Source organism: Gordonia sp. KTR9 (assembly GCF_000143885.2).
Lineage (GTDB): Bacteria > Actinomycetota > Actinomycetes > Mycobacteriales > Mycobacteriaceae > Gordonia.
This window is the reverse complement of record NC_018581.1, coordinates 5,047,428-5,103,706: the sequence shown is the minus strand read 5'-3', so window position 1 is coordinate 5,103,706 and position 56,279 is coordinate 5,047,428. Positions and strand designations below refer to the sequence as shown.

Below are 56,279 nucleotides of genomic sequence, written 5' to 3'. Positions count from 1 at the left end.
ACCGTGCTCGTTGAACGAGACCACCGAGACGCCGCTCCGGCCGACGATGAGTTTGCTGATCGAAGCGTTGACCATGGTGCGGGCCATCGCGGGCCAGGTGTCGTCTGGGATGCCCCACAACTGGGCGATCCACTGGGTGATGGTGCCGGCCGAGGAGACCACGAGCACCGTCTGACCCGAGCCGGCGAGTTCGGTGGCACGGGCGGCCGCGTCGGAGACGCGTGCCTTGAACTGGGGGTAGCTCTCGGCCGGGCCGCCGTCGAGGCCGGGGGCCGCGTCATGCTCGCCGGCCGCGATCCAGGCCGCGAGTCCCTTGTCGAGTTGTTCCTGATAGCTGCGGCCGTCGCGGTACATCTCCGGCGTGGCCTCGCCGACGAGCGCGGGCAGCGAGTACTCGTTCCAGCCCGGGTCGACGTGGGGGCGGGGCCGGTCGGTGGCGAACGCTCCGAGCACTCCGTCCAGCGTCTGCTGCTGACGGGGCAGGTCGCCACTGGCTGCGGCGGTGAAGGTGTCGATCTGCCCGGCGAGGAAGCCGCCGGACAGAGCGGCCTGTGTCGCCCCGGCGGTGGTGAGACCGCCGGGCCCGTTGCTCAGGTCATCAGTGGCGTCGGCGATGCCGTAGGCCAATGCGTTCGCCTGACCATGACGAACCAGATAGATCACACCCATGCCTGCACCCTATGTCGGCTTCGATGAGTTCGGGGCGCCGGGCCGGTCAGTACCACTGACCCCCGACATGTCTGGAGTGCGCCCGTGACGCCGATGCTGTTCGTCAACCTGCCCGTTGTGGACGTCGCGCGGTCGCGTCGGTTCTTCGGCACGCTCGGGTTCCGTTTCGATGAGATCTTCTGCGACGCCGGCAGTGCCTGCATGATGATCAACGACTCCGCGATGGTCGTGCTCATGCAGCACCGACGATTCGCGGGCTACGCGGCCGGAACGGTCGCCGATCCGTCGCGCGGTCGCGAATCATTGCTCGCGATCTCCGCGAACAGCCGCGCACACGCGGACCGACTCGCCGACGCCGCGCTCGGGTGCGGCGGCAGTGAACTCCGCGCGGCGGAGGATCTGGGATTCATGTACTGCCGCAGCTTCTGCGACCCGGATGGTCATGCCTGGGAGATCGTCTGGATGGACCCGTCGCAGATCCCCCAGACCCCCGACGACTGACCGCGGGACCGGAGAGGAGCGGGGGATCAGTGCCAGGGACTCGCCGCGGAGCGCGCCGGCGCGTCGTACGGGGTCGCCGGAAGCCCGAAGCGTGCGAACTCCGCCTCCAGGTCGTCGCTGAAGAAGGCGACGACATGGCTGACCTTCCCGGCCGTTGCGTCGATCTCGAGCACCTGTAGCTGGAACGGTCGGTGGACACCGTCGGGTTCGCGCATGTACAGCCCGTATGCAGGCTGTCCGTTTGCGGTGGTGGGCAGCATGATCTGATCGCCCGGCTTCTCGGCCGGGCAATTGTGGCGGATGAGGGTTCCGATGTTCTCGGCGCCCTGGTACCAACCGGTGAACGGCGGCATCTCCCAGATGGCTTTGTCGGTGAACAACTCGACCATGGCGTCGACGTCGTAGCGTTCGAAGGCCGACACGTAGCGGGCCAGCAGCTCACGTTTCGCGTTGTCGTCGAGCGTCGTCGCGGCTGCCTCGCCGACCGAGTCCTGTTGCGGCCGAGCGGTCTTGACCTGCTCGCGGGCCCGCTGCAGAAGACTGTTCACGGTGGCGGTGGTGACGCCGATGGTGTCGGCGACCTCGGCGGCGCGCCACTGCAGCACGTCGCGCAGGATGAGGACCGCGCGCTGCCTCTCGGGCAGATGCTGCAGAGCGGCGATGAACGCCAACCGAACCGATTCGCGGGCGCCGACCACGTATGCGGGGTCCGCATCGTCGCCGGGCGCGATCTCGTCGGCGGTGCCGGAATACGGTTCGAGCCAGGGCACCTCGTGGTTCTGCAACAGGTCGTCGGTCGGGTCGAAGGCGTCGCCACCGAGACCGGAGGGGAGGGGTCTGCGCTGGGAACTCTGCAGCGCCGTCAGACAGGTGTTGGTCGCGATCTTGTGCAGCCAGGTACGCACGGATGCCCGGTGGTCGAACTTCGCGTAGCCACGCCATGCCCGCAGGAAGGTCTCCTGGGCGAGATCCTCGGCGTCGTGATGGGACCCCGTCATCCGGTAGCAGTGCGCGATGATCTCACGGCGGAAAGGCTCGCTGACGTCGAGGAACTCGGCGTCGGTCACGGCGCTGGACTCAGCCGCTGGGCTCGTTGTGGTCATGCTCACAATCTACCGGGGTGCACCGACAGCCTCGACTCGAGTGGCCAAGCCGACCACGGTCCGCTTCGCCCTCGGTCCGCAGGTCGGGACGCCGGCCGCCGGGCGGGTTCGGATCAGGGTGAGTACAACCCCTGTCTGCGTCCACCCGGCGAGCCTATTCTCGCCGGTGGACGCGTGTGCTGCCGGTCCCCGACGCCGTCGAACGGGGGCCACACGGGCTTGCCGGTGCGGGGTCGCGTTGCTAGCTTGATCCGCATGACAAGTGCCGACCACAGGCTCACGGAGGTCACCTATGTGACCACCGCGCTGGGCTGTCGTCTGCCGCTTGCACGCGTTCTCTGTTGTTGCCGTCGAATGCGCTGACCGACCCCCGCCGAGTCAATCTCCTCCCCGGGGCGTCGTTTCTCGAGTCTCTTCTCAGAGCACCAGCTTCCGGCTTCCGCCCCGCGATCCGCGGGGTCTTTCGACGAGGACGATCATGACCACCACACTGCCCGAACTCTCCACCCGTACCCTGCGCAATGCCCCCGCCTCTCCTGTCCGGCGTCAACCGGTCACCCGCACGGTGCGTCGTGCTCAGCAGGGAACTCGCAAGCCCGTACCGTTGACTTCCGTACCGTCGACTCGGACCCCGCGTCCGGTGGCCGACCGTCGCGGACCAGTGAAGGGGGACCAGCGGGTGCACGTCGCAACGCCGCGCCTGGAGTTGTCGACCAAACCCGCGGCACTCGTCCTGAGGGCTGCCCGGCTGTCGGGACCGCTGTTCCGCGACGACGCGGCCGAGCGCACCGGGCTCAGCATCTCCACGGTCAACCGCCAGGTCAGCGCGCTGCTCAAGGCAGGTTTGATCCGTGAGCGGGCCGACCTCGCGCCCTCGGGTGCCATCGGACGTCCGCGGCTGCCGTTCGAGGTCAACATCTCCGAGTTCCTGACCCTCGGCATCCACATCGGTTACAAGGTCACCGCGATCACCACGCACGACCTGCTGCATCGCGTCGTGGGCGCCATCCAGATCCCGACTCCGCACGCGGACAACCCGGAAGAAGCGCTCACCGCGATCGGTGTCAGCGCACGGCGTTTCGCCGAGCGGTGGACGGGCCGGCGGGTGCTGTGGGTGGGTGTCGCACTCGGTGGGCGCGTGACCGACGGCGGTGTCGTCGACCATCCCCGGCTCGGCTGGGAGGGTGCGCCGGTCGGCCGGACGATCGCCGAGGCCGTCGGACTGCCGGTGTCGGTGGCGTCTCACGTCGAGGCCATGGCGGCCGCCGAACTCGTGCTCAACCCCGACGACCAGCAGTCGAGCTTCCTCTACTTCTACGCGCGCGAGATGCTCGGCATCGCGTTCAGTGTCGGCGGGACGGTGCACACGCCGACCGCGGGCCCGCCGGTGATCGGGCACTTCCCGACGGGTTCGACCACTCTCCTGGACCCGAACCGGACCGGTCGCCTCGAACCCGCGGTGAGCGACACCGGCGTCGTGGAAGCGGCTCGGGCGCTTGGCCTCTCGGTGACCGATGTCGAGGATGTCCATGCTCTCGCCCGCAGCGGCGACGTGACGGCCCGCCGTCTGCTCGAAGAGCGGGCGGAGGTGCTCGGACGCACGGTCGGGCTCATCGCCGACATCTTCAATCCGGACCACATCATCCTGGGCGGCCAGGCCTTCACCGACTATGCGGCCGGCCTGCCTACGGTGGCTCGCGCCGTGCGGGACACCTCGATCGTGCCCAAACGCGATGTGCGCGTCTCCCATTCGGGTGCAACCGTTCAGCAGCAGGCAGCGGGCGCCGTCTCACTCGACGCCATATACAGCGACCCGCTGCAGGCAATCACATTGACTGCCTGAGCGGGTCGCGTCGACGAACCTCGGTCGGGTGGTGGTCTAGTCCGAGGTGCGCTTGTTGTAGGCGCGCAGCGCGAACGGGGCGAAGACGAGCGTCAGCGCGACCGTCCAGATCAAGGTGGCGAGGACCGGATATTGCATGGGCAGAGCCGCGCCCGGTCCGAAAGCCGGTCCGTTGCCCCACAGCACACGCAACGCCTGCACCAGAGACGACATCGGATTCCATTCGGCGATCGTCTGCAGCCAGGTGGGCATCGGTTCGGTCGGGACGAACGCGTTGGACAGGAACGTGATCGGGAACAGGACCGAGAACATGAAGCCGTTGACGGCCTCGACCGTCCGCAGCCACGAACCGATCAGGATGCCGAACCAGATCATCGCGAAGCCGAAGAGCAGGAGCAGCGCGAAGGCGAGGACCGCCTCACCGAACGAACCCCGGATCCGCCAGCCGATGGCCAGGCCGGTCACCGCCATCACGACGATGCCGATCGAACTGTGGAGCAGGCTGGCGATACTGCGTCCGATCAACACCGACGACCGCTGGATGGGCAGCGACCGGAATCGGTCGATGATGCCCTTCTCGAGATCGGCCGTGATGCCGGTGGAGACGATGAACGCGGTGAACACGATCGTCTGGCCCATGATGCCCGGGAGCAGGAACTCCTTGTAGGAGGCCGAGTCGGTCTGGATCGACGCGCCGAACACGTACGCGAACAACAGCACGAACATGATCGGCTGGATGGTGACGTCGGAGAGCATCTCCGGCATCCGCTTGGTGTGGATCATGTTCCGCTTGACCATGATCCAGGCCTGTTGCCAGATCGTGGTCGGGTGGACCCGCGGCTTGTCCGCGACCACCGCGTGGGTGTGTGCCGTGGTGGTCATCAGGATCGCTCCTCGTCGGTGGTGTTGTCGGTGTCCTCGGCATTGCTGGACTCCTCGGCGCGGTGGCCGGTGAGGGAGAGGAAGACGTCGTCGAGGCTCGGACGGGAGAGCCCGAAGTCGTCGACGGCGATGCCGCTCTCGTCGAACCAGGCGGCGACGCGCGGAAGGTCGCCCAGGCCGCCGGCGGCGGTCGTCAGCCGGCGGGCCGCCACGTCGACGAACACCTCCGCACCGTTCTTGCGGAGCAGGGCCTCCGCGGCGGGCAGGTCGGCGGCGTGCGAGACGGTCAGCACCAGGCTGGCCGAACCGGCCTGTTCCTTGAGCTGCAGTGAGGTGCCGTGCGCGATGATCCTGCCCTTGTCGATGACGACGATGTCGTCGGCGAGCTGGTCGGCCTCCTCGAGATACTGCGTGGTGAGAAGCAACGTGGTCCCGTCGGCGACGAGCTCGCGCAGGACCTCCCAGAGTTCGGAACGGCTGCGCGGGTCGAGGCCGGTGGTCGGCTCGTCGAGGAACAGCACCGGGGGCGTGGCCAGCAGACTGACCGCGAGGTCGAGTCGGCGACGCATGCCGCCGGAGTACGACTTGACCTGTTTGTCACCGGCCTCGGCGAGGGAGAACTGTTCGAGGAGTTCTTCCGATCGGCGAGTCAGGGTCTTGCGTCCGATGCCGTAGAGGCCACCGATCATTCGCAGGTTCTCGCGGCCGGTCAGGATCTCGTCGACCGTGGCCGCCTGTCCGGTGAGGCCCATGTTCTGGCGGACCATCCCGGGTTGCTCGCGGACGTCGTAGCCGGCGATGCGGGCGGTTCCGCTCGTGGGTGGTGAGAGGGTGGTCATCATGCGGACGGTGGTGGTCTTGCCCGCGCCGTTGGGGCCGAGCAGTCCGAGTACCGAGCCCCGCGGCACGGTGAAACTGACGCCGTCGACAGCGGTGAAATCGCCGAAGCGTTTCACGAGGTCGATGGCCTCGATGGCGACGTCGGACGTCGCGACTTCTCCCGGTGCGGTGGCGGGAACTGTGATTGAGCTCATGATTCTCCACGGTATCTATGGGGTGTGACAGCCGCGACTGAATTTCGTGGCGTCCGGGTGACGTCGGGGAACAATTCAGGGCACCTTCGGGGTGTGGTGATCTTCTTCGAGAGGTCAGACCGTCCGCCCGCAGCGAATTCATCGGTTCTTCGACGACGAATCCGACGGCCGGATCGCATTCGAGCGTAGAACCTCAAGTTCACTTGAGGTCAATACTTCCAGAGTCCGATGATGCGGAGATATTGAGCGTTTATCGCCGCGTATGCGGGTAGGGTGTCGCGGTGACTGCTATTCGAATCAAAGACGCCGCCGTGCTGCTCGGCGTCAGTGACGACACGGTTCGGCGGTGGGTCGCCACCGGCGTCCTCGAACCCTCCGATGACGGGCCGGTCGCCACCGTCGACGGGGCACGACTCGCCGCCCTCGCCCGCGAGCGTGCGGTGGCACCGGACGACGGCGCGTCGGTGGGGCGCTCGGCGCGCAATCGGTTCACCGGTCTCGTCACCGATGTCCGCACGGATGCGGTCATGGCTCAGGTGACCCTGCAGTGCGGGCCGTTCGAGGTGACGTCGCTGATGAGTGCGGACGCGGTCCGTGAACTCGACCTGCGACCGGGCGTCGTGGCCACGGCCGTCGTCAAGGCGACGACCGTGATCGTCGAGACCAACCGGGAGAACAGATGAGGAGGTGTGCCGTCGCGGTCGCTGCCGCCGGGCTGCTGCTCACGGCTGGGTGTTCCGCCTCCGGCGGCGTGGGTGCCGTCTCCGGCGACTCCGCTGCAACGACTCTCGACGTCTCGGCCGCGGCGTCGCTGAAGGAGACGTTCACCGCGATCGCCGACGAGTTCGAGGAGCAGCACGACGGTGTCACGGTGCGGCTGTCGTTCGACGGCTCGTCGACCCTGGCCAACCAGATCCGGCAAGGTGCGCCCGCCGACGTGTTCGCCAGTGCCGACGAGAAGAACATGGACAAGCTCGGTGACCTCGCCATCGCCCCCGAGGTCTTCGCCACGAACACACTCGTGATCGTGACCGCGCCCGGCAATCCTCGCGGCATCAGATCCTTCGCCGATCTGAACAAACCCGACGTGACGACCGTCGTCTGCCAGTCGGCCCAGCCGTGCGGGGCGGCGACCGAGACCGTCGAACGCAACACCGGGATCACCGTCGACGCCGCGTCGGAGGAACAGTCGGTGAGTGCCGTGCTGACGAAGGTGACGACCGGGCAGGCGGACGCGGGCGTGGTGTACGTGACCGATGCGCGCGGCGCCGGTGACAAGGTGGCCACCGTGACCGACCCCGCCTTCGCGGCAGTGGTCAACTCGTATCCGATCGCGACTCTCACCGGCGCCGGGGACGTCGAACTCGGCACGCGGTTCGTCGAGCTCGTCCTGGGCGTGGACGGTCAGCGCATTCTGCGCGATGACGGTTTCGGTGCGCCGTGACCGTCCGTTCGTCGCTCCGGGCACGACGAGACCCCGCGGGCCTGCCCGGTTGGATGTACGGTCCGGCACTGATCGGCGTCGGGCTGATCGTCCTTCCTCCTGTGGCGCTGGTCCTCCGGGCGCCGTGGGGCACCTTCGTCGAGCAGATCTCGTCGTCCTCGTCGCTCGATGCGTTGCGACTGTCGCTGATCACCGCCACGTGCAGCACCGTCATCTGCCTGGTGGTCGGGGTGCCGATGGCGCTGATCTTCGCGCGACATGACGGTCCGATCATCCGGGTGCTCCGCGCGCTCGTGCTGCTGCCCTTGGTGTTACCGCCGGTGGTCGGTGGTCTCGCACTGCTGTACACCTTCGGCCGGCTCGGGATCGTCGGCGAACATCTGCACGCGGCCGGTGTCGACATCGCCTTCACGACAACGGCGGTCGTGCTCGCGCAGAGCTTCGTGGCGCTGCCGTTCCTCGTGATCAGCGTGGAAGGTGCGGTGCGTGTCGTCGGCACGCGATATGAGGAGGTCGCCGCGACCCTGGGTGCCGGTCCGACCCGGACGCTGTGGCGGGTGACGCTGCCGTTGGTCATGCCCTCACTCGTCGCGGGCCTGGTGCTCTCTTTCGCGCGGGCGCTGGGGGAGTTCGGTGCGACGATCACGTTCGCCGGGAACGCTTCCGGGGTGACCCAGACCGCGCCGCTGGCGATCTACGTGTCGGCCATCGACGACCCGCAGGCGGCGATCCCGTTGTCGCTCATCCTCGTCGCCGTGTCGCTGGTCGTCGTCGTGGGAGTGCACAGTCGCCGGCGTCGTGGTTGGGCGGGTGCGGTGTGAAGGACGATCTGCTGGTGTCCATCGACAACGCGGTGCCGTTCCTGCAGATCGCGCATCGGTTCGCCGCCGGTGGCACGTCTGCCGTCGTCGGGCCCAACGGTGCCGGCAAATCGACGATGCTGCGAGCGATCTCCGGATTGCTGCGTCCGGACGAGCCCAGTCGGATCATGCTCGGCGAGACAGTGTTCCGTGATCGTCGACGGTCGGTGCCGCCGCATCGTCGCGGGGTCGCACTGCTCTCGCAGGACGCGCGTCTGTTTCCGCACATGACCGTTGCGGAGAACGTCGCCTTCGCGCCGTCGGCGCAGCGGTTGTCGAGGGAGGAGGTCGGTGCGCGCGTGGATCGATGGCTCGGTGCCGCCGAGGTCGCCGATCTGGCCGACCGTGAACCACACCAGCTCTCCGGCGGACAGGCCCAGCGGGTCGCGATCGCCCGTGCGCTCGCCGCGGAACCGCGAATCCTGTTGTTGGACGAACCGTTCCGCGCCTTGGACGTCGACGTCGCGAGCCGGTTGCGGGCCTTGTTGCGGAATCTGCTGGCCGACCGGGGTCGGATCACCGTGATGGTGACCCACGATCCGGTGGATGCACTCGGGCTCGCCGACGAGATCATCGTCCTCGATTCCGGTCGCGTCGTCGAAACCGGAGCCACACGTGACGTTCTCACGCGTCCGTCCAGTCGGTTCGCGGCGTCGCTGTCGGGCCTCAATCTCTTCGTCGGCAGCATGGCCGGTCCCGACACCGTCGTCGACGCCGACGGCCGCCGAGTGGTCGGCTCGGTGGGGGACGGTCCTGTGGATGTGCCCGCTCCCGGCGCATCCGTTGCGGCCACGTTCTCGCCGCGGGCTGTCGCGGTCTACCTCGACGCCCCGCACGGCAGTCCGCGCACCGTCCTGCCCGCGACGGTCCGAGACGTCGTGCCCCGCGGGGATCACGCCGTCATCAGTACCGACGTCGGCGGCCAGGTCGTCGCCGCCGAGGTCACCTGGGCGGCGATAGCGGATCTCGGACTCGCCGCCGGTCTCGCCGTGCACCTCGTCATCAAGGCGAGCGAGGTGCGGATCAGCGTGGTCGGTCCGGGCTCGAGTTGATGGCGGTGGGTCAGTCGTTGAGCGGGCCGTCGCGGTGCGGCTCGAGAACGCGTGCCTTGAGGTGCTTGTATCCGCGAACACGGAGCGTCGGAATAGATTTGAGGAAGAATCGGTCGTCGTCTCGCAGTGCATCGGCGATCGTGTCGTCGACGAGGGTGGTTCCCGGCCTTGCCGAACTGGTGAGACGGGAGGCGATGTTGACCGGTTCCCCGAAGACGTCGCCGAGTCGGGTGAGCACCGCGCCGCGTGCCATGCCCAGGCGTAGCGGAGGGAGGTTGTCGTGGTCGGACAACTGATGGATCTCGAGGGCGGCGCTTGCTGCCGCCCCCGCGTCGTCGAAGGTGAACATCACGGCATCACCGAGTGTTTTCACCACGCGGCCACCGTGTTCGACGACCACATCGAAGGTGTCGTCCTCGAATGAGCCGAGGAGGGTTTCCAGGTCGTTCAGGTCGATACGACGGGAAAGGCTTGTGTAACCGACGATGTCGGCGAAACCGACGATGAGGTCGATCTCCTCGTCGGCGGAGTGGTCGGCGTGCCGCTCGATGGCCTGGGCCATGTGCCGACGCCAGATGAGCTGCTGGATCTGACCGAGGGCGACGCTCATCTGCTCCATGTCCCACGGGACAGCCGGATCGTCGGCGATGTCGCGGAGAAGGTCGGCCTGCCACTCGGCCAGCCGCGCCATGGTCTGGCCGATGGCCCGTGCCATCGCGATCTGCGTGGTCTCCGGCATTGCCGACGATGAGCTGGCGAAGACCTTCAGAGCTGTGACGTCGCGGTCGGAGAAGACCTTGTCCGACGAGGGGCGTCGGACGAATCCGAAAGCATTCCAGGCCTTCTCGGCGAACTCCGGGGACAATCCGAGTTCGGCGACCAATTCGTCGCGCGTGTGACGAGGTTGATCCCGATCACCCGACTCTTCGTGCATTCGACTTGCGTCCCCTCGCCGGCGTCGGCTCAGCATACCGGCATCCGGACGTGGTCGGGACGATCTCACCGAGATGGAGCGACCGCTGCGGCGGCTGCCGAGAGCGCGACCGCGACAGCGATCATGACGAACCCGATCGTGTACCCGACATCCGAGGGGGCGCCGGGGGAGTCGCTCCCGATCGCGACCAGGCTGGCCATGAGCGCCGCCCCCACCGCGCCGCCGACTGTCCGGATGTTGACGTTCATCCCGCTCACGGCACCGGTCTGCTCCGGCGGGACCGCCGCGATCACCAGGTTGGACACCGCGGAGAAGGCCAGTCCCAGCCCGACACCGACGATCGTGCACCAGAGGTAGATCAGACCGGCCACGGTGTGTGCCGCCGCGAGTGCCAGGTACCCGGCCGATGCGACGAGCGAGCCGCCGATCAGGAGTAGCCGGGCGCCGAATCGTCGGGTCAGCCGACCGGCGAGCAGTCCCAGCACGAACATTCCCGCCGAGATGGGCATGATCATCAGGCCGGCGATCGTGGTCGACGCGCCGAAGCCGAACCCGTCCGTCTCCGGCGACTGCAGGAATTGCGGCAATGCGGTGAACGCGGCGAACATCCCCACCCCGAGGAGGAAGGATGAGAGGGGTGTCCGATGAGCTCTTGCTGTCCGGGGTGATCACGATCGCCGCGCAGATCGACGCCGCTGTGATCACGACGAACGGCAGGCCGAACAACCACCCGGCGCCGAACGTGGACTCGATCGGTCCGGCGATGACGATCCCCATCCCGAACCCGACCGCGATCAATGCGGCGATCGAGCCGATCGCGCCTGCCACCCGCTCGGGAGGGAAGACGTCACGGACGATGCCGAACGCGGCGGGCAACAGACCGCCCGCAACTCCCTGGAGGACTCGGGAGACGATCATGATCGCCAGTGTCGACGCGAAGGCGGCCATCACGGTGCTCACGGCGAGAACCACGAGGGACCAGACGAACACGCGCTTGCGGCCGAACAGATCTCCGCAGCGCCCGATGATGGGGTACACACCGATGCCGACAGCAGAAATGACGTGAGGACCCAGGTGATGCCGACCGGATCGGTGCCGAGTTCCCGCTGGAGCGCGGGCAGCACCGGGATCACCACCGACTGCAGCATCGCCATCGACGAAACGCTCACCGCGAGGACGAGGAACGTCGGGCGGTGGGAGTGGCGGGTCGTATTGCTGCGGGGCGAGCCGGGTGTTGTTGACACCACATCGCGGGCTCCGTAAAGTTCAAGAACTGATATCAATTCAGTCGCGGCCCGGCCACGCGCGCTACTGCGGTCAAAGAGGCCCGATCCGGCCGCGCGAACGGCACGAGTGAGGGGAAGACATGAAAGACAACGGCTTCGACCTCCTCGTGATCGGCGCGGGCATGGCCGGGTGTACCGCGACGGCCAGGGCCGCAACGCAGGGGATGTCGGTGTGTCTGGTCGACGTCGCCGCCGACGTGGGCGGTTCGGCCCGGTACGCGGGATATGTGTGGACGATGCCCGACCACGAGGTGATGGCCGAGCAGAACCCGGACGGCGACCCGGTGCTCCGCCGGCGTCTGGTCGACGGGTTCGGTCCAGCGGTCGACTGGCTGCGCGTTCTCGGCGCCGATGTGGGCCCAGCGCAGCGAATCCTGAGCTATGGCCGCGGGCACCGGCTCGACACCAACCATTACGTCGACCTGTGCCGAAAGATCCTGCAGGACTTCGGTGGAGAGATTCTGCTCGGTGCGGACACCGAGGAGCTGACGATGTCCGGGGATGCCGTCGTCGGTGCCGTCGTCCGGACCGCCGATGGGGCGGCCCGGGAGATCCGGGCGGAGCACACGCTCATCGCCACCGGCGGATTCCAGGCCGACCCGGAACTCCGCGCGCGCTGCCTGCACCCCTCGGCGCGCACGATTGCGCTCCGGTCGAATCCGAACAGCCGGGGCGACGGGCACCGTCTCGCGACCGCTGCCGGTGCCGCCTTCGGCACTGCCGGGGCGGGCTTCTACGGCCACCTCATCCCCAGCGAGATCTCTTTCAGCGATGCGGATTACGTCGAACTCGCCCTCTACTACAGCGAACACGCACTGCTGTTCAACCTCGACAACAAGCGGTTCACCGACGAATCGCTCGCCGACCACCTGACGACGATGGAGCTGCTCGAGCAGCCGGAGGCGCGCGGCCTGCTGATCGGCGACGCGCGGGTCCACCGCGATTGGATGACGACGGCGTATGTCGAAGGTGCGATCGCGCCCGACAAATTCGCGCTGGCAAGCAAACGCGGTGGCCGCGTCGGAGTCGCGGAATCCCTCGACGAACTGAAGTACCTCCCCGAGGAGTGGGGTTACGACGGCTCGGTCATCGCCGCCGAGATCGAGTCGTACAACGCGAGTGTCCGCGACGGTTCCCCGTCGGTCCCTCGCGCGCTGGACGCGCTACCACTGGACGAGCCGCCGTATTACGTCGTCGAGACCGTCCCCGCGGTCACCTTCCCGTTCGTCGGCATCCGGACCGACGCGAATGCCCGCGTGACAGCCGAATCCGGTGACCCGATCCCGGGGTTGCTCGCCGCAGGGTCGGACACCGGCGGTCTCTGGCACCGCGCCTACGGTGGTGGGCTGGCGACAGCCCTGGTCTTCGGTCTCGCCGCGGCCGACACCGCTGCCTCGGCTGGGCTCCCGCGGGACGCGTAGCGGCTGCCACCTCCCGCGGGATCTCATCCGTTCGGACGCACCACGGCACGTCCGGCGACCTCGCCGCGTCGCAGCAGCTCATAAGCCCTCGGCACGTCCTCGAGCGCGAATTCGACCGTCTCCGCGGACAACCGACCGGACGCAGCGAGCTCGACGACCGCCGTCAGGTCCGAACGCGTTCCCCAGAACGGTGCACCCACCTGCCATCCCTGTGCGAGGCCGAGGTCTTTGCCGACGAGGACGCGTCCACCGGCGGTCCCGACCACCACCAGCCGTCCACCGGGGCCCAGGAGTCCGATGGCGGATTCCACCGTCGACGGTGCGCCGGCGAAGTCGATGACGAGGTCGGCGCCGCCCAGGCTCCGGACGGCCTCGGACGCCTCGCCGACTGATGCATGCGCGGCAACGCAACCCAGCGTCGACGCGAGTTCGCGTGCCTCCGGTCGCTTGTCGACGGCGATCACCGAGGCGACGTCCAGTGCCGAGAGGATCTGTACTGCCATGTGGCCGAGCCCGCCGATGCCGATCACGACCGCGACCGTTGATTCGTCGACGAGGTCGTGGTTCATCCGGATGGCGTGGAAGGCGGTCAAACCGGCGTCGGCCAGCGGAGCCGCGAGCGCCGGATCGAGGTCGCCTGTCGGCACGAGGACCTCATCCGACGGCACGAGCAGTTTCTCGGCGAGTCCGCCGTGGTGGCCAAGCCCGTTACCGATACGTGGCAACGGTGCGCCCGGGTTCCGTGCCAGTCGAAGGCAGTAGTTCTCGCGCCCGCGTACACAGTTGCGGCATCGCCGGCATGCCCAGATGCCGTGCACGACCACGCGCCGGCCGAGCCACGACTTGTCTGCCGACGGCCCGACCTCGATGACCGTCCCCGCGGCCTCGTGGCCGAGGGTCAGCGGGATCGGGTAATCGAAGACGCCGGCGCCGGTGTCCATCACGTGGATGTCCGAGAGGCACAGGCCCGCTGCGTCCACGCGGAGGAGAAGCTCGGTGCCGTTGGGCTGAGGGTCGTCGATCTCCCGGACCTCGACCGGGGCTCCCCATTGGACGAGTTGCACAGCCCGCATGATCAGTTCCTCTCACCCAGTGCGACGAGGGTCTTGCCGATGTGATCGCCGTGCAACATCGCGACCATGGCCGCCGGGGCGGACTCGAGACCGTCGAACACCCTCTCGTCGAAACGTATCCGTCCGGCGGCGAGGTGATCGCCGACTTCCTCCTGCATGGCGGGCGAAAGGTGGTTGAACGAGCCCGCCCGGTATCCCTCCATGCGGATGCTCTTCGAGACCAATTGAAACAGGTTGTGGGGACCGGGAACCGGGGCACCGGCGTCGTACCCGGAGATCGCACCGCAGACCGCGATCCTGCCACCTGACCGCAGCGCGTCGAGCGCGGCGGTCAGATGGCCACCGCCGACGCTGTCGAAGTACATGGTGATGCCCTCGGGTGCACACTCCTCGAGTGACTCGGTGAGCGGGCGTGCGCGATGATCGAACGCCGCGTCGAGCCCGAACGCGACGAGGAGATGGTCCACTTTCGACGGACGCCCCGCCGACCCGATGACGGTGGCCCCGCGCTGCCGCGCCAGTTGCGCGACCAGGCTGCCTACCGCACCCGCGGCCGCGGACACCCAGACCGTGTCGTCGGGGGCGACTCGCAGGATCTCGGTCACGCCGACGTACGCGGTGAGGCCGGAACTGCCGAGCGGACCCAGGAACCACTGGGCGGGAAAGCCGTGCGGAACGATCCGGGTGGGGGCGCCGTACCCGCCGAAGGTGCCTGCGTCGCCATCGAGGATCGCGAGATCGCGGTAACCCAGCGTGTGCGAGACCAATTCGCCCACCGCGAAATCGGGAGATCGGGAATCGACGACCTCGCCGAGGGCGAGCCCCGCCAGCGGCTCTCCGATGGCCAGTGGCGGGAGATATCCGTCCGGCGTCCGAGCGTGCAAGCGGATGCGCAGCGATGGGTCGATCGACAACCATGTGTTGCGGACCAGGACCTCGCCGTCGGCGAGCCGACGCACCGGCGTCTCGACGACGTCGAAGTCGTCGACATGTAGCGCACCCTCCGGCCGCCGAGCCAGACACAGCTGTCGGTTGCCCATCATTCGTACATCTCCGTTCGGTGGACTGCCGTGATCCGGTTGCCGCCCACGGTCAGCGGCCAGATGACATGCTCAGCCGGTGTGAACCGCGGGCGCTGAAGTACTCGACTCCCTCGCGCACCTCGACGCGCGCGTCCCCGCGGTCCACCAGCACGTCGAGATGTGCCATCGTCTCGCAGACGGCGATCAGTTGATTGAACGTGTCGAGGGCCTCGAAGGGGCGATCGTGTCGCGTCCACGTCAACCTCTGTGCGACCACGTGACCCGGTACCGGTTCGACCCGGTCGGCGAGAAGATCGATGATCTGACCGAACCGAAGCGCGTGATGCGCCAGCAGAACCTCTGCGCGGGGGCCGATCTTGCCGCCGACGGCGCCGTGCGCCGGCGCGATGGTGTGGTCTCGGTCGTCGACGAGTAGTTCGAGGGACCGGAGGAACTTCGCGAGAGGCAGCTCCCAGTCGCCGAGCTCGAAACCGACAGAGGGCGTGATGGTCGGCAGGATGTGATCACCGGTGAACGACAACCGATGATCTCGATCGTGGAAGACGATGTGTCCCTTGGTGTGGCCGGGAGTGTGAACTGCTTCGATGCGGCGTCCGGGAAGGGGGAGGAGTCCGGGCTCGAGCCAGCTGTCGGGTTGCTCCCAGTCCGCGATCGAGAAAGGTTCGTCGGCCGTCATCGCGTAGACGGTGTCGGCCAGCCCGGGCGCCCCGGCGCGCCGGACCTCGCGTAACGACGACTCGGGAACGTTGCTGTCGATGCGCGTGATCTCGGCGAGGCCCGGGGCCTCGGCCGCGCCCAGGTGGACGCGACACCCGTATCGCCGCCGAAGCTCCACCGCGAACGTGTAGTGGTCACGGTGGATGTGGGTCACGAAGACGTCGTGGATGTCGTCGGGGGTGTGCCCCAACGCCGACAGGGCTTCGGTGAGCTCGCGGTGGGTGTCCGGCCGGTGCCAGCCACCGTCGATGAGTGCGATCCCCGAATCAGTCTCGAGCGCATAGACGTTGACGGCTCTCAGGCCGTCCTGCGGCAGCGTGAGCGGAATCCGGTGGACCCCGTCGGCGACGGGATGGCAACCCGGTTCGAGCCACGTCGTCGGGGAGCGCCCGACGGTCACGACGTCGGTTCGGTCAGCGGCACCATGGTCACCTCGTCGCCGTACCAGATCATCCGACGCCCGCGCATCGCGCCGACGTGAGCGACCGCTGCCTTCCATTCCGGACTCGCGAGCGCGGCGTCGAGTGCTTCTCGCGACTCGAAGCTGAGCACCGACAGGCCGTCCCAGCCCGACGATCTCTCGTCGATACCCTCGACGATCTCGGTGTGCTGCCACCGGAGCAGGCCCGGCAGCGGATAGGTGACGTCGGCATGCTCGCCGCGCCACCATTCGATGAACTGGTCGTGGGTCCAGTCGCTGGGGCGCGAGGCAAGCACCATCAGGTTGAACATGTTTGCTCCTCTTGGGATTTCAGGCGGATCGGCCGGCGAGTCGGGTGGCCAGCGCGATGGCGTCGGGCCTGGAGAGCTTGCCGACGCGATTCTGCGGGAGGTCCTCGACGGCGAACACGTACTCGGGCCACTTGAACTTCGGGAAGCCGGACCGGTCGAGCTGGTCGGTGATCGATGCCAAAGTCATCTCGGCGCCGCCGGCGACGACGAGAGCAGCGGCGCGCTCTCCGAGCATGTCATCGGGCACGGGCACGACGCAGACCTGCACGACCCCCGGGATGCTCGCGATGGCGCTCTCGACCTCGTTGATGTCGATGTTCCGCCCGCCGCGGATGATGATCTGTTTCTGGCGTCCCATGACCTGGATGAATCCGTCGTCGGAGACTTCCACGAGGTCGCCCGTCGGCAGGAACCCGTCCTCGGTCAGTTCGGGCGGGTGCGGCTTCCCGTCGCGCGCGTAGCCGACGAACACGACGGGCCCCGGACCTGCGCATCGCCGATCCGTCCGGGGGGCAGCGGGGCTCCCGTCGCGTCGACAGCGCGGACCACCGTTCCGGGAAAGGGCCTGCCGTCCTTACCGAGTCGGCGTTCGGCCGGATCGGTGGGCAGCGGGGTCGTGTGTCCGAGGCACTCCGACATACCGAAGACGCGGAGGAACGTCGTACCCAGTGTCTGCTCGGCCTCGGACAGTGCGCGCACGTTCATCGGTCCACCACCGACGGTCATGGCGCGCAGCGCCGTCAGCGGGGTGTCGGAACCGTCGGCGATCGACAGCTGCAATGCCATGGTCGGCACCAGCATCGTCCAGGCGACCTCGTGATCGCGCATCGCGGCCAGCGCGCCCGACGGCGTCCATCGGTCGATGCAGACCATCGTTCCGCCGAGGAACGCGGGGAGATACATGCCGAAGCAGAACGCTGCGACCGAGGACAGCGGCACGAATGCCCCGATCGCGTCGCCTGCGCGCAGGCCGACGGCGTCGATGGTGCTCTGCGCTGCGTACCGGATCGCGTCCTCGGACTGCACAACGCATTTCGGGCGTCCGGTGGAACCGGACGTCATCGCGATGGCGGTTCCGCCTGACCAGCGTTCGACCCGTCCGTACTCCGGCCGGGCGAGCATCGTGCGCGACGATCCGGCGGACAGCCGGTGGGCGAAGCGCCCGTCGGCGGCGCCCCAGTGCGCAAGGACGTCGTCGTCGGCGATGACGACGTCGGGCGCGATGTCCTCGACCGCGAGATCGAATTCCGACGCCGTCGCGTGCGGACTCAACACGGCGACGAGCCCGCCGCGTAGACCGACCCCGACGGCACCGGCCAGCGTGTGCCACGTGTTGTCGGCCTGGACGATCACGGTGGGTGCGCCCGCATCGTGCCCGGCGAGCGCATCGGCGATCGACCGGGCGCGCTCGACGACATCCCCGAGGCGATGCTCCCCGAACCGGTCGATGACGGCGACCTGGTCCGGCGTCGCGGCGGCACGGTCGATCAGTTCTGTTGCCAGTGTCTTCATCTCACCTCATCTCCGAACATCTCCAACGTAACTCCTCGTCCGGCGCCCGGACCCGAGCAGATGCAGGCGCTCATCGCGCGGTCCACCCGCCGTCGACCACGAGCGTCTGGCCGGTGACGTAGGAGGCGGCATCGGAGGCCAGGAACAGGACAGCGCCGTCGACCTCGCCGTCGCGGCCGCCGCGCCCCAGCATCGTGTTGCGCCGCACCCAGCCGGCCGACTTGTCGTTGGTGAACAGTCCGTCGGTCATCTCGGTGTCGAACCAGCCGGGGACGACGGCGTTGACCCGGATGCCGCGGCGGCCCCATTGCCCCGCCAGCTCGCGTGTCATCCCCAGCGTTCCCGCCTTGGACGCGGCATAGGAGGCACCGCCGATCGGGGCCGTCGACACCAACCCGATGACCGAGGCGATGTTGATGATCGATGCGGTGGCGTCCTCACCGAGCCGGCCGGCGAGGTAGGTCGACAGATGGAAGCCGGCCAGTAGATTCAGATCGAGGATGGCCGAGAATCCCTCGGGGGTCTCTTGTTCGGCGTCGGGTGGGCCCGCCATTCCGGCGTTGTTGACCAGGACGTCGACCCGTCCGGTGGCGTGGAATGCCTCGTCGACGAGGTTGCGGCGGTCGGCGTCGTCGGTGACGTCGCACCGAACGGGGACGATCGCGGGGAACTCCTGCGCGAGTCGCTCAAGCCGGTCGAGGCGGCGTGCGGCAGCGAAGACCGTTGCACCGGCAGCGGCCAGCGTCGAGGCGAAGCCCAGGCCGAGACCCGACGACGCGCCGGTCACGATAGCGGTGCGGCCTGCGAGTCCGAACAGGTCCGCCAGTGGTTGTTCGGTGTTGGTGGGGGTGGTCATCGTCGCCTCCTCAGTAGACCGCGGTGCGGCCGCCGTCGACCGGGATCAGCGCGCCGGTGGTGTAACCGGCGTCATCTCCGGCGAGATGTGTGACCAGTCCGGCGATCTCCTCGGGCCGGCCAAGACGCCCGGCCGGCAACCGATCGGTGACGAGGCCGATGAACTCGTCGTCCCAGTTCTCGGCCATGTCGGTGGCGAAACTTCCCGGCATGACGCAGTTCACGCGGACGGTCGGCGCGTACTCCTGGGCGAACGCCTGCGTCAGCGCATTGAGACCGCTCTTCGCCGCGGCGTACATCGCCTCCGCCGGACTTGGCCGGACCGCACCGATGCTCGAGATGTTGACGATCGACCCGCCGCCGGTGGCGCGCATCCGGTCACCCGCCACCGCCATGAGGCGGAACGGACCCTTGACATTGACCTCGATGGTCTTGTCCCACAGTGACTCCGAGACGGACAGCAAATTGTCGGCGAGGGGTGCGATACCGGCGTTGTTGACGAGGATGTCGAGGCTGCCGTGGCGGTCGATGATGCCGTCGACCGCCGGTTCGAGCTCATCCCAACGGCCGACGTGCAGGGCGAGAGGGAGTGCCTGTCCGGGGACGTCATCGAGAGCGGCGACGGCTTCGGCGCAGGCGTCTGGCTTACGGCTGGACACGATCACGGTCGCGCCGGCCTCTTTCAGGCCGCGGGCGATCGCCAGTCCGAGTCCGCGACTCGCGCCGGTGACGAGCGCGACCTTGCCGGTGAGATCGGTACTCATGAGTGCTTTTTGACCTCCAGTCGGGCGATGGTGCGCAGATGGACCTCGTTGGGGCCGTCGGCGATCTGCAGGGCACGCGTGATCGCGTGGAGACGGGCGAGGACGGTGTCGTTGCTGACCCCGGCGGCTCCGAACGTCTGCACGGCGCGGTCGACGACCCGGTGTGCGACCTCCATGGCCGACACCTTGATCGCGGCGACCTCGGACCGGGCGGCGGCATTGCCCTGGGTGTCCATCAGCCACGACGAGTACAGGACCTGCAACCGGATCTGATCGATCTCGATCCTGCTGCGCGCGATCCACTCTCGGACGACACCGCGGTGGGCGAGCGGACCTCCGAAGGCGTGCCGTTCCAGCGAGCGCCTGCACATCATGTCGAGCGCCCGTTCGGCCATCCCGACCGCGCGCATCGCATAGTGCATGCGGCCCGGCCCGAGACGCCCTTGGGCGATGGCGAATCCGTCGCCCTCCGCGCCGAGCATGTTCTCGGCCGGCACACGGACATCGGTGAACTGGACCTCACCGTGGCCGAGACGGTCGGTGAAGCCGAACATCGGCAGGTCGCGGATCACCTCGATGCCCGGGGTGTCGAACGGAACGAGGATCATGCTCTGCTGGCGATACGTCGGACCGGCGGGATCGGACTTGCCCATGAAGATGATGAGCTTGCAGTCCGGGTCGAGAACGCCTGAGGTGTACCACTTCCGGCCGTTGAGCACGTACTCGTCACCATCACGAGCGATCGTGGAGGTGATGTTGGTGGCGTCCGACGACGCGACGGCGGGCTCGGTCATCGCGAAGGCCGAGCGGATCGAGCAGTCCAGCAACGGCTCCAGCCATTGCCGCTTCTGAGTCTCGGTGCCGTACATGGCCAGGATCTCCATGTTGCCGGTGTCGGGCGCGGAGCAGTTGATCGCCTCGTTGCCGATGATGGAGCGGCCGACGATCTCGGCGAGCGGTGCGTACTCGAGGTTGGTCAACCCGGCGCCGAGCCCGTCGTGGGTCATGAACAGATTCCACAGTCCGCGGTCGCGGGCCAGCTTCTGCAGATCGCGCATGATCTGCGGTTGCTCGTGCGGGTTGTCGTTCTCGGCGATCTGCTCGTCGTAGACCCGCTCGGCGGGATAGACGTGATCGGTCATGAACTCCTCGAGCTGTGCGGCGAGCTCGCGGGTCCGGTCGGAGTAGGAGAAGTCCATGGTGAAGCCTCCAGGCTGGGTGGTCGGTGGTGCGGGCTCCCGGTCAGGAGAGCGATGTCATCGGCTCTGGCTCATCGGCGCCGGGTCATCGCTTTCCGGCCATCAGTTCGGTGGCGGTGTCGATGAGACGGGAGATGGTGTCCGGCAGCTTCTCCTGGTCCGGATCGTGGTGTCGCCCCTCGCGATGTCGACGGAGGTTGTGACCCATGATCGCCGCCATCTTGAGGCGGCCGAGGGCGTCGAACCAGGTCATCTCGGGCAGTCCGGAACCGGATGTCCCGGTGTACGCGGCCACGAGGTCGCCGGCGGAGGGGAGGCCGGCGACCTCGCGTCCCACACCCGGGAAGTTGGTTCCGTCGGCGAAGACGAGGAACCACCCGAGTTCGACGCGGGGATCTCCGATGCTCCAGATCTCCCAGTCGATGAGGGCGACCGGCTCGTCGCCGCCCGCGATGATGTTGCCCAGGCGATAGTCGCCATGGACCAGAACCGGATCAACCCCCTCCGGGATGCAATCGGTCAGCAGGGCCAGCAGCTTCTCGCCGCCGTCGACCAGCTCGGGTGGCACCGCACGTAGTGTCCGGGTCCAGCGCCGGAGTTCGTCTGCGGGGGAGAGGACCTCGCCGGCACCGGGGATGCGCCGGTGGTCTACGGCATGCAGACGCGGGAGGATCTCCGCGGCCCGCACCATCCGGGCAGCGGCGAGATCGGGACGCACCGGCGGATTGTCGAGTACCGGCTCGAGGGACTCACCGGCTACCAGTTCCATGGCGAACCAGGCCGGTTCCTCGGGGTCGATCTCGACGACCCTCGGAACCGGTACATCGGTGTCGGCGAGCGCGGACAGGATCGCGGCCTGTCGCATCATGTCGTGACGACCGATGGCGCGCTGCCCCTCCGGGACGGCTTTGACGACGAAGTTCCCGCCGTCGGTCTCCACCCGGTAGGTGAGGCCGGAGTGCCCGCCGGGCAGCGTGGCGAACGAGGTCACGGTCAGTCCGTGTGTCGCCCGCAGTCGGGTCGAGACCCGCTGCTGCAGAGGAGGTGTCGAGTGTGTGCTCACAGTCGCGGTTCCTTCGGGAGTCCGAGCACGCGCTCGGCGATGATGTTGTGCTGGATCTCGTCGGTGCCGCCGGCGATGCGGTACCCGGGCGCGCCGAGTACGTGTTCGGTCCAGGCGAAGCGCCCCCAGACACCGTGATCGGCGGCCAAATCGGGTCCGAGAAGCAGCCGGGCCACCTCCGATGTACGTGCCATGGTGTCGGTGGCGAGCAGTTTGCCCATCGACGCCTCGGGACCCGGCTCGGCCCCGCTGGCCATGGTCTGCGCGACGCGCATACCGGCGATGCGCTGGACGAAACCCCGGGTCACCAGGTCGGCGACCCGGTCGGCCTCGACCTCTGTCAGCGGACGGTCGAGGTGACGAGCCAGTTCGACCGCGTGGTCGGCGTTGGCGAGACCGAGGCCGGCACCGTCGAGCCGTTCGGCGGCGAGAACCGTCAGGGCGACGGACCAGCCCGCGCCCACCGGGCCGAGGCGGTGATCGTCGGTGAGCCGCACGTCGTCGAGGTAGACCTCATTGAACGAGCTGCCCCCGGTCATCTGCCGGATGGGTCGCACGGTCACCCCCTCGGCGTTCATGGGAACGAGGAAGACGGTGAGTCCGTTGTGTTTCGGTGCCTCCGGGTCGCTACGACAGACGGCCACGCCGTAGTCGGCCACTCGTGCACCAGAGGTCCACACCTTGTGTCCGTTGAGGACCCAGGTGCCGTCGCGGGCAACCGCGCGGGTGCGGACCGCCGCCAGGTCGGAACCGGCCTCGGTCTCGGAGAAGAGCTGGCAGGCGATCAGATCCGTGCGGAGCATCGCACGGACGTAACGGTCCTGTTGTGCGGGTGTCCCCCACTGCGCGATGGTGGGGGCGACGAGTTGCTGGGTGACCGAGAACATCTCGGTCCGACGCGGGACGTCGAACTCTTCCTCGACGGTGCGGAAGGCGAGCTCGTAGGCGACTGGCAGGTGCCGGCCGCCGAACTGTTCGGGCCAGGTCAGCGCTCCCCACCCGGCGTCGAATCTGTTCCTCTCGTAGGCGGCGACTGCGTCGGTGTGCGCTCGTTCCTCCGCCGCGGTCCAGTTCTCGAACACCGCGACGGAGTCGCTGCCCTCGCCCCACCGGGTGTCGGTGCGCGGCGAGGCGACCGTGCGTAGCCACGCCCGGGCCTCGGAGGTGAAGGTGGCCAGGTCGGGGAGGGTGGTGGTCATCTCGATCCGTTTCGCGAGTACTGGACTTCAGACGGTGAGCACGGTGCAGGCACTGATCCCGGGTGCTCCGTACACGTGGGTGAAACCCACCTTCGGTGTCCCGGGGACCTGACGGTCGCCGCCGTCGCCGCGCAACTGGGTGACGACCTCGTGGATCTGGCGCAGTCCCGAGGCGCCGATCGGCTCGCCGTTGGCGATACAACCGCCATCGGTGTTCACCGGAAGGCTGCCGCCGATCTCCGTGCGGCCCTCGGTGATCCACCGTTCCTGCTCACCGTGCTCACAGAAACCACACTCGGCCATGTGCATGATCTCGGCACCGCTCTCGGTGTCCTGGAGTTGCGCGACATGGACCTCGCCGGGGGCGATGCCGGCCTGTTCGAAGGCGGCGGTTGCGGCGTCGGTGCTGACGCTGACCGGTTCGCCGGTGCCCTGCACGGCGGGGCTGAAGACCTCGAACGATCCGAATCGCCGTGTCCGGTGGCTGATCGCACGGACCCGGACGCCGCGGGCGCCCAGACGCCGGGTGGCTTCGGCGCTCGCGACGACGATGGCCGCGCCACCCTCGCCCGGGGAACAGAACATGTATCGCGTGAGCGGATCGTTGACCATCGCGGCGCCGGCGATCTCGTCGGCCGACATCGGGTCTCGCCGCCACGCGTTGGGATTGAGAGCACCGTTGCGATACGCCTTCTCGGCGACTCTCGCCAACGTGGGCGCGGTGATGCCGTGCACGCCCATGTAGCGCGCGATCTTCGATCCGAAGAACTGTGTGGTGACCATGAGACCTGCGTCGCCGTAACCGTCGTCGAGGCCCCATTCCGCGGGCGACGGGTCGAACGCTCCGCGTGGGTGCTTGTCGAATCCGACCGCCAGCGCGATGTCGGCCGCGCCGGACCGGATCGCGTTCAGGGCGGACACCAGAGCGCTACCGCCGGTCGCACAACCGTTCTTGACGTTGGTGAAGGGGATGCCGGTGAAGCCGAGTTCGGCGACGAGGGTGTCGGCCAGGCCGGCGCTGTCGCTGCCGCCGAAGGCGACCCGGACGTCGGGCCAGGCGATTCCGGCGTCGTCGAGAGCGGCGCCGATCGCGGTGACGGCCATCTGGCGGCCGCTCGTCCCGGGCTGACGTCCGAACTTCGACAGTCCGGCACCGATGATGTTCACGTCGTTCATCGGGTTGCCTCTTCTGGAATCTCTGCGCCGGCGACGAGTTCGTCCGGGTGTACCGCGAAACGCGGTACGGGTTCGGTGGCGATGAGGACGGCGGGGGCGCCCATGAGGCCGTCAAAGGTCTCACAGTCGAGAATGCCCGCGACTCGAATGCCCTCGGGCAATTCGACGTATCCCATCGCGAAGGGCGAGAAGCCGTCGGGTGGGGGGACATACGGAGGCGATTTCGGTGCGAATCGCTGGACCGTGTAGGTCCACACCGTGCCCTGGGTGCTCAGTGCCCGAGGCGACGCCGTCGCGGTCGCACAGCGCGCGCAGTGCGCGGTGGCCGGGAAACCGACTGTGCCGCAGGTACCGCACTCGGAACCTATGAGTACGTGATCGTTCTCCGTCATGTCCCTCCCATCCAATCCGTCTCGAGAGATCAGTTCACCGAACCGATCAGCGACCGACCCACTTCGGCTCACGCTTGTTCAGGAACGCGTTGACGCCCTCCTTGGCGTCTTCGGACTGCAGCGCGTTGCCGACCGCGAGGTGCTCCATGACCATGAGTGACTGGATGTCGGCGTCGAGGCCACGGTCGATGGTCATCTTGGTGAGCTTCATCGCGAACGGGCTCTTGTCGATGAGCGGTGCGATGAAGTCGGCCTCGAGCTGATCGAGTTCGGCAGCCGGTGCCGAGGCGTTGATCAGGTTCCAGTCGGTGGCCTCTCTGCCCGACAGCAGCTTTCCGGTCAGCATGAGCTCCTTGGTCTTACGGATGCCGATCATGCGGGGGAGGCGGTAGATCGGGCCGGCGCCGCCGAACAGTGCGCGGCGGATGTGGAAGTCGCCGATCCGGGCGTCGTCTGCGGCGATCGCGAAGTCGCACGAGATCATCAGCTCGAAGCCGCCGGCGGTGACGTAGTCCTCGAGGACGGCGACCGACGGGGTGTTCATCGAGTAGAGGCGGTCGCACACCTTGGCAGAGAGCACGGCGACGTCCATGGCGTTGGTGGTGCCGACGAAGTCGCTGAGCAAGATGTCGAGGTCGAATCCGGAGCAGAACTGGTTTCCCTTGCCGCGCAGAACAAGAACGAGCAGATCGGGGTCATTGTCGACCTCGACGATGATCTCGTCGAGGCGGTGTAGCAGCTCCGGGGTGACGGCGTTCTTCTTGTGCGGGCGGTTCAGCCACACGCGGGCGACGGGACCGTCTTTCTCGAGGATGATGTGGTCGGTGTCGATCATGGGATCTCTCCTTGGCGGGGGACAAAATTGAACTGGATTCACTTCAGTTGTAACGGCCGGATCGGGTGGAAGTCAACACTCGACATCGGAAAGCCTACTGAACTAAGTTCACTTTATGACTGTGATCGACAAGTACTACGCCACGATCGACAGCGGACAGCTGGAGGATGCGATGGCCCTGCTCGCCGCCGACGTCGAGTTCACGATGGTCCTGCCTGGTGGTGAGAATCGCGGACGTGGCCGCGACAGAATGCTCGAGTATCTGCGCGGTCGTCCTCCGGTGAACCGCAAGCACGTGGTGCAGCGGACCGCGGGCGACCGCGATCTCGAGTTCGCCCAGGGGATGGTGACCGAGAACGACAGCACCACGACGGGGTTCTTCGTGGGTGTCATGCATCTGGACGGCGACGGTCTCGTCGACCGGTATCAGGTGACCTTCAGTGCGGACTTCGCGCTGATTCCAGACGAACAGGAGGATCGATGACCACCGCCCCGACCCCGACCCTGGCTCGCTGGTTCGAGTACATGGACTCCGACGACCCGGACCGCGTGCTCGGCATGATCGCCGACGACTTCGTGATGTCCGTCCAGTTCTCGAAGGGCGCCGGTGAATCCGCCGAATTCGTGGGGGACAGGGCCGGTCTCGTGAAGTATCTCGGGCAGCGGGAGAAGAGCGTGCTCGTCCACCACATCGACCTCGGGGTGACCGAGGCAGGTCACGAGATGGTGCTCGGGCGCACCACCCGGGACGGTGCCTTCGAGGCGTCGTTCTCCGCCATCGCCCAGGTCGACGCCGCCGGCGCGGTTCGCCGGCTGCTGATCGCCCGCACTCCGGAGGTCTCGTTCGCCTGAGTTCCCTCGAAGTGCCCCGTGTCCGCCCGGCGGACACGGGGCACCTCGCGTTCCGAGCGGTTGTGTCCTGGTCACAGACTTGAACGGGTTAGTGATTGACATCACTTGGATATCTCACTAAATTGCAGAACTGAGATCAGTTCAGTTAGGTCCGGAGGGGTTCGCATGAGTGTTGTCCTGGTCCACGGGGCCGCAATGGGGAGTTCGTGCCGGTCCACCTGTCCCACGGCCGATGGCCGCACGAAAGGTAAGTGAGAGATGAAGAGCCTCAGGAGAATGACGGCTGTCACCATCGCCGCGGCGGCGGCCGCCGTGCTGGCCGCCTGCGGCGGTGGGGGTGCCGGTTCGAGCGGGCCCGTCGACGGCACCTGGGAGGACGTCGTCGCTGCGGCCAACGAGGAGGGCAGCGTCATGCTGTACTCGAGCCAGAAGCCCGCGAACCTCGAAAGGCTCAAGGCTGCGTTCAACGAGAAATACCCGCAGATCACCCTCGAGTTCGTCCGAGGTACCGACTCCGACATCAATCCGAAGGTCGAGACCGAGAACAAGACGGGTAAGGGCATCGCCGATGTCCACATGCTCACCGATGCGGCATGGATCGACACGGCGGCCGAATCCGGCGCCTACTCCACGGATCTCGTGGGCCCGGCGCTCCAAGCGCCCGAGTACGAGCCGGCCGAGAGCGTCATCGCCGACAGGTTCGCGCTCACCAGCGCGGCGGTGTTCGCCCTGGGCTGGAACACCGATGCCGTGCCCGGGGGTCTGACGACCCCGCAGGACATCATCAATCCCGCGTACCGCGGCAAGATCGGCGTCGTCAATCCCACGGGAATCGCCTCCTACGTCGACCTGTACCGGTACTACGCGAGGACCTACGGCGAGGACTACTGGCGCCGGCTCGCCGAGCTGCAGCCGCGCGTCTACCCGAGCGCTCTCGGTGTGGCGCAGGCACTCACCTCGGGGGAGATCTCGGTGACCCCGTCCGTGCAGCCGCTTGTCACCGAGGTCGAGGCCGGGGCGCCGGTCGATTGGAAGCTCCCGCCCTCGCCGTGGGGGACCCCGTGGTACACCCAGGCGCTGTCGGTCGCACCGCACCCCAACGCCGCACAGGTGCTCGTCGACTTCATGGTCGGCCGCGAGGGTCAGATCGCCCTCAACTCGGGCTACGCCGCCGTCCTGCCGGACATCCCCGGTGCCGTTGCGCGCGCACAGGACATCGCGCTGCCGCAGACTTCCGACCTCACTCCGGACAAGGTCCGTGAGTACTCGCAGGAGTGGGCGAAGGAGTTCCAGCCGTGACCTCGCCGACCGAGGGCCGCAGCGGTGCCGGTGTCCTCGTCACCGGCGCCGCGAATGGAATCGGCGCGGCGACTGCGGCTCTGTTCGCCGAACACGGGGCGCGCGTCTATCCGACCGACGTGGACTCGGTCACCGGGGTCGCCTCGGCCGCGAAGTATGGTGCAGCGGAACGTTTCCGAGTGCTAGACGTCCGCGACGAGGACGCCTGGGAAGGCGTCGTGGCCGACATGGAGGCCGACGGGGTCCCGCTGGAGATCCTCGTCAACTCGGCCGGCGCAGCCATCAAGGCGCCGCTCGCGGAGACCACGGTCGACGGCTTCCGGCACATGCTCGAACTGAACCTCGTCGGAACGTTCCTCGGCGTGCGTGCCGCGGCCCGGCACATGCGGCCCGGCGGGGCGGTGGTCAACATCTCATCGCTGCGCGGTGTGCTCGCCACCGCGGAACTGGGCGCGTACGGAGCGTCGAAGTTCGGTGTCCGCGCACTCACCCGAGTCGCGGCCATCGAGCTCGCCGACAAAGGGATCCGGGTGAACGACGTGTGTCCGGGAAGCATCGAGACCGAGATCACCGCGGTTCCGGACTTCGCGTCCGACGACATGGACAGCTACGTACGCACCATACCGATGCGACGACGCGGATCGCCGTACGAGGTCGCCGAGGTGATCCGGTTCCTGGCAGACCCGCGCAGCAGCTACATCACCGGAGTGGACCTGCTCGTGGACGGCGGGACCGGGGCCGGTGTTCGCACCCCGAAGAAGAATGCGGAGAGTCTGACGTGACAACACATTTCGCGGTATCCGGATTGGTCAAGAAATACGGTGACAACACCGTCGTCGACGATCTCGATCTGCCCATCGAGGATGGCGAGTTCCTGGTCCTCCTCGGGCCGAGCGGGTGCGGCAAGACCACGACGCTGCGCTGCCTGGCCGGGCTGGAGACGCCCCAGGGCGGCACCATCAGTTTCAAGGACCAGGTTGTCTTCGACGCCGAGCGCAAGCTGAACGTTCCCGCGCACAAACGGAACATCGGAATGGTCTTCCAGTCGTACGCGCTCTGGCCGCACATGACGGTGCGCAAGAACATCGGGTACCCGCTGAAGGTCCGCAAGATGCGCGACGCGCTGCGTGACGGCTCGGTCGACGAGGCGGCCCGCATGGTCGACTGTGAGGGTCTCCTCGACCGCTATCCCTCGCAGCTCTCCGGCGGACAGCAGCAGCGGGTTGCGGTCGCCCGCGGTCTGGTCTCCCGGCCCGACCTGGTGCTCTTCGACGAACCGCTGTCCAATCTCGATGCGCGACTGCGTGATCAGGTGCGTTCGCAGATCCATCAGCTGCATCGGCAACTGGGCTTCACGGCGGTCTTCGTGACCCACGATCAGTCCGAGGCCTTCGCCCTCGGTGACCGGATCGCGATCATGAAGGCGGGAAAGATCGAACAGTACGACGAACCCGACCAGGTCTTCGAGTTCCCGGTGTCGGAGTACGTTGCGGCCTTCATCGGCATGTCGAACCGCATCGAACTGCGTCGTGGACAGCATGGTTGGGCGACGACGAGGGGTGACTCCGTCGATCTGTCGCGCGCCATCGTCCGCGGCGTACCCGACCGTGGGACCGAAGCGGTGGCCCGCCTGCGGCCCGACGATCTGCTGCTGCATGCCGGCGAGAACGAGGTCCCCTCCGGAAACGTGGTATTGCACACCGAACTCGTCGACCACGAATACGGCGGTCGCTACTACGACGTGACCGTCCGCAGCGGCGAGGACACGCTCATGTTGCGCACGCCGGCCGGTGAACACGGCGGCACGCTGAAGAAGAGCCGACCGGGCGAGAAGATGATCGTGAGTTTCGCCCCGTCGGCGCTGCGCGTGTTCGCCGACGAGGCCGGCGCAACCGTCGATCGGGTGTCGAACTCGGCCAAGGCGCCCGCGGTGGCGCGGGACAGCGCTCAGGTGGTCGAGGCCCAGCGTGCGGGGTCGGCGTCATGACCGCCACCGTCCCGGCGGCACCGCTGAAGTCGAATCCGATGCGCTCGTTCGCGGTTCCCGCTCAGTGGCGTGCACGGATCGGGTATCTGGCGCTCCTCGCCGTGCTCGCCTACCTCGTCGTCCTGCCGATGATCAGGTTGCAGGCACTCGCCTTCGAGAACGGGGCGCAGGGATACCAGAGCCAGTACGGGCGATTCGACATCGGTGAGACCATCCGGACCACGATCGCGCTGGCGATCGGTTCGCTCGTCATCGCCATGGTTCTCGGTACCCTGCTGGCCTTCGCGGCCAGCAGGCTGCCGGCCCGGATGGGCTTCTTGAAGATCGTGCCCATCCTCCCGATCGTCATGCCCGCGGTGGCCAACATCGTCGGCTGGGCGTTCCTGTTGTCGCCGGGCCCCGGGTATCTCAACGTCCTGTTGCGCAAGCTGCCGTGGTGGAGCGGTACCGACAGCGGTCCGATCGACGTCTACACCGTGCCGTGGATCATCATCCTCACCGGCTTCGGGCTCACCTCTTTCGTCTATCTGTTCGTCAGTGCGGGGATGCAGAACATCAGTTCCGAGCACCTCGAAGCGGCACAGGTCAGTGGGTCGTCGACGATCGGCGTCTTCTTCCGGGTCGTGTTGCCATTGCTCCGGCCCTCCCTCATCTACGGCGGCGGAATCGCACTGCTTCTCGGTCTGGGCCAATTCACCGGGCCACTCTTGCTGGGTCAGAACACGGGCGTGAACGTCCTGACCACCGACATGTATCGGCGGGTGTCGGAATCTCCGTCGGACTTCGCCGCGGCGGCCGCGGCCGGCTCCCCGCTGGTCATCCTCGGGATCGCGGTCGTCCTCATCCAGAAGCTGTTGCTGGGCAATCAGAATCGCTTCGTGACGCACGGCGGCAAGGCATTCGCGCCGAGTGGCGGTCGTGCCCGCTGGGCGACCATGACACTGGTGGTCTACGCACTCGTCGCCCTGGTGATCCCGCTGGTCGGTCTGATCGTCGTCTCCCTGACGCCCTACTGGTCCGGCGCGTTGTCCTGGAGTCTGTTCACGCTGGACAACTTCCGCGAACTCTTCGCCAACACGGCGGTGATCGAGTCGGTCGTGACCAGTGTGGTGACCTCGTTCGGCGCGGTACTGATCTGTGTGCCGATCGGCTACATCATGGCCAACCTCCTGGTGCGGGGCAGACGCTTCCGCGTTCTGTCGCTGACCGGTGACCTGATCACGGCGCTACCGCTGGGCATTCCCGCGGTCATCTTCGGTGTCGGGTTCCTACTGACCTACACCGAGCCGCCGCTGATCCTGTACGGCACCCGCACCGTGATCGTCCTGGTGTACGTGGTGTTGATGCTGCCCTTCGCAACCCGAATGCAGATGACCGCGATGCTCTCGTTGGGCAATGCCTACACCGAGGCGTCGGCGACCAGTGGTGCGTCACCGATGGTCACCAACCTCCGGATCATGCTGCCGCTCATGCGGCCTGCGATCCTGTCGGCGGTTGCGCTGATGTTCATCCTGCTCACCCACGAGTTCGCCGCCTCGCTGCTGGTCCGTGCGTCGACGACGCAGGTGATGGGCACGCTGCTCTACGACATGTGGCAGAACGGCTCGTATCCGCAGGTCGCCGCGATGGCCCTGCTGATGACGGCGGTGACCACCGTCGGCGTCGGTGCTGCGATGGTCGTCGGCGGACGCAACGTCCTGAGCAATCTCTAGAAACGGAGGACCATTCAGATGGGTGTGGGCACTTCACGTCTCGTGGGCAAGACCGCGCTGGTGACCGGCGCGTCGGGCGGGATCGGCGTCGAGATCGTTCGCAGGCTCGCCGACGAGGGGGCCGCGGTGATCATCACCGACGTTCCCGGCGCGCCTCGGGACGAACTGCGGGACAGCCTCGCCGATCCGGAGCGTCACACCGTGGCCGACCTGGACATCGCGGAGGAATCCGGGTGGGAACGAGTGGTGGCCGAGGCGAACGATCGCTTCGGCACTCTCGACATCCTCGTGAACAACGGCGCCATCGGCAGCCTCGGCAGCGTCGTCGACGAAACTCTCGACAACTACCAGCGGGTCGTCGACATCAGCCAGACCGGCACGTGGCTCGGTATGAAACACGCCGGTGCCCTGATCGAGCGCACCGGTGGGGGATCGATCGTCAACCTCTGTTCGATTCTCGGAAGCGTCGGCGGACTGGGCAACAGTGTCGCGTACGCGGCGGCGAAGGGTGCCGTTGCGACCATGACCAAGAACGCCGCGCTCCACTGGGCGAGGCGGGGAGTGCGCGTCAACTCGGTCCATCCGGGTTTCATCGGCACCGCGCAGTTGCGACAGCGGTACGAAGGCACCGAGAGATACGCGGCGATGCTGTCGAACACCCCGATGGGACGACTGGGTGATGCCGCGGATGTCGCTGCGGCAGTGGCCTTCCTGGCGGGTGACGATGCGCTCTACGTGACCGGAACCGAGCTCTTCGTGGACGGCGGTTGGACATGCGCGTGAGGACGGCGGTTGCAACGGTCGTCGCGGCCGCACTGGTGGTGGCGATCGCCGCGTGCGGCTCGTCTCCCGCGTCGTCGGGGCCGGTGGACGGCGACTGGGCCGAAGTGGTGGCGGCAGCCGAAGCAGAGGGCAGCGTCTTCCTGTACTCGACCCAGCACCCCGACAACCTTGCGAGGCTGAAGACCGCCTTCGAGGACGAATATCCCGGCATCACACTGGAATTCGTTCGTGGCACGGACGTCGAGATCAACCCTCGGGTGGAGACCGAGAATCGGACGGGCAAGGGCACGGCTGACGTGCACATGACCTCGGACCCGGCCTGGATCACCACCGCCGCCGAATCGGGGAGGTACTCGACGCCGATCGTGGGCCCCGCCTTCGACACTGCGGGTTATGAGCGCGACCGCAGCGTCCTCGACGATCGGTTGTTTCTCGTGAGCGCGGCCGTGTTCGCTCTCGGGTGGAACACGTCGGCACTTCCCGGGGGCCTGCAGACGCCGGGCGACCTGCTGACCGAGTCGTTGCGCGGGAAGATCGGCGTGGTCAACCCGGCCGGTTTCGCGGCCGTAGTCGACGAGTACCGGTTCTTCGACGAGAACTGGTCACCCGACTTCAACCGTAGGCTCGCAGCGTTGCGGCCACGCGTCTACCCCAGTGCTCTGGGCGTCGCGCAGGCGCTGAACTCCGGCGAGATCGCCGCGACGCCGATGGTGCAACCGCTGGTCCGTGAACAGGGCGCCGGCGCACCGGTGGGTTGGGTTCTCCCGCAGCCGGCTTGGGGGACTCCGTGGTACAGCCATGTGCTCACGTCGGCGCCGCACCCGAACGCCGCCCAGGTACTCGCGGACTTCCTGGTGACCGAGAAGGGCCAGACGGCCCTGTCCGCCGGGTACGGATCGGCGCTGCCGGACATCCCCGGGGCGGTCGCGCGTGCCCAGGACATACCGCTGCCCGACACCAGCACCCTGACGGCCGACTCGGTCTCGCGGTTCCAGCAGGAATGGCGCGAGCGGTTCATGCCATGACGTCGGAGGTCAACCCGTTCCCGGAACTCTTCAGTCCGACCGTGGTGGGGGGCATCACGCTCAAGAACCGACTTGTGGCGCTGCCCGCCGGCACCAGCCTGGTGGACGAGGGCATCCCCGGCCACGGCGACGTCGAGCATGTCGAGCGGCTCGCCGCGGGCGGCGTCGGCTTGATCGTCGGCGGGGCCACCGTCGTCCATCCCACCACCACGCTGCGCTCACGCAAGCTCGTGGAGGCCTACCAGGAGTCCGTGATCCCCGCCACCGCGGAGAAGGTGGAGGCCGCGCACCGGCACGGCTCACGTATGGTCACCCAGCTCGTCCACCTCGGGCGCGAGTTCATCGGCGGCGAATCGGATTCGCCGCCGGTGGCGCCGTCGCCCATCAAGACGGTGCGCGACGCCTACCCGCCGCACGAACTCACGATCGGTGAGATCGAAGACATCGTCGAGGGCTGGCGAGTGTCCGCCGAGAACCTCATCGCGGCAGGAGTGGACGGTCTCGAGGTGCACGCGGCCCACGGATATCTCGTCGCGCAGTTCATGTCTCCGCTGACAAATCGCCGGAGCGACTGCTTCGGTGGGTCATTCGAGAATCGCATGCGGTTCGGACGGATGATCGTGGAGGCGATGCGCTCGGTGATGCCTTCGGGCAAGATCCTCGGCGTCCGGCTCAGCGCGGAGGAAGAGATCCCCGGCGGCATGACGATCGAGGACTGCCTGCCCATCGCCGAGTTCTACGCGGGACTCGGCGCCGACTACCTGAGCATCACCCACGGCACCCGCGGTGCCTACGTGAAGGACTCGACCCAACCCGACGCGGTGGCGGTTCCCTCTGCCTCACGCGTGCGTGGGGCGACCGGGCTGACGACGCTGGTGGGACAGCGGATTCGCGATGCGGCCACTGCCGAACACATCCTGAAACACGGACATGCCGACCTGGTGGGGATGGCGCGCGCGCTGATCGCCGATCCGGAACTGCCGAACAAGTCGGCGGAGAACCGGCTCCTCGAGATCCGCGGTTGCCTCGGCGTCAACCAGGACTGCCGCGCCTTCGATCCGCACCTGCATTGTGCGGTGAACGCCGAGGTCGGCCGAGGCCGGCATCGGCAGGCAGGGGTCAGGGCATCAGAGACCAAGGACGTCTACGTCATCGGTGGTGGCCCGGCGGGGCTGGAGGCGGCGCGCGTCGCAGCCGAACGCGGACACCGCGTCTCCGTCTTCGAAAGACACACGGCGCTGGGCGGTTCGGTGCGCGTCGCGGCTGCTTCGCCGCACCGCAGCTCGTTGATCGATGTCGTCGACTATCTGGGCAACGAGATGCGCCGGCTCAAGGTCGAGGTCAACCTCGCCGCCGGGATCGACGCCGACGACTTCGCCGAGATCCGGTCCATCGCGGATCACATCGTGCTCGCAACGGGTTCGCGTGCGACTCCTCCGCCGGACTGGCTCGACGGGCACCCGACGGCGACCGTCGACGACGTCATCGTCGCCGACCCGGCAGGGAACTCGCTGCGCGATGCGGTGGTGGTCGACGACGGAGACGGGTTCTGGCCGGCGTACAACGCCGCCGAGGCGTTGGCCCTGCGCGGTTGGCGGGTCACGCTGGCCACCCCGCTCACCGCGCTGTGCTCGAGAGTTCCCGCCGAGAGTGCGGGGCCGCTCCTGCGCCGACTCGGCGACGCCGGGGTGCAGCTACGGGTCGCCCACGCCGTGGCGCCGGGTCCGGACGGTGGAACACCACTGCTGCAACCGGTCTTCGGTGGTGAGGCAACCGTGCTCGACGAGTCCTTGATCGTCTGGCATCGGCCGCGGCAGCCGGTGCTCGACCTGGGCGCCCACGCCGGCGACGACACGATCGACGTCATCGGCGACTGCGTGACCCCTCGCCGCATCGGACACGCGATCGCCGAGGGGTATCGCACCGGGTGCGGGATCTGATACCTGGTGGCGTCGGGACCCGCTCGCGGGGACGCGAGCCCGGCGGCGGGCGTCGGCTACTGTGCGGTCACCATCCGCACTGCGGAGTCCGACACCGTGCGGATGAGGTCGTCGAGCGACAGCGGACCACCGGGGCGGTACCAGCGCCACACACTCACCAGGGTGCCGAGAACGAGACGGGAGTAGACCACCGGGTCGCCCTGGACGAAGGTGTTCTCGTCCATCCCGCGCTTGATCAGGTCGGCCCAGTTCTTCTCGATCTCGGCGACGAGTTCCCGGGACCGGAGGCGTTCGGCCTCTTCCTTGTCCGACTGGCGCGGCGTGCTCAGGATGTCCATGTGGTTCTGCAGGATTCGACGCTGCAAGGCGTCGATCGGTTCGCCGCGTAACGAGGCGTCGATCGCGGACCGAAGGGCTTGTGCCGCATCCGGGATCCCCGCGGTGCCCGCCCGGAATCTATCGACCGAGTCGGTGAGTTCGAGCCGCATGATGGTCAGCAGGCAATGCGCCTTCGACTCGAAGTAGTGGTACAGCGCGGTCTGCCCGATGCCGACCTCACCGGCGACCGAAGCCCACTTGGTGTGCTCGTAGCCGACCCGGCCGAACTGTTCGATCGCGACGGTGAGAATTCGCGCGCGTTTGGAACGGGGACCGTCCTCGCGCACCTCCGCAGCCACCGGCATGGTGACCCCCTTCTGTTCGTTGCCGAAGTATACGTCGAATGAGCTGAACTCGGGTCAAGCCGCGGAAGGGTGCACGCCGACGATCTGAGCTATCCGCCGCCGGTGAGCAGCGGTGTCGCCGAACAGTGCCTCGTTGGCGAGTGCACGGCGATAGTAGTTGTGCGCGGCGTGTTCCCAGGTGAATCCGATGCCGCCGTGAAGCTGGATCGCCTCCGTCGACGCGCGGACGACGACATCTCCGCAGACCGCCCCGGCGACCGCTGCTGCGAGTCCGGCCCGCGCCGGATCGACATCGTGCAGGGTTGCGGCGTACCTCGCAGCGGACCGCGCTCGTTCGAGATCGACGTACAAGTCGGCGAGTCGGTGCTTGATGGCTTGGTACGACGCGATCTGCCGGCCGAACTGCTTGCGCGCCTTGGTGTACTCGAGCGTCATGTCCACCAGTGCGCCGGTCATTCCGACGCTCTCGGCGGCCAGGGCGATGGCCGCGCGGTCGCGCAGGGTCGCCACGGCGTCCGGAGTGAGGTCGGGATGAAGGATCGCGATGGCGGGGGCCTCGTCGAGATCCAGTGCCGTGATCGTCCGGGTCGGATCGAGTGAGTCCAGCGGCGTCCGCCCGACGCGGTCGCCGCTCGGAACGGCGAAGAGCATACGGCCGGTGTCGGTCTCGGCCGTCACGACGACGATGTCGGCGACGTCGCCCGAGGCGACGGATCGTGCTCGGCCGGAGACCCTCCATCCGCCGCCGTCGCATTCGGCCGCCAGCTCGTCGGACCGCGCGGTGAGCGAGGTCGTCGTCACGATGCGACTGCCGTCGAGGGCGCCGGCCAGCAGGTTGCCGAGTTCCTCGTCGGGGCCGAGGAGCAGCGCGTGCACACCGATCGCGGCCGACAGCACCACGGGCTCGGGTCGCAGCGCCCTGCCGCACTCCTCGATCACCGTGCACAACTCGGAGAGTCCGTAACCGAGACCGACGGGTTCCGGTACCGCCATGGTCGTCACCGACATCGACTCGGTCAGCGCGGACCACACCTGGCGTGAGTATCCGGGGCTGGTGTTCGCGACCCGTCGCACCTCGTCGATGTCACTCGTTCCGAGGAGGTCGCGCATGGCCGCACGCAGGTCGTCTTCTTCCTCGGAAGGCAGCACCGGCACGGAGCTGTCGACGAGCCACGGTTTCGTCGACTGGGCGTGTGCATTGCTCATCTGGGCTCCATCGCATAGATACACAAACTGATATCAGTTCAGTAGACCAGTAGAACGGTTGCGGGTCAACGTCTCGCGCCCTGGCGTGGACGCGAGAACAGAAGTGAAGTAAGTTCAGTTTGTGGCCTTCGAACCGTCTCGACCCGTTCGGCGCGGATCAGAGAGCGAGTACGCCTTTCATGAGATAGGCCATTCGCGCGGCGAACTGCGGACTGTCCGAGCCGCGCCGCATGCGCACGGCGTCGTTGACGATCGAGAGCGCGGCGTGCACGGCGACCGCGCCCTGATCGCGCTTGATCTCGGGGTCGACCTGCATGAGCAGATCCACCCAGCGCGCCACATAGCGTCGCTGCACGTCGACGAGATGGGCGGCACTCGGCTGGCCGGCCAGCGCGGGAGAGTTGTTGAAGTTTACCGACAGGTCCGGTGTGCTGGTGATGGCTCCGACGTACGAGTCCACAAGGGTGGCAAGAAGTTTGGCCGGGTCCGACGTGGCGCCGTATGCGGCCATCACGCCGGCCTCGAGTCGTGCGCCGCTGCGCTGACCGATGGCCACCAGGATCGCCATCTTCGACGGAAAGTGTTTGTAGAGACTGGGTCCGGCGATGCCGACGGCCTTGCCGATCTCGTCGACTCCGACCTCGGAGTAGCCGCGCTCGGCGAACAGCTCGGCAGCGGCGTCGAGGATCTCGTCACGGCGGGAGGGCGTCGCCGAGCTGACGATCGGGGGCGTCTCGAAAGGCGGTGCCGCAGCGGGGCTCAGGGCCAGGACCCGACGGATGAGCTTTTCGATCTCGTCGCGCGCCCGCGCCCCCGACATGCGGGTGTGATGCACGGTGAGGCTGCCGCTGACGCTCAGCCCCGCCCACGCCAGCTGTACGGCCTCGCGCTCGGACAGATCCGTTCGCCGGGCGGCGAGTGCCGACGCCCAGTGCCCGATCACCTCGCGGGTGCGAACTGCCACCAGTTTGTTCTGCTCGGTGGTGAGGTAGTTGCTGGTCCACCGCCACAGCGACGCCGCCTGGGGGCGCTGGACGGCCAGGTCGCAGACCCTCGAGATCAACGCGTCCGCGTCGTCACCGTCGGCCAGGGCCCGGTCGGTACAGGACTCGAGGTCGTCGACGCCCGCCAGGACCGCGGCGGCGAGCAGGGACTGCTTGTCATCGAAGTGCCGATACACCGACGGCGCGGTGACGCCTGCCGAGCGCGCGATGTCCGCAAGCGACACCTGCGCGTACCCACGCTGCAGGAAGAGGGCTGCCGCGGAGTCGACGAGTTGTCGCTTGCGGTCGGCGCCCCGGGTGCGGGTGGTGGGTTTCCGGTCAGGCATGGTGAACAGACCATAGCGCACATTCGACGGAACACCAGACCTCTTGACCACCGGGTATAGCCAAACAAGTTATTCCGCGTTAGCCTCGGTGGGTAACCAACCAGTGGTTCGTGTGAAAGGAACACTTTCGTGCCTGATCAAGCATTCATCTACGAGGCGATCCGTACGCCTCGTGGCAAGCAGCGCGGCGGTTCGCTGCACAGCGTGAAGCCGGTCGACCTGGTCTCCGGTCTCATCAACGAGGTCCTGTCGCGTCACGGCGGCCTCGATCCGGCCGACGTCAACGACGTCATCCTCGGTGTTGTCTCCCCTGTCGGCGAGCAGGGCGCGGTCATCTCGCGCACCGCCGCCCTCAACAGCGGTCTCCCCGAGACCGTCCCCGGCACCCAGATCAACCGCTTCTGCGCCTCGGGCCTGGAAGCCACCAACCTCGCCGCGGCCAAGGTCGCCTCCGGCTTCGACGACCTGGTTCTCGCCGGTGGCGTCGAGTCGATGTCGCGCGTCCCGATGGGCAGCGACGGCGGCGCACTCTTCACCGACCCGGCCACCGCATACGACCACTACATCGTCCCGCAGGGCATCGGCGCCGACCTGATCGCCACCATCGAGGGCTTCTCCCGCGAAGACGTCGACGCCTACGCCGCCGAGTCCCAGGCCCGCGCCGAAAAGGCTTGGAACAGTGGCTACTTCACCAAGTCCGTGGTGCCCGTCAAGGACATCAACGGTGTCACCATCCTCGATCACGACGAGCACCGTCGCCCGGGCTCGACCGTCGAGAGCCTCGGCAAGCTGAAGGCCGCCTTCGCCGCACTCGCCGACATGGCCGGCTTCGACGACGTCGCACTGCAGAAGTACCCGAGCGTCGAGAAGATCAACCACGTCCACACCGGCGGCAACAGCTCCGGCATCGTCGACGGTTCGGGTCTGGTGCTCATCGGCAGCGAAGAGGCAGGCAAGCGCAACGGCCTGACCCCGCGTGCCCGCGTCGTCTCCTTCGCCGAGATCGGTTCCGAGCCCACCATCATGCTCACCGGACCCACCCCGGCGACCGAGCTGGCGCTGAAGAAGGCCGGCCTGACCGTCGACGACATCGACGTGTTCGAGCTGAACGAGGCCTTCGCCTCTGTTGTCATGAAGTGGATGAAGGATCTGAAGATCCCGCACGAGAAGGTCAACGTGAACGGCGGCGCGATCGCCATGGGTCACCCGCTCGGTGCAACCGGCGCGATGATCTACGGCACCTGCCTCGACGAGCTCGAGCGCACCGGCGGCCGCTACGGCCTGATCACCCTCTGTATCGGTGGCGGCATGGGCGTCGCGACCATCATCGAGCGTCTCTGACGCTCCCGGCCCTGCCACTTCACGAGAAAGAACTCTGCGAATCACCATGAGTGACAACATGATCAACTGGGAGAAAGACGCCGATGGCGTCGTCATCCTGACCATGGACGACCCCAACCAGGGCGCCAACACGATGAACGCGCTCTACCAGGAGTCGATGGCGGCCACCGTCGATCGCCTGGAGGCCGAGAAGGACGACATCACCGGTGTCGTCCTCACCTCGGCGAAGAAGACCTTCTTCGCCGGCGGCGACCTCAAGGACATGACGAGCGATCGCAGCGACGTCTCCAAAGAAGAGATCGCCACCCAGATCACCGAGACCACCAACGGCATGAAGAAGGTGCTGCGCCGTCTGGAGACCCTGGGCAAGCCGGTCGTGGCGGCCATCAACGGTGCCGCGCTCGGCGGCGGCCTGGAGATCGCGCTGCACACCCACTACCGCATCGCCGCGGACGTCAAGGGTGTCCAGATCGGTCTGCCCGAGGCCACCCTCGGCCTGCTGCCCGGTGGCGGCGGCGTCGTCCGTACCGTCCGTCTCCTCGGCATCCAGAACGCCCTCATGGGTGTCCTGCTCCAGGGCCAGCGGTTCAATCCGACCAAGGCCAAGGAGACCGGCCTGGTCAACGAGGTCGTCGGCTCCATCGAGGAACTGATCCCCGCCGCCAAGGCCTGGATCAAGGAGAACCCCGAGGCTCAGCAGCCATTCGACGTCAAGGGTTACAAGATCCCGGGCGGTGCACCCACCAACCCGGCGTTCGCCGCGAACCTTCCGGCTCTGCCGGCCCTGCTGCGCAAGCAGATCAAGGGTGCCAACATGCCGGCGCCGCGTGCCATCCTGGCCGCTGCCGTCGAAGGTGCCTACGTCGACGTCGACACCGCCGACATCATCGAGACGCGGTACTTCGTCTCGCTGGTCACCGGCCAGGTCGCGCAGAACATGATCAAGGCGTTCTTCTTCGATCTGCAGCACATCAACGGCGGCGGCTCGCGACCCGAGGGTTACGACAAGTTCACCGCCAAGAAGGTCGGCGTCATCGGCGCCGGGATGATGGGCGCGGCAATCGCTTACGTGTCGGCGAAGGCCGGCATCGAGGTCGTCCTCAAGGACATCGATCTCGACGCCGCCAAGCGCGGCAAGGGCTACTCGGAGAAGCTCGAGGAGAAGGCTCTCGCCAAGGGCAAGACCACCCAGGAGAAGAGCGACGCACTGCTCGCCCGCATCCACCCGACCGTCGACGCCGCCGACTTCAAGGGAGTCGACCTCGTCATCGAGGCCGCCTTCGAGTCGGTCGAGGTCAAGCACAAGGTGTTCCAGGAGATCGAAGACATCGTCGAACCCGACGCCGTCCTGGGCTCCAACACCTCCACCCTGCCGATCACCATCCTCGCCGAGGGCGTGAAGCGGTCCGAGGACTTCATCGGAATCCACTTCTTCTCCCCGGTCGACAAGATGCCGCTGGTGGAGATCATCAAGGGTGAGAAGACCTCGGATGCGGTGCTGGCCAAGGTCATCGACTACACGCTGCAGATCCGCAAGACGCCGATCGTGGTCAACGACAGCCGCGGCTTCTTCACCAGCCGCGTCATCGGCACCTTCATCAACGAGGCCGTCGCCGCCGTCGGTGAGGGCGTCGAGCCGGCGTTCATCGAGCACGCGGGCACCCAGGCCGGTTACCCGGCCGCGCCGCTGCAGCTCATGGACGAGCTGACCCTGACCCTGCCGCAGAAGATCCGCAAGGAGACCGAGGCAGCGCTCAAGGCCGAGGGCAAGGAAGTCCCGCAGCACGGCTCGAACGCCGTCGTCGACTGGATGGTCGAGAACGGCCGCACCGCCCGCAAGGACGGCAAGGGCTTCTACGACTACGACGAGAGCGGCAAGCGTACCCAGCTCTGGCCGGGCCTGCGTGAGCACTTCAAGTCGGGCACCTCGGAGATCCCGCTCGAGGACATGAAGGAGCGCATGCTCTTCGCCGAGGCGCTCGAGACCGTCAAGTGCTTCGACGAAGGTGTCCTCACCTCCGTGCCGGACGCCAACATCGGTTCGATCTTCGGTATCGGCTTCCCCGCGTGGACCGGTGGTGTCATCCAGTACATCAACGGTTACGAGGGTGGCGTGCCCGGCTTCGTCGCGCGTGCCAAGGACCTCGCCGGCAAGTACGGCAAGCACTTCGAGCCGCCCGCCTCGCTGGTCGAGAAGGCCGAGCAGGGTGTCACCAAGCTGACCGACGAGAACCTCGCTGCGAAGTAGGGTTTTCGCCGGGTGACCGGCAGACAACAAGGGCCCCGGCCGGATTCGTTCCGGCCGGGGCTCCTGTCTGCGCTCACCGATTCCGTTCTCGCGTCGCCGTTTCCGTCCCGCTTATCGGATCCGAAAAGCGGGACGGAAATGCGACCGCGGGAACTCAGTCGTCTGACGACACCTCGGCACCGCCGACGCTGAGGACGACGCGCGCGCCATAGGGCACCGCCTCGACGAGGCGCAGCTGCGCCAGCGCCGGGTGGGCGTCGAGCAACCGGCCGGCGTTGGCCAGCGCGCGCAGGGCGGCGGTCTCCGCCCGAGCCGCCTCCAGCTTTGCCAGACCGCGGGTCTTGGCGGTGATCACATCGAGGGCCGCGCTGCGTACCTCGGCCGGGATGATGACGTCGCGGATGACGACCTCGAGCACTTCCATGCCCACGGCGCCTGCGGCCTCGGCCGCCGAGGCGCGGATCGGTGCGACGTCGACGGTGTCGCCGCGGCGGATGAGGTCGTCCGCGGCCACGCCGGCGCAGAACTCACGCAACGCGATCTGAGCGGTCAGGTACACCGTGCCGATCGGGTCGGAGGACCGCTCGACGAAGGCGACGGCGTCGATCACGCGGGCGCGCAACGTCATCGAGATCCGGACCGCCATGGAGTCGGCGGTGAGCACCTCCTGCGGTGCGACCTGGACCAGACGCTCGCGCATGTCGACGCTCAGCGTCGCGTCGGGCTTGCGCACACGATGACGACCGGTGGGGAGCGTCTGGACCTCGGCGCCCCGATAGGCCAGCACGGTGTGGCCCGGTGGGACGGTGATTCGATTGTGGAACAGCATGGCGATCCTCCTTTCCGTTGCGTCGCAATGCTTGTCGGGCCAGGTGAGTTCGGTGGCGACACCGCTCGCGGGCGGGCCGGTCGGTGGGGAACGTCGCGGAGCCGCGAACGACCCGGACGACGCCCGCAGAACCAACCGGGCCCGTGCTCCCGGGAGCGGTGGGAGTGTCAGGACTCGAACCTGCTCGGGTGGTATCCCTTGCCATCTGAAGGCGGACGAGGATTCCGACGCGCAGAAACACATCGCGGTACCCCGCTCCGGTCTGCTGGTCCTCGTGCCGATCGGGAACTATGCCAGCGTCGTGCGCTGCGGCGCAATGGATTATCGGTTGCGGGTGGGCGGACCCTTCGAGGCTCGTCGCTATCGCTCCTCGCGCCTCAGTAACTGCGGCCTGGCGGCCGTCGTGGACTACGAAAGCCCCCCCGCTCCCTGAGGAGCGAGCTTGCGAGCGTCACGAAGGGTTTCGAAGCCTCGGTCGCCAGACCCTTCGTGACGCGCCCTCCGCAAGCTCCGGGCGCTCCTCAGGGAGCAGGGCGCCAGCGGGTCTGTGGTTCTTTCGGATTAGGGGGCGGAGGGCGGCGCCATCGCTCCTCGCACCTCTGGGAGAGTGGGGATGGAACCGAGGGGCGCCGACCTGCGTCCAAGTGCCGTGATCCCGATACCCACTGATCGTTCCGGCTTCATCTTGCGCGAGCACGCGGTGCGCGCCGGGCTCTCCGACGCCGACCTCGACGAGGCTGTGACCCGCGACCATCTGGTGTGTCTGGGTCCCGGCGTGTTCGCACTCGCGGTCGGGTACCTTTTGTGGTCGCGGCGGTGACGGCCGGCGTCGAGACGACGAACGGCGCGCCGGGAGGGTTCCCGGCACGCCGTTCGGCTGAGGCTCGGTGCGCGTCAGGCCGGTCCGCCGACCGCCTGCCCGCCGACCGCCTGCCCCCGAAGGGGTGCAGATCCGGTCGACTCGCTCCCGGCCGTGTCGTCGGGCACCTTCGGTTCGGCACGACGGAGCAGCAGGATGAGTCCCAGTGCGACCGCGACCGGGCCGCAGGCGATGAGCACGATGGCACTCGTCGACAGTCCCAGTCCGATCAGGGCGCCGCCGACGATCGGGCCGACCACGGAGCCGAGGCGGCCCATCGAGGACGCCCAGCCGACACCCGTCGCGGCGGTGGCCTGCGGATAGATCGACACCGCGACGGCGGCCTGCCCGATCATGCCGGCCTGCAGCCCGAGCCCGACACCGCCGAACACCACCAGCAGCAACGCCTTGTCGGCGCCGAGGAAGGCGGACAGGATCAGGAACACGATCGCCGCCACCGTGGTCCCGGCGAGTATCGAGCTCATCCGGTACCTGGTCGCGCCGAGGATCAGCACCCCGGCGCCGACGATGCTGCCGACGCCCAGTGCCGCCGACCCGAGCGGTGCCAGTCCCGTGCTGAAGCCGTAACTCGTCAGCAGGGTGGGCAGCCAGGACGAGAAGATGTAGAAGACCGAGAACACCATGAAGGCGAAGCCCCAGAGAAGAATGGTCCGCCCGCGCACTTCGGGGTCGAACAACCGGGCCACGGCCGCGTGGTGGCGGGCCTCCGAACCCGGGGTCACACCGGTCAGCGTGCGCTCGTCGGGCAGCCACACCCACAGGAAGGGGAACAGGACTGCCGAAGCGATGGCGCCGGCGACGAATACCGACGGCCAGCCGTACGCCGACACCAACCGTGTGCCCAACAGTCCGGCGATCAACGCCCCCATCGAGATGCCCATCGTGACGAACACCGCGATGGACTGCCGGTGCCGGGCGGGGTTGAGCGCCGTCGCCTGCGCCACGGCCGCCGGCATGACCGCACCGAGACCGAATCCGGTGATCAGGCGCAGCACGCTCAGTTCGACGATGTTGCCGGCCCAGGCCGTCAGCAGGCTGCCGATGGTGAAGACGACGACCGCGGCCAGGATGACCTTGCGGCAGCCGAAGCGCGCGGTGAGCCGTCCGACCGCGATGTAGCCGAGTGCCACTCCGAGACTCGTCAGCGAGAGCGCCGGGGTGAAGTGAGATGCCGGGACACCCCAGTCCTCCTTGAGCGCCGGCACCGAGAGGCCCAGGGCGATGGTGTCGTAGCCGTCGAGGACGACCGCGACGAAGGCGAGGATCAGCACCGGCCAGTTGGGTCTGTCGACGGCCGGTGCTGCGGGATTGTTGGGGCTGTTGGAAAGAGTTGGTCCGCTCACGATGGCGTCCTCGGTGTGTAGTCGGCGTGGCTGACGCCGGTTCGAGTGATTCTAGTCGGCCGCGGGTGCGGCCTTCGGGAGGAATCCCTGTGCCTCGACCTCGACGCTGAGGCCCGGCTCGACCAGTGCCGACACCTCGACGAGGGTCGAACACGGGAAGTCTCCGGAGAACATCGCGCTCCGGGCGCGTCCGACGGCCGCCTTGTCGGCGATGTCGGTGACGTAGATGCGCAACGCGACGATGTCGTCGACCGTGGCGCCGCACGCCTCGGTCAGTGCGCGAACACGCCGAAAGGTCTCGACGGCCTGGGCATGGGTGTCGTCGCCCCCGACCGGGCCGTCTGGGCCGCCGGCGTGCATCCCCGACAGGAAGAACTGGTCGCCGACGACACGGGCGTTGCTGAACATGTCCCGACGCGGCGGTTCCGCGACGTCGGGATGTCCGACCCGGCTCATGGCGTCACCGCTCGTCGGGCGTCGGATTCGCGGGTCAGTCGTTCGCGCACCGGCACGAAGTCGTACGTCGGGTAGAAGTCGGTGGCGAACGCACCCCACGCCCGGCGCTCGAGTTCGACGTTCACCGCGGGAAGGCGGTCGGCCGGGAGTCGGAGGGTGACGACCTGCCCGAGCCCCATGGCGACGACCCAGGAGACGATCTCGCAGCCGGCAGGCGGAAAGCCATGCCACCAGTCGTGGTCGTCGAGCCGCCCCTGCAGCTGCTCGAGGTCCTGACTCTGATCGTGGCGCAACACCACGGTCAGCAGCATCGTCTCGTCGGCGCTCACGCGTTCGCGCTCGCGAGTCGATCGGCCTGGGCGACGGCGTCGGCGCGATAGATGCGGCGAATCCGGGAGACCCCGAGATCGTGCTGGTAGAGGTGCTCCTCCCGGTCGGCGTCACCGGCAAGCGCCTCCAGGACGAGCCGGTCCTGTTCGAGGACCTCCCAGTGCTTGGCCTCCAGCGTCGTGCGGTACAGGAACCGCCACGTCTCGCGTTCCCATCCGCTCACGCGGCGCGTGCGCCAATGGAAGATCGCCGACGTCGACCGGTCGATCGGCGTGCTCATCCCGACGATCCCGAACACTCCGCCCGGGCCGGCGCCGGGACCGTACGGGATCTCGAGATCGACGTAGTCCATCGATCCGCGCACGAACTCCACCCAGTCGAAGTTGACGCCGCGCTGGTCGGTCTTCTCGAAGAAGAAACCGCGGTCGGTCTCCCGGATGCGGAACCGCGCGGAGGTGTCGCCGCCGAACATCGAATGCGAGTTGCGGTGCAAGAACGCGCCGTGCATGGGGTCGAGGACGTTGTCCATGTAGAACCGCCACGGGCCCGCCCACTCGGCGAAGTTGCCGAACCAAGACACCGCGGGATCGGACAGACGGTCCGGCAAGACGAACGGTGTCGGCACCGAATCCGCGGTCAGCGGCAGGAAGGCGAAGATCGTGTCGGCCGCCTCGACCACCTCCAGCGACACTGTCGCCCGTCGTCCCTCGAGTGCGCAGCCCGGCATCCCCGGAACCGACACGACGGTGCCCTCGCCGTCCACCTGGACGCCGTGATAGGCGCAGGCGATGCGGTCGCCGAGATGCTGACCCACCGACAGCGGCGCGCTGCGGTGCGGGCAGCGGTCCTCGAGCATGCGGACCCGCCCCTGCGCGTCGCGGAACAGGACCCAATCGACCTCGAGCCGGCGGACCGGGACCATGGCCCCGGGTTCGAGCATCCGTGAGGGGAGGATCGGGTACCAGCGGTCCCGGAGGCCGGTCGCCGCGATCTCGTCGGCGTCGAGGTGACGGCGGGTGCCCACGGCGTAGGTAGGAGTACGGCGGGCGGAGGGCCGACTGCGGGCCGCGGACCGCTGGTCGGACGTGGGCTGTGTGGTGGTCATGTCATTTCCCCAATCTGCGCATCTCGGCGCGGAAGGTCTCGGCGGTCCACGGGCCACCGTCGGGTCCGTGGAGGCCGAGGGCGTTCAGGCCGTCGGTGACCTCGTCGAGAGTCGTGGCCCCCGCGGTGAAGATCTCGGTGACCGAACCGGCGAGCTTGAGCTCGTACGGTGTCAGCGGCTCCGGATGGGTCTGGTGTGTCTCGAGGTACGGCTCGCGGGCCGGGCGGGTCATCATCGGAGGACTCCTTCGTCGATGAGTGGTGTGGGCTGGGCGAGGAGACGGCCGTCGCGGGCGGCGAGGCCCTCGGCGATCGCGACGAACGAGACGGTCCACTCCTCGAAGGACTCCCGGCATTCGGTGTGCGCGGGGACGGGCGCGCCGTCGAGGACGACGAAAACGCCGTTGTCGATGTCACCCGCAAGAGTCTGTGCCGCACCGAGATCGGTGTCGGCATCCGGCGCGGAGGCGAGGACCAGGGTCGGAACCCGGACGGCGGGAAGCATCTCCGTCGTCTCCTCGGTGAGGGGTGCGGGCTCGGCCAGGATCAGGCTCAGCACCAGATCCGGGTTCTCGACGGCCAGCGCGACCGCATCGGCGACATCGGTCCCGGAGGCGAAGACGTGGGCCTGGTCACCGGAACGCACCCGTGTCGCGATGTCGTCGTCCCACCAGAGGGTCGGAGCGATCATGACTGGGTCCCGGAGGGCTCGGGCTCAGACGGAACGTGCACGGGCGGGACGAACGGGCCGGGAGTGGGCTCGATGGCTTCGACATCCACCTCGATGAACGACGGACCGCCTCGGTTCACCGCGTCCGCCAGGGCCTCGGCGATGACGCCCGGACCCCGCACGAGCCGGTAGGGGATGTCCATCGACGCGGCGAGCAGGTCGAACCGCGGAGTGTGCAGGTCGACACCGGAGCGCCGGAAGCCGTTCTTCTGCTGCATGTTCCGCAACACTCCGTACCCGCCGTCGTTGACGACGAGCACGATGACCGGGGCGCCGGACCCGGCCAGGGAGGCGAGTTCGCCCAGGTGGACGGCGAGTCCGCCGTCACCGGCCAGCACCAGTGTGGGGACGTCGGGTCGGGCATGGGCAGCACCGATCCCCATGGCGAGTCCCTGACCGATCCCCCCGCCGAGCGGGAAGATTTTGGTCCCGCGCTCGTAGATCGGGAGCAGACGGTTGCCCCACTGGCTCGATGGGATCGTCACGTCGCGGGCGATCACCGAGCGGCGCGGCAGAGCATCACGGATCGCGGCGCAGATCTCGGCGTAGCCACCGATGTAGGTCGCGAGATCTGTCCGGACCTCCTCACGGACGGAGGTCACGCGCGCCGGCCACTCGTCGGTGGTCGCGACCGCGTCGAGCTGCTCGAGGATGGCCGTGATCGTCTGCGCGGCGTCGCCGACGAGTCCGACCGCGGCGGGGTAGACGCGTCCGATCGTCGTCGGTTCGACGTCGATCTGGATCAGCTTCTCCGGCAACGACAGTGAATACGACGCTGTCTCGTTCGACCGGAAATGCGTGCCCACGGCGAGCAGTACGTCGGCGTCGTCGAGCAGTGCCCGCACCGCTGGGGTGGTGGCGAAGTTGCCGATGACCAGAGGGACGTCCTCGGGGACGATCCCGCGTCCGGAGTTGCTGGTGAGGATGCCCGCACCGAGACTCCGCGCGAGCTCGGCCACCTGGTCACCCGCTCCGGCCGCGCCGCCACCCAGCCAGAGCAGTGGCCGTTCGGCGGTGCGCAGCAGATCGGCGGCGCGGGCGATGGCGTCGGGGTCGGCGGAAGGCGTCGACACCGTGACCGACGGCGCCGGCCGCTGGGCGTCCGGGGCGGCGAGATACTGTAGATCCGTGGGCCATTCGACGCTCGCCGGACCCGACGGTGCGGTGAGTATCCGCGTGATCGCGGTCTCGAGTTCGGCCTCGACGTCCTTGGCCTCGGTGATGGTGGTGGCGTACGCCGAGATCGCGTCGAGCATCTGCGGCTGGCCCGGGAACTCGTGGATGACACCGCGACTGGCGGCCGGCCGGTCGGGCGCGAGGAATTCGCTCTCGATCTGTCCGGTGATGTGCAGGACGCGGCTGCCCGCGGTGAGTGCCTCCACCATCGAGCCGGCGGCATTGCCTGCTCCGGTACCGGTACTGGTCAGTGCGACGCCGAGACCGCCGGACGCGCGGGCGAATCCGTCGGCGGCGTTCACCGCGGCCGCCTCGTGACGCATCTCGACGAAGTCGAGCTCGCGGTCGACGGCCTCCACCAGCGGGAGGTTGTGGATGCTGATCACCCCGAAGACGGTGGTGACGCCGTGCCGGCGTAGCACGTCGACGAGGACGTCGCCGCCGGTCGGGCGGCGGTTCCCGGTGTGTTCGGTCATCGGATGGGTCTCCTGTTGCTGGGCTGGTCCGGGGTGGACCGGACTGGGATCGGACACGACTGGGTCAGACATAGCGGTGGACCCCGCCGCCGACCTCGAGCGTTGCGCCGGTCGTGTAGCTGTTCCGCGGCGAGAGCAGGGTGGCGATGGGGAAGGCGAGTTCGTCGGCGGAACCGAATCGGCCCAGCGCGATTCCGCGGTCGTCGGCGATCTCCGCGCTCCAGGCCGCGAAGTCCTCGGCGCCGCTCGCGGCGAACCTGCGCTGCCACTGCCCGGTGTCGATGAGGCCGAGCAGTACCGAGTTGACCCGCGTCCCGTCGCTCGCGAGCTCCTCGGCGAGCGAGCTCGACAGGTTCAGCAGGCCCGCCCGCGCCGCCGAGGTGACCGCCAGGCGGGTTTCGGGCTGTCGGGACAGGATGGCGTTGACGATCACCACGGCGCCGCCGTCCGACGCCGCGAGCGCGGCACGCGTGGCACGGATGACGTGCAGCGCGCCGAAGATCTTGAGGTCGAACTCGTCGCGGATCTCCTCGTCGGTGGTCTCGTCGAGTGTGCGCATGAGCGACCGGCCGGCGTTGCAGACCACGCCGTCGAGACCACCGAGGCGGTCCACGGCGGTGGCGACGAAGGCGTCGACGGACGCGCGGCTGGTGACGTCGCACGAGGCGGTGACCACATCGGTGATGGCGGCGAGATCGGCTGTCGCGGCACGGAGACGGTCCTCGTCCCGGGCGCAGAGAGCCAGCCTCGCACCTTCCTCGGCGAGCAGCCGGGCGGTGGCGAGACCGATCCCGGAGCTCGCGCCGGTGATCAGCAGCCGGCGACCGGCGAGCTGCAGGTCCATGGGTACTCCTCGGACTGGGTTGGGGCTGGGGCGGATTGGGGGCCGGGGTTGATTGGGACCGGGGCGAAGGGTGGCTGGGCGCGGGGGACCGCGTCTCAGCGGAAGATGAATCCGCCGTCGACGACGATGGTCTGACCGGTGACGAAGGCGGCGTCCTCGGACAGCAGGAAGCGGACCACCCCGGCGACGTCCTGCGGGGTCTGTTCGCGGTCGAGTGCGCGTCCGGCGGCGTAGGTGCGGTAGCGGTCTTCGGGGACGCCTTCGGTCGCCTCGACCCGGACCAGGCCGGGCGCAACGGCATTGACGCGGACGCCGTGGGGTCCGGCGTCGCGGGCCATCGATCGCGTCATGCCGATGACCGCCGCCTTGGACGACACATAGTGCACCAGGCGAGGCGACCCGTACATCGCGACGTCGGAGGCGATGTTGACCACCGCGCCGCGCGAGCGGGACAGCAACGGCCACAGGTACTTCGTGACCGACCAGGTGCCCCGGACATTGACGTCGGTCAACCGGCCGAACTCGTCGTCGGCGAGCTCGAAGAACGTCGCGCCGCCCACGCCGTCGGCGATCGCCGCGTTGTTGACGAGGCCGGTCACGTGGTCGCCGTCGGTCTCGAGGCGATCGGCGAGAGCGCGGACGGCGTCGACGTCGGCGATGTCGGTGACGATCGCGCGGGCGTCATGACCGGCGTCGCGCAAGGCGGCCTCGGCCGCGAACGCGGTGCCCGGGTCGCGTTCGGCGATCACGAGCCGGTGCCCGTCGGCGCCGAGACGTTCGGCGATGGCACGGCCGAGTCCGCGGCCGCCGCCGGTCACCACCATGGTCCCGGCGCTCACGGCAGCGTCCCGACGAAGCTCAGGACATGGTCGGCGATGACGTCGGGTTGCTCCTGGATCGCGGCGTGGCCCGCATCGGGGACGATCCGCAGCTCGGCGCCGGGGATCTCGTCGGCGAGGAGGCGTGATTCGTCGACGCCGGTGACGGTGTCGTGCGCACCGACGAGAACGAGGGCCGGGCGGGCGAGCCGGACGAGGTCGGGTCCGAGATCGGTCGCGGCCATGTACCGGGCCGCGGCGGCGAATCCGGGCTCGCGTATCCCCGCCATGGTGGCGCGGACCTCGGCGGTGATCGCCGGATCGCAGTCCGGTGCGGTGAGCGCGCCGGCGCGGTCGGCCGCCACGTCGGCGGCGCCGCGGTCGACGAGATCGGGTATGCGCGCGAGCATTCCGGCGGCCCGCTCGGCGGTCACCCCGGAACCGCGGGTGCTGTCCGCGATGACCAGCGCGGTGACGAGATCGGGTCGGCGCAGCGCCAGATCCATGGCGATCACGCCACCCCACGACGTGCCGAGGAGTACGACCGACTGTCCGGGGACGAGCGCCTCGATGAGTTCGGCCATCTCCTCGACGGGGCCGATGCCCGGCCGCGGATCAGCCGAACGTCCGTATCCGGGTGCGTCGGGGCACCAGCAGTCGAGACCGGCGGCGGCCAGCCGCGCGGCAAGCGGGCCGCACGACGTGGCGCTGCCGCCGATCCCGTGGAGCAGCACCACGCTGTGCCTGCTCCGGATCTCGCGGCTCGACGGGTGCGCGACGACCTGCACGCGGTCGAGCACGGTGACGGTGGTGGTCATGCCACGCCCACCGTCTCGGGCAGATGGATGAAGTAGTCCGGATCGCGCGGGGTCACCAGGGAGCTCGCGCCGTGGTCGGGGATGCCGGCCATGGCCGAGCGGACCGCGGTCGTCGGCGGGCCCGCGGTGCCCCACTGATCGGAGAGTTCCGGTGTGCGGCGCCAGGTCCGGCACAGCCAGGCGTCCTCGTCGATCTGCGCGACCTCGGAGGTGTATTCGCAGACCAACCCTGCCGGGTCGGTGAAGTAGGAGAACGTGTTGTCGCCGGGACCGTGCCGACCCGGCCCCCACTGCGGGGCGATCCCGTGGGAGCGCAGGTTGCCGATGCCGCGCATGAAGTGGTCGATCGAGGTCATCTCGTAGGCGACGTGGTTGAGCGCCGGCCAGGCCGCCTGGTTCAGCGCGATGACGTGATGCTCGGAATTGCACCGGAGGAAGGACATCTGGCGCTCCGACCAGTCCGACACCCGCATGCCGAGGACCTGGGTGTAGAACGCCGTGATCCGTTCGATGTCGGTGGTGTTCAGCACGACGTGGGCGATCTTGCGCGGGATGGCACGACGACCCGCCGGCTCCTGCGACGACACGGCATGGACGTCCGCCGACAGCTCGACGGTGCGTCCCTCCGGATCGACCAGTGCGAGACCGTAACCGCCGCCGGCGTCGTCGAGCGGACCGGGCTCGCGGAGCAGCGGTACACCGATCCGGTCGAGTGCGCGGGCGGCGTCGTCGACCTCACGGGGTGTCCCGAGTGCGAAGCTGAAGCCGCCCAGGGCGTTCGCGTCGCCCCGGCGGAGGTTCAGGACGTGGTGCTCGGTGCCGGTGGCGCGGAGCCAGAACCGGTCGCCGTCCTCCTCGACGGTGCTCAGTCCCCACACCTCGTGATAGAAATCGCGCGAGGCCAGGGGATCGGGGACGCTCAGGGTGACCGACCGCAGGCTGCGCAGACGGCACACCGGCCGGTCGGTGAGAACGGGAAGCTGGGAGTAGAGCACGGGATTCCTCTAGAGGTCGAGTACGAGTTCGGCTGAGCGGCAACGTGAGACGCAGGGAAGCATCATCTGACCGCTCGCGTGTTCGGTGTCGGTGAGTACAAAGTCGCGGTGGTCGAGGTCGCCCTTGACGACCGCGACCTCGCAGGTGCCGCAGATGCCTTCCGTGCAGGAGCTGGGGACATCGACGCCCGCGTCGGCGAGTGCGTCGAGCACGGATTTGTCGGCCGGTACCGGGATACGCTGCCCGGTCCGGTCGAGAACGACGTCGAACGCGGTGTCCCCGCCGGTGTCCACCTCGACGACGGGCGCGGCGAAACGTTCGTTGCGCAGGGAGATGTCCGACGGCACGACGGCGGCGACCGCGTCGAGCAGTGCGCCGGGCCCGCAGCAGTACGCCACCGATCCGGGCGGGACGTCCTCGAACAGCGCTCGCAGATCCGGCAATCCGCCGCGCTCGTCGTCGGCATGAACGGCCGAAGTCGAGTGCGCGGCCACCTCGTCGACGAAGGCCATCGACCGTCGTGACCGGCCCGCGTACAGCATCCGCCAGGACCTGCCCTCGGACTCCAGCCGGCGCATCATCGCGACGATCGGGGTGATTCCGACCCCGCCGGCGATCAGGATGTGGTGTGCAGCACCGGGATCGATCGAGAAGGCGTTGCGCGGGCCGTCGACCTCGATCTCGGCGCCGACGGGCAGCCGGTCGTGCACGTAGGTGCTTCCGCCCCGGGAGTTCTCGGCCCGGAGGACGGCCACGGTCCATCGTGACGTGTCCTCCGGCGCCGAGCACAGCGAGTACTCCCGAACGAGTCCGTCCGACAGACGAAGTGCAACGTGGGCTCCGGGTTCCCACGCGGGGAGCGCGGCCCCGGACGGATCGACGAGCGTCACGCTCGTGACGCCGTCGGCCTCCCAGGTCTTCTGGTGCACCCGAAGAACTCTCGTGGTGTCTGTGGACATCGCGGATACCTCTCGTGGTCAGGTTCGGTGACGAACGCCGGCGTTCAGCGCGTGACGCCGAACATCTCCGAGCTCGGCGGGTAGGTGGGCAGCTGCGGCTTCTCGGCGCCGATGATCACGCAGAACAGCGCGTCGGTGTCGCCGACGTTGGCGAGGCTGCGGGGGACGCCGGCGGGGACGCGGATCAGGTCGCGGTACCCGAGGCGACGAACCGCCTTCTTGGTCCCGTCCTCCACGTCGTGGACGGCGACCTCGAGTTCACCTTCGAGGACGAAGAACACCTCTTCGACGTCGTGGTGGGTGTGCTCGGGTCCGACGGCGCCGGCGGGCAGGCGCATGTTGGAGAAGGTGAAGTGGTCCGACGGCAGTGTTCGGCTGTCGTTCTCGTGGTTGCCGGTGGCACCTGAGCCGATGTAGCGGATCTGGGCGCGCTTGAAGCGGTCACCGCCGGCGGCGGCCTGGAATCCGAGGGTGTCCCAGTCCTCGTGGCGGGTCTCTCGGCTGGCGATGCAGGAGTCGATTTGCTGCTCGAGGTCGGCGACGGTCTTCTCTGGTGCGGTCATGGGATGGTTCCTCTCGGTTCTGGGGTGGGGTCGTGGGGGGGGGGTGTGGTCAGGACGCGTGGGCGATCGCTTCGATCTCGACGGTCGCGCCGTAGGGCAGCGCGGCCACCTCGACGAAGGACCGGGCCGGGCGCGGTGCGTCGAAGACGCTCTCGTAGTGGCGGTTCGCGGCATCGCGCAGGGAGACGTCGGTGACGAAATAGGTGGTCTTGACGACGTCGGACAGGGTCATGTCGATGGTGGCCAGGCGTTCGCCGAGACGGGCCATCGCCGCGTCGAGGGCGGCTTCGACACCCGGTACGGCAACGCCGTTCTCGTCCACCGACAGTGCGCCCGACACGAATCCGAAACCGGCGACGGCGAATGCGGGACTGTACGGGTGCGCGGTGGCCTGTTCGGCTGCGGCGGGGTCGATTGAGGCGGGGTCGATCGAGGCAGGGGCGGTCATGGGCGTGGGTCCTTTCATCGGGGTGGGCGGGTCGTCGGGGTGCACGGTCCGAGCGATCACGGGTGGCGACCCCACGCGATCGGCTCGTCGCTGCGGTCGAGGTAGATACTCTTCTGGTCGGAGTACTGCCGGATCGCCTCGCGTCCCTTCTCGGTGCCGAGCCCGCTGTCGCGGAGGCCGGTGAACGGCGTCGAGATCGAGAACTGCTTGTAGGTGTTGACCCAGACGGTTCCGGCGTCGACGGCGTCGCCGAGCCGCAGGGCGCGCCGATAGTCCTCGGTCCACACGCCGCAGGCGAGTCCGTAGACGGTGTCGTTGGCCTGGGCCACGACGTCGGCCTCGTCGTCGAACGGGATGATCACCGCGACCGGCCCGAAGATCTCCTCCTGGCTGATCCGGTCGGTGTTCGACACCCCGGTCAGGATCGTGGGCGGGTAGTACCAGCCGTCCGCCAGCGGACCGTCAACGGGAACCGACCCACCGCAGCGCAATTCGGCGCCGTCGGCCACGGCTTGGCTGACCTGCGCGGCGACCGAATCGCGGTGTGCAGACGAGATCATCGGCGCGACGTCGGTGGCTGGGTCGGCACCCGGACCGATGCGCAGTAGCTGGGTGCGGCGCACCAGATCGTCGGTGAAGGCCTCGAAGAGGCTGCGCTGGACGAAGACTCGCGAACCGGCGATACAACTCTGCCCGCTGGAGGAGAAGATGCCGTACATCACTCCCTGCGCGGCGCGTTCGACGTCGGCGTCGGCGAAGACGATGGTCGGGGACTTGCCGCCCAGCTCGAGGGTGATCGGCATGAGCTTGTCGGCCGCGATCCGGCCGAGGTGCCGCCCGGTGCTCGTCCCGCCGGTGAAACTGACCTTCGCGACGTCGGGGTGGCGGACCAGTGCCTCGCCGACGGTCCGGCCCGGTCCGGGAAGGACGGACAGGACACCGCGCGGCAGGCCGGCCTCCTCGCAGATGCGGGCCAGCAGCAGGGTCACCCAGGGCGCCCAGACCGGCGGCTTGCTGACCACCGCGTTGCCCGCGGCCAGCGCGGGTGCCAGCTTCTGGGCGTCGGAGGCGATAGGTGAGTTCCACGGCGTGATGGCGCCGACGACGCCCATGGGGCGGTGCGTCGACATCGTGAGCCACGGGCCGCGCGGGGTCGTGAGCACTCCGTCGGAGGTCTCAGCCGCAGCCGCCATGTACCGGAAGGTGTTGGCCGCACTCGCGGCAAGAGCTGTCGTCTCGGCAAGGGTCTTGCCGGTGTCGAGGGTCTGCAGGCGTGCAATGCGATCCCGGGCGGCGTCGATCCCGTCGCCGATCCGGTGCAGTACAGCGGCGCGTTCGTGGGGAAGTGCACTCGCCCAACCGCTTTCGTGGGCCGCGCGGAGGCCGGCGCGGACCGCGGTGTCGACGTCGGCGGGCGTGGCCCCGTGCAGCGTCGCGAAGACCCGGCCCGTCGCGGGGTCCACGGACTCGATCAGGTCGCCGGCGCCGACCTCCCAGTGCCCGCCGACGTAGAT

The 56,279-nt window shown here is 68.1% G+C and carries 56 protein-coding genes and 3 pseudogenes (2 of these 59 cut by a window edge); 19 read left to right on the top strand and 40 right to left on the bottom strand.

Going from position 1 to position 56,279, the window contains the following annotated elements:
- Positions 1–669, bottom strand: partial view of a histidine phosphatase family protein gene (locus tag KTR9_RS23550; protein WP_014928465.1) — the 5' portion only. It extends 42 nt beyond the left edge of the window; the window shows 669 of its 711 coding nt (coding positions 1–669); it begins with the start codon at positions 667–669; its stop codon lies off the left edge, out of view.
- A gap of 84 nt (positions 670–753) precedes the next feature.
- Between KTR9_RS23550 and KTR9_RS23545 the strand changes: the two genes are divergently transcribed.
- On the top strand, positions 754–1,170 hold the full coding sequence (locus KTR9_RS23545) for a VOC family protein (RefSeq protein ID WP_014928464.1): 417 nt from the start codon (positions 754–756) through the stop codon (positions 1,168–1,170).
- Between the two features lie 26 nt (positions 1,171–1,196).
- On the opposite strand, the gene KTR9_RS23540 is transcribed toward KTR9_RS23545, so the two are convergent.
- Positions 1,197–2,273 (bottom strand): sigma-70 family RNA polymerase sigma factor, encoded by a 1,077-nt coding sequence (locus tag KTR9_RS23540; protein ID WP_014928463.1) that lies wholly within the window; start codon positions 2,271–2,273, stop codon positions 1,197–1,199.
- 679 nt (positions 2,274–2,952) lie between these two features.
- Between KTR9_RS23540 and KTR9_RS23535 the strand changes: the two genes are divergently transcribed.
- Complete coding sequence (locus tag KTR9_RS23535) at positions 2,953–4,116, top strand: ROK family transcriptional regulator (protein ID WP_014928462.1); 1,164 nt, start codon at positions 2,953–2,955, stop codon at positions 4,114–4,116.
- A 36-nt stretch (positions 4,117–4,152) separates the two neighbouring features.
- Here KTR9_RS23535 and KTR9_RS23530 read toward each other — a convergent pair whose 3' ends face one another.
- Positions 4,153–4,998 (bottom strand): ABC transporter permease, encoded by an 846-nt coding sequence (locus tag KTR9_RS23530; RefSeq protein ID WP_014928461.1) that lies wholly within the window; start codon positions 4,996–4,998, stop codon positions 4,153–4,155.
- Positions 4,998–6,032, bottom strand: a complete 1,035-nt coding sequence (locus tag KTR9_RS23525; protein WP_010843106.1) for an ATP-binding cassette domain-containing protein — start codon at positions 6,030–6,032, stop codon at positions 4,998–5,000. The genes KTR9_RS23530 and KTR9_RS23525 overlap by 1 nt, the downstream gene beginning before the upstream one ends.
- Before the next feature lie 281 nt (positions 6,033–6,313).
- On the opposite strand from KTR9_RS23525, the gene KTR9_RS23520 reads away from it, so the two are divergent.
- The 4 genes from KTR9_RS23520 to KTR9_RS23505 are packed head-to-tail and all read left to right on the top strand — an operon-like array spanning position 6,314 to position 9,388.
- Positions 6,314–6,715, top strand: a complete 402-nt coding sequence (locus tag KTR9_RS23520) for a TOBE domain-containing protein (RefSeq protein ID WP_014928460.1) — start codon at positions 6,314–6,316, stop codon at positions 6,713–6,715.
- Positions 6,712–7,476 carry a molybdate ABC transporter substrate-binding protein gene (modA, locus tag KTR9_RS23515; RefSeq protein WP_014928459.1) on the top strand — a complete coding sequence of 255 codons (765 nt, stop codon included), beginning with the start codon at positions 6,712–6,714 and terminating at the stop codon, positions 7,474–7,476. The genes KTR9_RS23520 and modA overlap by 4 nt, the downstream gene beginning before the upstream one ends.
- A gap of 53 nt (positions 7,477–7,529) precedes the next feature.
- Entirely contained in the window at positions 7,530–8,297 is a 768-nt protein-coding gene (locus KTR9_RS23510; protein ID WP_014928458.1) for an ABC transporter permease, read from the top strand.
- A complete protein-coding gene (locus KTR9_RS23505; protein WP_014928457.1) occupies positions 8,294–9,388 on the top strand; it encodes a sulfate/molybdate ABC transporter ATP-binding protein in 1,095 nt (364 codons plus the stop codon). The genes KTR9_RS23510 and KTR9_RS23505 overlap by 4 nt, the downstream gene beginning before the upstream one ends.
- Before the next feature lie 10 nt (positions 9,389–9,398).
- Here the strand turns inward: KTR9_RS23505 and KTR9_RS23500 are convergent, their stop codons facing one another.
- From KTR9_RS23500 to KTR9_RS28165, 4 genes and pseudogenes are all read right to left on the bottom strand, one after another.
- Entirely contained in the window at positions 9,399–10,322 is a 924-nt protein-coding gene (locus tag KTR9_RS23500) for an adenylate/guanylate cyclase domain-containing protein (RefSeq protein WP_014928456.1), read from the bottom strand.
- A gap of 65 nt (positions 10,323–10,387) precedes the next feature.
- A pseudogene (locus KTR9_RS26600) lies at positions 10,388–10,945 on the bottom strand (MFS transporter); the annotation flags it as partial.
- An 82-nt stretch (positions 10,946–11,027) separates the two neighbouring features.
- Positions 11,028–11,312 (bottom strand): annotated as a pseudogene (locus KTR9_RS27770) (MFS transporter); the annotation flags it as partial.
- Positions 11,279–11,566, bottom strand: a complete 288-nt coding sequence (locus tag KTR9_RS28165; protein WP_274518053.1) for a hypothetical protein — start codon at positions 11,564–11,566, stop codon at positions 11,279–11,281. The pseudogene KTR9_RS27770 and the gene KTR9_RS28165, both read right to left, overlap by 34 nt.
- Positions 11,567–11,688: 122 nt before the next feature.
- Here KTR9_RS28165 and KTR9_RS23490 point away from each other — a divergent pair, with 122 nt between their 5' ends.
- Positions 11,689–13,029: an FAD-dependent oxidoreductase gene (locus KTR9_RS23490; RefSeq protein WP_014928453.1), complete on the top strand. Its 1,341-nt coding sequence runs from the start codon at positions 11,689–11,691 to the stop codon at positions 13,027–13,029.
- 23 nt (positions 13,030–13,052) lie between these two features.
- Here the strand turns inward: KTR9_RS23490 and KTR9_RS23485 are convergent, their stop codons facing one another.
- From KTR9_RS23485 to KTR9_RS23425, 13 genes and pseudogenes are all read right to left on the bottom strand, one after another.
- Entirely contained in the window at positions 13,053–14,102 is a 1,050-nt protein-coding gene (locus KTR9_RS23485; RefSeq protein WP_014928452.1) for an alcohol dehydrogenase catalytic domain-containing protein, read from the bottom strand.
- A gap of 2 nt (positions 14,103–14,104) precedes the next feature.
- On the bottom strand, positions 14,105–15,142 hold the full coding sequence (locus KTR9_RS23480; protein WP_044508241.1) for an NADP-dependent oxidoreductase: 1,038 nt from the start codon (positions 15,140–15,142) through the stop codon (positions 14,105–14,107).
- Between the two features lie 52 nt (positions 15,143–15,194).
- Positions 15,195–16,262, bottom strand: coding sequence for an MBL fold metallo-hydrolase (locus KTR9_RS23475; RefSeq protein ID WP_014928450.1), 1,068 nt, complete (start codon positions 16,260–16,262; stop codon positions 15,195–15,197).
- Positions 16,259–16,594 (bottom strand): EthD family reductase, encoded by a 336-nt coding sequence (locus tag KTR9_RS23470; protein ID WP_014928449.1) that lies wholly within the window; start codon positions 16,592–16,594, stop codon positions 16,259–16,261. Before KTR9_RS23470 ends, KTR9_RS23475 begins: the two co-directional genes overlap by 4 nt.
- A 19-nt stretch (positions 16,595–16,613) precedes the next feature.
- A pseudogene (locus KTR9_RS23465) lies at positions 16,614–18,106 on the bottom strand (class I adenylate-forming enzyme family protein).
- 70 nt (positions 18,107–18,176) lie between these two features.
- Entirely contained in the window at positions 18,177–18,962 is a 786-nt protein-coding gene (locus KTR9_RS23460; protein WP_014928448.1) for an SDR family NAD(P)-dependent oxidoreductase, read from the bottom strand.
- Positions 18,963–18,972: 10 nt separating this feature from the next.
- Complete coding sequence (locus tag KTR9_RS23455; RefSeq protein ID WP_014928447.1) at positions 18,973–19,725, bottom strand: SDR family NAD(P)-dependent oxidoreductase; 753 nt, start codon at positions 19,723–19,725, stop codon at positions 18,973–18,975.
- A complete protein-coding gene (locus KTR9_RS23450) occupies positions 19,722–20,924 on the bottom strand; it encodes an acyl-CoA dehydrogenase family protein (RefSeq protein ID WP_014928446.1) in 1,203 nt (400 codons plus the stop codon). Before KTR9_RS23450 ends, KTR9_RS23455 begins: the two co-directional genes overlap by 4 nt.
- An 85-nt stretch (positions 20,925–21,009) precedes the next feature.
- Entirely contained in the window at positions 21,010–21,987 is a 978-nt protein-coding gene (locus tag KTR9_RS23445; RefSeq protein ID WP_014928445.1) for a phosphotransferase family protein, read from the bottom strand.
- Positions 21,984–23,186, bottom strand: a complete 1,203-nt coding sequence (locus KTR9_RS23440) for an acyl-CoA dehydrogenase family protein (RefSeq protein ID WP_014928444.1) — start codon at positions 23,184–23,186, stop codon at positions 21,984–21,986. The genes KTR9_RS23445 and KTR9_RS23440 overlap by 4 nt, the downstream gene beginning before the upstream one ends.
- A 27-nt stretch (positions 23,187–23,213) precedes the next feature.
- The gene (locus KTR9_RS23435) at positions 23,214–24,362 is read right to left on the bottom strand and encodes a thiolase family protein (protein WP_014928443.1); all 1,149 of its coding nucleotides are present in this window, start codon (positions 24,360–24,362) and stop codon (positions 23,214–23,216) included.
- The gene (locus tag KTR9_RS23430) at positions 24,359–24,754 is read right to left on the bottom strand and encodes a Zn-ribbon domain-containing OB-fold protein (protein WP_014928442.1); all 396 of its coding nucleotides are present in this window, start codon (positions 24,752–24,754) and stop codon (positions 24,359–24,361) included. Before KTR9_RS23430 ends, KTR9_RS23435 begins: the two co-directional genes overlap by 4 nt.
- Before the next feature lie 46 nt (positions 24,755–24,800).
- The gene (locus KTR9_RS23425; RefSeq protein WP_014928441.1) at positions 24,801–25,589 is read right to left on the bottom strand and encodes an enoyl-CoA hydratase/isomerase family protein; all 789 of its coding nucleotides are present in this window, start codon (positions 25,587–25,589) and stop codon (positions 24,801–24,803) included.
- A 115-nt stretch (positions 25,590–25,704) separates the two neighbouring features.
- Between KTR9_RS23425 and KTR9_RS23420 the strand changes: the two genes are divergently transcribed.
- From KTR9_RS23420 to KTR9_RS23380, 9 genes are all read left to right on the top strand, one after another.
- Entirely contained in the window at positions 25,705–26,073 is a 369-nt protein-coding gene (locus tag KTR9_RS23420) for a nuclear transport factor 2 family protein (RefSeq protein WP_014928440.1), read from the top strand.
- Positions 26,070–26,441, top strand: a complete 372-nt coding sequence (locus KTR9_RS23415) for a hypothetical protein (RefSeq protein ID WP_014928439.1) — start codon at positions 26,070–26,072, stop codon at positions 26,439–26,441. The genes KTR9_RS23420 and KTR9_RS23415 overlap by 4 nt, the downstream gene beginning before the upstream one ends.
- 276 nt (positions 26,442–26,717) lie before the next feature.
- Positions 26,718–27,740: an ABC transporter substrate-binding protein gene (locus KTR9_RS23410; RefSeq protein WP_238553983.1), complete on the top strand. Its 1,023-nt coding sequence runs from the start codon at positions 26,718–26,720 to the stop codon at positions 27,738–27,740.
- The gene (locus tag KTR9_RS23405; RefSeq protein WP_014928437.1) at positions 27,737–28,522 is read left to right on the top strand and encodes an SDR family NAD(P)-dependent oxidoreductase; all 786 of its coding nucleotides are present in this window, start codon (positions 27,737–27,739) and stop codon (positions 28,520–28,522) included. The genes KTR9_RS23410 and KTR9_RS23405 overlap by 4 nt, the downstream gene beginning before the upstream one ends.
- Positions 28,519–29,727: an ABC transporter ATP-binding protein gene (locus KTR9_RS23400; RefSeq protein ID WP_014928436.1), complete on the top strand. Its 1,209-nt coding sequence runs from the start codon at positions 28,519–28,521 to the stop codon at positions 29,725–29,727. Before KTR9_RS23405 ends, KTR9_RS23400 begins: the two co-directional genes overlap by 4 nt.
- On the top strand, positions 29,724–31,439 hold the full coding sequence (locus KTR9_RS23395) for an ABC transporter permease (protein ID WP_014928435.1): 1,716 nt from the start codon (positions 29,724–29,726) through the stop codon (positions 31,437–31,439). Before KTR9_RS23400 ends, KTR9_RS23395 begins: the two co-directional genes overlap by 4 nt.
- An 18-nt stretch (positions 31,440–31,457) precedes the next feature.
- Positions 31,458–32,222: an SDR family NAD(P)-dependent oxidoreductase gene (locus tag KTR9_RS23390; RefSeq protein WP_014928434.1), complete on the top strand. Its 765-nt coding sequence runs from the start codon at positions 31,458–31,460 to the stop codon at positions 32,220–32,222.
- Positions 32,213–33,247, top strand: coding sequence for an ABC transporter substrate-binding protein (locus KTR9_RS23385; RefSeq protein WP_014928433.1), 1,035 nt, complete (start codon positions 32,213–32,215; stop codon positions 33,245–33,247). Before KTR9_RS23390 ends, KTR9_RS23385 begins: the two co-directional genes overlap by 10 nt.
- Positions 33,244–35,187 carry an oxidoreductase gene (locus KTR9_RS23380; RefSeq protein WP_014928432.1) on the top strand — a complete coding sequence of 648 codons (1,944 nt, stop codon included), beginning with the start codon at positions 33,244–33,246 and terminating at the stop codon, positions 35,185–35,187. Before KTR9_RS23385 ends, KTR9_RS23380 begins: the two co-directional genes overlap by 4 nt.
- 56 nt (positions 35,188–35,243) lie before the next feature.
- Here the strand turns inward: KTR9_RS23380 and KTR9_RS23375 are convergent, their stop codons facing one another.
- The 3 genes from KTR9_RS23375 to KTR9_RS23365 form a co-directional block, all read right to left on the bottom strand.
- Positions 35,244–35,870, bottom strand: coding sequence for a TetR/AcrR family transcriptional regulator (locus tag KTR9_RS23375; protein WP_014928431.1), 627 nt, complete (start codon positions 35,868–35,870; stop codon positions 35,244–35,246).
- Positions 35,871–35,924: 54 nt separating this feature from the next.
- On the bottom strand, positions 35,925–37,076 hold the full coding sequence (locus tag KTR9_RS23370) for an acyl-CoA dehydrogenase family protein (protein WP_014928430.1): 1,152 nt from the start codon (positions 37,074–37,076) through the stop codon (positions 35,925–35,927).
- Positions 37,077–37,233: 157 nt separating this feature from the next.
- Positions 37,234–38,406, bottom strand: a complete 1,173-nt coding sequence (locus tag KTR9_RS23365; RefSeq protein ID WP_014928429.1) for a TetR/AcrR family transcriptional regulator — start codon at positions 38,404–38,406, stop codon at positions 37,234–37,236.
- Between the two features lie 129 nt (positions 38,407–38,535).
- Here KTR9_RS23365 and KTR9_RS23360 point away from each other — a divergent pair, with 129 nt between their 5' ends.
- Both KTR9_RS23360 and KTR9_RS23355 read left to right on the top strand, forming a co-directional pair.
- Positions 38,536–39,747 carry an acetyl-CoA C-acetyltransferase gene (locus tag KTR9_RS23360; RefSeq protein ID WP_004018964.1) on the top strand — a complete coding sequence of 404 codons (1,212 nt, stop codon included), beginning with the start codon at positions 38,536–38,538 and terminating at the stop codon, positions 39,745–39,747.
- A gap of 46 nt (positions 39,748–39,793) precedes the next feature.
- Positions 39,794–41,995 (top strand): 3-hydroxyacyl-CoA dehydrogenase NAD-binding domain-containing protein, encoded by a 2,202-nt coding sequence (locus tag KTR9_RS23355; protein ID WP_014928428.1) that lies wholly within the window; start codon positions 39,794–39,796, stop codon positions 41,993–41,995.
- Between the two features lie 154 nt (positions 41,996–42,149).
- Here the strand turns inward: KTR9_RS23355 and KTR9_RS23350 are convergent, their stop codons facing one another.
- Positions 42,150–42,824 carry a slipin family protein gene (locus KTR9_RS23350; RefSeq protein WP_044507365.1) on the bottom strand — a complete coding sequence of 225 codons (675 nt, stop codon included), beginning with the start codon at positions 42,822–42,824 and terminating at the stop codon, positions 42,150–42,152.
- Between the two features lie 613 nt (positions 42,825–43,437).
- Here KTR9_RS23350 and KTR9_RS23345 point away from each other — a divergent pair.
- Positions 43,438–43,644: a hypothetical protein gene (locus tag KTR9_RS23345; protein ID WP_014928426.1), complete on the top strand. Its 207-nt coding sequence runs from the start codon at positions 43,438–43,440 to the stop codon at positions 43,642–43,644.
- A 74-nt stretch (positions 43,645–43,718) separates the two neighbouring features.
- On the opposite strand, the gene KTR9_RS23340 is transcribed toward KTR9_RS23345, so the two are convergent.
- The 15 genes from KTR9_RS23340 to KTR9_RS23270 form a co-directional block, all read right to left on the bottom strand.
- Positions 43,719–45,047 (bottom strand): MFS transporter, encoded by a 1,329-nt coding sequence (locus tag KTR9_RS23340; protein ID WP_014928425.1) that lies wholly within the window; start codon positions 45,045–45,047, stop codon positions 43,719–43,721.
- A 51-nt stretch (positions 45,048–45,098) separates the two neighbouring features.
- Positions 45,099–45,503: a RidA family protein gene (locus KTR9_RS23335; RefSeq protein WP_010843277.1), complete on the bottom strand. Its 405-nt coding sequence runs from the start codon at positions 45,501–45,503 to the stop codon at positions 45,099–45,101.
- Positions 45,500–45,814 carry a hypothetical protein gene (locus tag KTR9_RS23330; RefSeq protein WP_014928424.1) on the bottom strand — a complete coding sequence of 105 codons (315 nt, stop codon included), beginning with the start codon at positions 45,812–45,814 and terminating at the stop codon, positions 45,500–45,502. Before KTR9_RS23330 ends, KTR9_RS23335 begins: the two co-directional genes overlap by 4 nt.
- Before the next feature lie 14 nt (positions 45,815–45,828).
- Positions 45,829–46,938 (bottom strand): Rieske 2Fe-2S domain-containing protein, encoded by a 1,110-nt coding sequence (locus tag KTR9_RS23325; protein ID WP_014928423.1) that lies wholly within the window; start codon positions 46,936–46,938, stop codon positions 45,829–45,831.
- 1 nt (position 46,939) lies between these two features.
- Positions 46,940–47,173 (bottom strand): recombinase-like helix-turn-helix domain-containing protein, encoded by a 234-nt coding sequence (locus KTR9_RS23320; RefSeq protein WP_004018951.1) that lies wholly within the window; start codon positions 47,171–47,173, stop codon positions 46,940–46,942.
- A complete protein-coding gene (locus KTR9_RS23315; protein ID WP_014928422.1) occupies positions 47,170–47,628 on the bottom strand; it encodes an alpha/beta fold hydrolase in 459 nt (152 codons plus the stop codon). Before KTR9_RS23315 ends, KTR9_RS23320 begins: the two co-directional genes overlap by 4 nt.
- Complete coding sequence (locus KTR9_RS23310) at positions 47,625–49,319, bottom strand: thiamine pyrophosphate-binding protein (protein WP_014928421.1); 1,695 nt, start codon at positions 49,317–49,319, stop codon at positions 47,625–47,627. Before KTR9_RS23310 ends, KTR9_RS23315 begins: the two co-directional genes overlap by 4 nt.
- Positions 49,320–49,383: 64 nt before the next feature.
- Positions 49,384–50,163 carry an SDR family oxidoreductase gene (locus KTR9_RS23305; RefSeq protein ID WP_010843283.1) on the bottom strand — a complete coding sequence of 260 codons (780 nt, stop codon included), beginning with the start codon at positions 50,161–50,163 and terminating at the stop codon, positions 49,384–49,386.
- Between the two features lie 95 nt (positions 50,164–50,258).
- The gene (locus KTR9_RS23300; protein ID WP_044507363.1) at positions 50,259–51,002 is read right to left on the bottom strand and encodes an SDR family oxidoreductase; all 744 of its coding nucleotides are present in this window, start codon (positions 51,000–51,002) and stop codon (positions 50,259–50,261) included.
- Entirely contained in the window at positions 50,999–51,799 is an 801-nt protein-coding gene (locus KTR9_RS23295; protein ID WP_014928419.1) for an alpha/beta fold hydrolase, read from the bottom strand. Before KTR9_RS23295 ends, KTR9_RS23300 begins: the two co-directional genes overlap by 4 nt.
- Positions 51,796–52,794: a VOC family protein gene (locus KTR9_RS23290; protein WP_010843286.1), complete on the bottom strand. Its 999-nt coding sequence runs from the start codon at positions 52,792–52,794 to the stop codon at positions 51,796–51,798. The genes KTR9_RS23295 and KTR9_RS23290 overlap by 4 nt, the downstream gene beginning before the upstream one ends.
- 9 nt (positions 52,795–52,803) lie before the next feature.
- Positions 52,804–53,754, bottom strand: coding sequence for a PDR/VanB family oxidoreductase (locus KTR9_RS23285; protein WP_014928418.1), 951 nt, complete (start codon positions 53,752–53,754; stop codon positions 52,804–52,806).
- A 44-nt stretch (positions 53,755–53,798) separates the two neighbouring features.
- A complete protein-coding gene (locus KTR9_RS23280) occupies positions 53,799–54,317 on the bottom strand; it encodes a cupin domain-containing protein (protein ID WP_010843288.1) in 519 nt (172 codons plus the stop codon).
- A 49-nt stretch (positions 54,318–54,366) separates the two neighbouring features.
- Positions 54,367–54,765, bottom strand: coding sequence for a RidA family protein (locus KTR9_RS23275; RefSeq protein WP_014928417.1), 399 nt, complete (start codon positions 54,763–54,765; stop codon positions 54,367–54,369).
- A gap of 56 nt (positions 54,766–54,821) precedes the next feature.
- Positions 54,822–56,279 carry the 3' portion of an aldehyde dehydrogenase gene (locus KTR9_RS23270; protein ID WP_014928416.1) on the bottom strand. The gene runs 63 nt beyond the window's last position, so 1,458 of the gene's 1,521 nt are visible here — the last part of the coding sequence; its start codon lies beyond the right edge, outside the window; its stop codon occupies positions 54,822–54,824.

Coding starts and splice junctions, on each gene's coding strand:
- KTR9_RS23540 (WP_014928463.1), bottom strand. CDS start 2,273: ATGACCACAACGAGCCCAGCGGCTGAGTCCAGCGCCGTGACCGACGCC.
- KTR9_RS23370 (WP_014928430.1), bottom strand. CDS start 37,076: ATGAGCAATGCACACGCCCAGTCGACGAAACCGTGGCTCGTCGACAGC.
- KTR9_RS23410 (WP_238553983.1), top strand. CDS start 26,718: ATGACGGCTGTCACCATCGCCGCGGCGGCGGCCGCCGTGCTGGCCGCC.
- KTR9_RS23385 (WP_014928433.1), top strand. CDS start 32,213: ATGCGCGTGAGGACGGCGGTTGCAACGGTCGTCGCGGCCGCACTGGTG.
- KTR9_RS23390 (WP_014928434.1), top strand. CDS start 31,458: ATGGGTGTGGGCACTTCACGTCTCGTGGGCAAGACCGCGCTGGTGACC.
- KTR9_RS23285 (WP_014928418.1), bottom strand. CDS start 53,754: ATGTCCACAGACACCACGAGAGTTCTTCGGGTGCACCAGAAGACCTGG.
- KTR9_RS23345 (WP_014928426.1), top strand. CDS start 43,438: ATGGAACCGAGGGGCGCCGACCTGCGTCCAAGTGCCGTGATCCCGATA.
- KTR9_RS23395 (WP_014928435.1), top strand. CDS start 29,724: ATGACCGCCACCGTCCCGGCGGCACCGCTGAAGTCGAATCCGATGCGC.
- KTR9_RS23350 (WP_044507365.1), bottom strand. CDS start 42,824: ATGCTGTTCCACAATCGAATCACCGTCCCACCGGGCCACACCGTGCTG.
- KTR9_RS23525 (WP_010843106.1), bottom strand. CDS start 6,032: ATGAGCTCAATCACAGTTCCCGCCACCGCACCGGGAGAAGTCGCGACG.
- KTR9_RS23295 (WP_014928419.1), bottom strand. CDS start 51,799: ATGACCACCACCGTCACCGTGCTCGACCGCGTGCAGGTCGTCGCGCAC.
- KTR9_RS23305 (WP_010843283.1), bottom strand. CDS start 50,163: ATGGACCTGCAGCTCGCCGGTCGCCGGCTGCTGATCACCGGCGCGAGC.
- KTR9_RS23310 (WP_014928421.1), bottom strand. CDS start 49,319: ATGACCGAACACACCGGGAACCGCCGCCCGACCGGCGGCGACGTCCTC.
- KTR9_RS23485 (WP_014928452.1), bottom strand. CDS start 14,102: ATGCGGGCTGTGCAACTCGTCCAATGGGGAGCCCCGGTCGAGGTCCGG.
- KTR9_RS23330 (WP_014928424.1), bottom strand. CDS start 45,814: ATGCTGCTGACCGTGGTGTTGCGCCACGATCAGAGTCAGGACCTCGAG.
- KTR9_RS23415 (WP_014928439.1), top strand. CDS start 26,070: ATGACCACCGCCCCGACCCCGACCCTGGCTCGCTGGTTCGAGTACATG.
- KTR9_RS23450 (WP_014928446.1), bottom strand. CDS start 20,924: ATGGACTTCTCCTACTCCGACCGGACCCGCGAGCTCGCCGCACAGCTC.
- KTR9_RS23480 (WP_044508241.1), bottom strand. CDS start 15,142: ATGGGCAACCGACAGCTGTGTCTGGCTCGGCGGCCGGAGGGTGCGCTA.
- KTR9_RS23420 (WP_014928440.1), top strand. CDS start 25,705: ATGACTGTGATCGACAAGTACTACGCCACGATCGACAGCGGACAGCTG.
- KTR9_RS23460 (WP_014928448.1), bottom strand. CDS start 18,962: ATGACCACCCCCACCAACACCGAACAACCACTGGCGGACCTGTTCGGA.
- KTR9_RS23510 (WP_014928458.1), top strand. CDS start 7,530: ATGTACGGTCCGGCACTGATCGGCGTCGGGCTGATCGTCCTTCCTCCT.
- KTR9_RS23425 (WP_014928441.1), bottom strand. CDS start 25,589: ATGATCGACACCGACCACATCATCCTCGAGAAAGACGGTCCCGTCGCC.
- KTR9_RS23275 (WP_014928417.1), bottom strand. CDS start 54,765: ATGACCGCCCCTGCCTCGATCGACCCCGCCTCAATCGACCCCGCCGCA.
- KTR9_RS23375 (WP_014928431.1), bottom strand. CDS start 35,870: ATGCCGGTGGCTGCGGAGGTGCGCGAGGACGGTCCCCGTTCCAAACGC.
- KTR9_RS23500 (WP_014928456.1), bottom strand. CDS start 10,322: ATGCACGAAGAGTCGGGTGATCGGGATCAACCTCGTCACACGCGCGAC.
- KTR9_RS23280 (WP_010843288.1), bottom strand. CDS start 54,317: ATGACCGCACCAGAGAAGACCGTCGCCGACCTCGAGCAGCAAATCGAC.
- KTR9_RS23435 (WP_014928443.1), bottom strand. CDS start 24,362: ATGAACGACGTGAACATCATCGGTGCCGGACTGTCGAAGTTCGGACGT.
- modA (WP_014928459.1), top strand. CDS start 6,712: ATGAGGAGGTGTGCCGTCGCGGTCGCTGCCGCCGGGCTGCTGCTCACG.
- KTR9_RS23325 (WP_014928423.1), bottom strand. CDS start 46,938: ATGACCACCACACAGCCCACGTCCGACCAGCGGTCCGCGGCCCGCAGT.
- KTR9_RS23430 (WP_014928442.1), bottom strand. CDS start 24,754: ATGACGGAGAACGATCACGTACTCATAGGTTCCGAGTGCGGTACCTGC.
- KTR9_RS23530 (WP_014928461.1), bottom strand. CDS start 4,998: ATGACCACCACGGCACACACCCACGCGGTGGTCGCGGACAAGCCGCGG.
- KTR9_RS23470 (WP_014928449.1), bottom strand. CDS start 16,594: ATGTTCAACCTGATGGTGCTTGCCTCGCGCCCCAGCGACTGGACCCAC.
- KTR9_RS23455 (WP_014928447.1), bottom strand. CDS start 19,725: ATGAGTACCGATCTCACCGGCAAGGTCGCGCTCGTCACCGGCGCGAGT.
- KTR9_RS23315 (WP_014928422.1), bottom strand. CDS start 47,628: ATGATCGCTCCGACCCTCTGGTGGGACGACGACATCGCGACACGGGTG.
- KTR9_RS23490 (WP_014928453.1), top strand. CDS start 11,689: ATGAAAGACAACGGCTTCGACCTCCTCGTGATCGGCGCGGGCATGGCC.
- KTR9_RS23440 (WP_014928444.1), bottom strand. CDS start 23,186: ATGACCACCACCCTCCCCGACCTGGCCACCTTCACCTCCGAGGCCCGG.
- KTR9_RS23355 (WP_014928428.1), top strand. CDS start 39,794: ATGAGTGACAACATGATCAACTGGGAGAAAGACGCCGATGGCGTCGTC.
- KTR9_RS23380 (WP_014928432.1), top strand. CDS start 33,244: ATGACGTCGGAGGTCAACCCGTTCCCGGAACTCTTCAGTCCGACCGTG.
- KTR9_RS23335 (WP_010843277.1), bottom strand. CDS start 45,503: ATGAGCCGGGTCGGACATCCCGACGTCGCGGAACCGCCGCGTCGGGAC.
- KTR9_RS23365 (WP_014928429.1), bottom strand. CDS start 38,406: ATGCCTGACCGGAAACCCACCACCCGCACCCGGGGCGCCGACCGCAAG.
- KTR9_RS23320 (WP_004018951.1), bottom strand. CDS start 47,173: ATGATGACCCGCCCGGCCCGCGAGCCGTACCTCGAGACACACCAGACC.